54 protein-coding genes (1 of these 54 cut by a window edge) are annotated in these 54054 nt (G+C 65.0%); 26 read left to right on the top strand and 28 right to left on the bottom strand.

All coding sequences use genetic code 11. The features are described from left to right. Positions 1 to 172: 172 nt before the first annotated feature. On the top strand, positions 173 to 652 hold the full coding sequence (locus tag AC1MHZ_RS02045; RefSeq protein ID WP_482966034.1) for an RNA pyrophosphohydrolase: 480 nt from the start codon (positions 173 to 175) through the stop codon (positions 650 to 652). A gap of 22 nt (positions 653 to 674) precedes the next feature. Beyond that, entirely contained in the window at positions 675 to 2954 is a 2280-nt protein-coding gene (gene ptsP / locus AC1MHZ_RS02040; protein ID WP_465001542.1) for a phosphoenolpyruvate--protein phosphotransferase, read from the top strand. A 116-nt stretch (positions 2955 to 3070) separates the two neighbouring features. Here the strand turns inward: ptsP and AC1MHZ_RS02035 are convergent, their stop codons facing one another. Then, positions 3071 to 3817: an NRDE family protein gene (locus tag AC1MHZ_RS02035; RefSeq protein ID WP_482965970.1), complete on the bottom strand. Its 747-nt coding sequence runs from the start codon at positions 3815 to 3817 to the stop codon at positions 3071 to 3073. Between the two features lie 129 nt (positions 3818 to 3946). Here AC1MHZ_RS02035 and AC1MHZ_RS02030 point away from each other — a divergent pair, with 129 nt between their 5' ends. Genes AC1MHZ_RS02030 through AC1MHZ_RS02020 form a run of 3 tightly spaced genes read left to right on the top strand, consistent with a single transcriptional unit; the run spans position 3947 to position 6574 of the window. After that, complete coding sequence (locus AC1MHZ_RS02030; protein WP_084853750.1) at positions 3947 to 4729, top strand: sulfite exporter TauE/SafE family protein; 783 nt, start codon at positions 3947 to 3949, stop codon at positions 4727 to 4729. A gap of 15 nt (positions 4730 to 4744) precedes the next feature. Next, positions 4745 to 5554, top strand: a complete 810-nt coding sequence (gene lgt, locus AC1MHZ_RS02025; RefSeq protein ID WP_084853752.1) for a prolipoprotein diacylglyceryl transferase — start codon at positions 4745 to 4747, stop codon at positions 5552 to 5554. Positions 5555 to 5602: 48 nt separating this feature from the next. Next, complete coding sequence (locus tag AC1MHZ_RS02020; protein WP_084853753.1) at positions 5603 to 6574, top strand: thymidylate synthase; 972 nt, start codon at positions 5603 to 5605, stop codon at positions 6572 to 6574. Positions 6575 to 6699: 125 nt separating this feature from the next. Here the strand turns inward: AC1MHZ_RS02020 and cadR are convergent, their stop codons facing one another. Beyond that, positions 6700 to 7143 (bottom strand): cadmium resistance transcriptional regulator CadR, encoded by a 444-nt coding sequence (cadR, locus tag AC1MHZ_RS02015; RefSeq protein WP_084853755.1) that lies wholly within the window; start codon positions 7141 to 7143, stop codon positions 6700 to 6702. A gap of 125 nt (positions 7144 to 7268) precedes the next feature. On the opposite strand from cadR, the gene AC1MHZ_RS02010 reads away from it, so the two are divergent. The 5 genes from AC1MHZ_RS02010 to AC1MHZ_RS01990 all read left to right on the top strand — a co-directional run bounded on the left by AC1MHZ_RS02010 (position 7269) and on the right by AC1MHZ_RS01990 (position 14403). Then, complete coding sequence (locus AC1MHZ_RS02010; RefSeq protein ID WP_084853756.1) at positions 7269 to 9521, top strand: heavy metal translocating P-type ATPase; 2253 nt, start codon at positions 7269 to 7271, stop codon at positions 9519 to 9521. A 10-nt stretch (positions 9522 to 9531) separates the two neighbouring features. After that, positions 9532 to 10401 (top strand): LysR family transcriptional regulator, encoded by an 870-nt coding sequence (locus tag AC1MHZ_RS02005; protein WP_084853757.1) that lies wholly within the window; start codon positions 9532 to 9534, stop codon positions 10399 to 10401. Positions 10402 to 10556: 155 nt separating this feature from the next. Beyond that, positions 10557 to 11621, top strand: coding sequence for a putative 2-aminoethylphosphonate ABC transporter ATP-binding protein (locus AC1MHZ_RS02000; RefSeq protein WP_324815679.1), 1065 nt, complete (start codon positions 10557 to 10559; stop codon positions 11619 to 11621). A 1-nt stretch (position 11622) separates the two neighbouring features. Next, on the top strand, positions 11623 to 13347 hold the full coding sequence (locus AC1MHZ_RS01995) for a putative 2-aminoethylphosphonate ABC transporter permease subunit (RefSeq protein ID WP_368828800.1): 1725 nt from the start codon (positions 11623 to 11625) through the stop codon (positions 13345 to 13347). Between the two features lie 30 nt (positions 13348 to 13377). Beyond that, positions 13378 to 14403: a putative 2-aminoethylphosphonate ABC transporter substrate-binding protein gene (locus AC1MHZ_RS01990; protein ID WP_084853763.1), complete on the top strand. Its 1026-nt coding sequence runs from the start codon at positions 13378 to 13380 to the stop codon at positions 14401 to 14403. Positions 14404 to 14498: 95 nt separating this feature from the next. On the opposite strand, the gene AC1MHZ_RS01985 is transcribed toward AC1MHZ_RS01990, so the two are convergent. Together AC1MHZ_RS01985 and AC1MHZ_RS01980 are read right to left on the bottom strand one after the other, a co-directional pair. After that, positions 14499 to 15863 (bottom strand): GTPase/DUF3482 domain-containing protein, encoded by a 1365-nt coding sequence (locus AC1MHZ_RS01985; protein WP_084853764.1) that lies wholly within the window; start codon positions 15861 to 15863, stop codon positions 14499 to 14501. Next, the gene (locus AC1MHZ_RS01980; RefSeq protein ID WP_084853766.1) at positions 15856 to 17247 is read right to left on the bottom strand and encodes a DUF2868 domain-containing protein; all 1392 of its coding nucleotides are present in this window, start codon (positions 17245 to 17247) and stop codon (positions 15856 to 15858) included. Before AC1MHZ_RS01980 ends, AC1MHZ_RS01985 begins: the two co-directional genes overlap by 8 nt. Positions 17248 to 17300: 53 nt before the next feature. Here AC1MHZ_RS01980 and AC1MHZ_RS01975 point away from each other — a divergent pair, with 53 nt between their 5' ends. After that, positions 17301 to 17816 carry a dihydrofolate reductase gene (locus AC1MHZ_RS01975; RefSeq protein WP_324815668.1) on the top strand — a complete coding sequence of 172 codons (516 nt, stop codon included), beginning with the start codon at positions 17301 to 17303 and terminating at the stop codon, positions 17814 to 17816. Between the two features lie 117 nt (positions 17817 to 17933). Here AC1MHZ_RS01975 and AC1MHZ_RS01970 read toward each other — a convergent pair whose 3' ends face one another. Beyond that, positions 17934 to 19325, bottom strand: coding sequence for an L-cystine transporter (locus AC1MHZ_RS01970; RefSeq protein ID WP_482965969.1), 1392 nt, complete (start codon positions 19323 to 19325; stop codon positions 17934 to 17936). A gap of 245 nt (positions 19326 to 19570) precedes the next feature. On the opposite strand from AC1MHZ_RS01970, the gene AC1MHZ_RS01965 reads away from it, so the two are divergent. Then, positions 19571 to 20626, top strand: a complete 1056-nt coding sequence (locus tag AC1MHZ_RS01965; RefSeq protein ID WP_084853771.1) for an HAD family hydrolase — start codon at positions 19571 to 19573, stop codon at positions 20624 to 20626. A 122-nt stretch (positions 20627 to 20748) separates the two neighbouring features. On the opposite strand, the gene ilvD is transcribed toward AC1MHZ_RS01965, so the two are convergent. From ilvD to AC1MHZ_RS01950, 3 genes are all read right to left on the bottom strand, one after another. Beyond that, entirely contained in the window at positions 20749 to 22590 is a 1842-nt protein-coding gene (ilvD, locus tag AC1MHZ_RS01960; RefSeq protein ID WP_084853773.1) for a dihydroxy-acid dehydratase, read from the bottom strand. Between the two features lie 342 nt (positions 22591 to 22932). After that, entirely contained in the window at positions 22933 to 24129 is a 1197-nt protein-coding gene (locus tag AC1MHZ_RS01955) for a class I SAM-dependent rRNA methyltransferase (protein ID WP_084853774.1), read from the bottom strand. A gap of 170 nt (positions 24130 to 24299) precedes the next feature. Continuing rightward, positions 24300 to 24839, bottom strand: a complete 540-nt coding sequence (locus AC1MHZ_RS01950) for a type 1 glutamine amidotransferase domain-containing protein (RefSeq protein ID WP_324818858.1) — start codon at positions 24837 to 24839, stop codon at positions 24300 to 24302. Positions 24840 to 25031: 192 nt separating this feature from the next. On the opposite strand from AC1MHZ_RS01950, the gene AC1MHZ_RS01945 reads away from it, so the two are divergent. Both AC1MHZ_RS01945 and mutM read left to right on the top strand, forming a co-directional pair. Then, positions 25032 to 25844, top strand: a complete 813-nt coding sequence (locus AC1MHZ_RS01945) for an HDOD domain-containing protein (protein ID WP_224459386.1) — start codon at positions 25032 to 25034, stop codon at positions 25842 to 25844. Positions 25845 to 25848: 4 nt separating this feature from the next. Next, on the top strand, positions 25849 to 26661 hold the full coding sequence (gene mutM, locus AC1MHZ_RS01940; protein WP_324818855.1) for a bifunctional DNA-formamidopyrimidine glycosylase/DNA-(apurinic or apyrimidinic site) lyase: 813 nt from the start codon (positions 25849 to 25851) through the stop codon (positions 26659 to 26661). 125 nt (positions 26662 to 26786) lie between these two features. Here mutM and AC1MHZ_RS01935 read toward each other — a convergent pair whose 3' ends face one another. Beyond that, positions 26787 to 27038 carry a YfhL family 4Fe-4S dicluster ferredoxin gene (locus tag AC1MHZ_RS01935; protein WP_043208655.1) on the bottom strand — a complete coding sequence of 84 codons (252 nt, stop codon included), beginning with the start codon at positions 27036 to 27038 and terminating at the stop codon, positions 26787 to 26789. 109 nt (positions 27039 to 27147) lie between these two features. Beyond that, a complete protein-coding gene (gene coaD / locus AC1MHZ_RS01930) occupies positions 27148 to 27627 on the bottom strand; it encodes a pantetheine-phosphate adenylyltransferase (RefSeq protein WP_003249065.1) in 480 nt (159 codons plus the stop codon). A 229-nt stretch (positions 27628 to 27856) separates the two neighbouring features. On the opposite strand from coaD, the gene AC1MHZ_RS01925 reads away from it, so the two are divergent. Both AC1MHZ_RS01925 and AC1MHZ_RS01920 read left to right on the top strand, forming a co-directional pair. Further along, positions 27857 to 28522 carry a TetR/AcrR family transcriptional regulator gene (locus AC1MHZ_RS01925; RefSeq protein ID WP_084853781.1) on the top strand — a complete coding sequence of 222 codons (666 nt, stop codon included), beginning with the start codon at positions 27857 to 27859 and terminating at the stop codon, positions 28520 to 28522. Positions 28523 to 28557: 35 nt separating this feature from the next. Beyond that, complete coding sequence (locus AC1MHZ_RS01920; protein WP_324818850.1) at positions 28558 to 29412, top strand: sulfurtransferase; 855 nt, start codon at positions 28558 to 28560, stop codon at positions 29410 to 29412. A 106-nt stretch (positions 29413 to 29518) separates the two neighbouring features. Here the strand turns inward: AC1MHZ_RS01920 and AC1MHZ_RS01915 are convergent, their stop codons facing one another. From AC1MHZ_RS01915 to AC1MHZ_RS01890, 6 genes are all read right to left on the bottom strand, one after another. Then, positions 29519 to 30514, bottom strand: coding sequence for a hydrolase (locus AC1MHZ_RS01915; protein ID WP_084853782.1), 996 nt, complete (start codon positions 30512 to 30514; stop codon positions 29519 to 29521). A 47-nt stretch (positions 30515 to 30561) separates the two neighbouring features. After that, the gene (locus tag AC1MHZ_RS01910; RefSeq protein ID WP_482965968.1) at positions 30562 to 31977 is read right to left on the bottom strand and encodes a M16 family metallopeptidase; all 1416 of its coding nucleotides are present in this window, start codon (positions 31975 to 31977) and stop codon (positions 30562 to 30564) included. Beyond that, complete coding sequence (locus AC1MHZ_RS01905; protein WP_482965967.1) at positions 31974 to 33317, bottom strand: M16 family metallopeptidase; 1344 nt, start codon at positions 33315 to 33317, stop codon at positions 31974 to 31976. Before AC1MHZ_RS01905 ends, AC1MHZ_RS01910 begins: the two co-directional genes overlap by 4 nt. An 88-nt stretch (positions 33318 to 33405) precedes the next feature. Then, positions 33406 to 34008: a 16S rRNA (guanine(966)-N(2))-methyltransferase RsmD gene (rsmD, locus tag AC1MHZ_RS01900; RefSeq protein ID WP_324813646.1), complete on the bottom strand. Its 603-nt coding sequence runs from the start codon at positions 34006 to 34008 to the stop codon at positions 33406 to 33408. Further along, positions 34008 to 35504, bottom strand: a complete 1497-nt coding sequence (locus tag AC1MHZ_RS01895; protein WP_482965966.1) for a M16 family metallopeptidase — start codon at positions 35502 to 35504, stop codon at positions 34008 to 34010. The genes rsmD and AC1MHZ_RS01895 overlap by 1 nt, the downstream gene beginning before the upstream one ends. Further along, the gene (locus AC1MHZ_RS01890; RefSeq protein WP_084853790.1) at positions 35497 to 36852 is read right to left on the bottom strand and encodes a M16 family metallopeptidase; all 1356 of its coding nucleotides are present in this window, start codon (positions 36850 to 36852) and stop codon (positions 35497 to 35499) included. Before AC1MHZ_RS01890 ends, AC1MHZ_RS01895 begins: the two co-directional genes overlap by 8 nt. Positions 36853 to 37082: 230 nt before the next feature. Here AC1MHZ_RS01890 and ftsY point away from each other — a divergent pair, with 230 nt between their 5' ends. The 4 genes from ftsY (at position 37083) to rpoH (ending at position 41189) form a co-directional block, all read left to right on the top strand. Next, positions 37083 to 38534, top strand: coding sequence for a signal recognition particle-docking protein FtsY (ftsY, locus tag AC1MHZ_RS01885; RefSeq protein WP_482965965.1), 1452 nt, complete (start codon positions 37083 to 37085; stop codon positions 38532 to 38534). Further along, positions 38531 to 39202 (top strand): cell division ATP-binding protein FtsE, encoded by a 672-nt coding sequence (gene ftsE / locus AC1MHZ_RS01880; protein WP_084853794.1) that lies wholly within the window; start codon positions 38531 to 38533, stop codon positions 39200 to 39202. Before ftsY ends, ftsE begins: the two co-directional genes overlap by 4 nt. Continuing rightward, complete coding sequence (gene ftsX / locus AC1MHZ_RS01875) at positions 39199 to 40224, top strand: permease-like cell division protein FtsX (protein ID WP_084853796.1); 1026 nt, start codon at positions 39199 to 39201, stop codon at positions 40222 to 40224. Before ftsE ends, ftsX begins: the two co-directional genes overlap by 4 nt. 110 nt (positions 40225 to 40334) lie before the next feature. Next, on the top strand, positions 40335 to 41189 hold the full coding sequence (rpoH, locus tag AC1MHZ_RS01870; protein ID WP_084853798.1) for an RNA polymerase sigma factor RpoH: 855 nt from the start codon (positions 40335 to 40337) through the stop codon (positions 41187 to 41189). Between the two features lie 74 nt (positions 41190 to 41263). On the opposite strand, the gene mtgA is transcribed toward rpoH, so the two are convergent. Beyond that, positions 41264 to 41962: a monofunctional biosynthetic peptidoglycan transglycosylase gene (gene mtgA, locus AC1MHZ_RS01865; protein ID WP_084854286.1), complete on the bottom strand. Its 699-nt coding sequence runs from the start codon at positions 41960 to 41962 to the stop codon at positions 41264 to 41266. Between the two features lie 64 nt (positions 41963 to 42026). On the opposite strand from mtgA, the gene AC1MHZ_RS01860 reads away from it, so the two are divergent. The 4 genes from AC1MHZ_RS01860 (at position 42027) to trmB (ending at position 44283) form a co-directional block, all read left to right on the top strand. Further along, the gene (locus tag AC1MHZ_RS01860) at positions 42027 to 42398 is read left to right on the top strand and encodes a DUF423 domain-containing protein (RefSeq protein ID WP_084853800.1); all 372 of its coding nucleotides are present in this window, start codon (positions 42027 to 42029) and stop codon (positions 42396 to 42398) included. A gap of 103 nt (positions 42399 to 42501) precedes the next feature. Continuing rightward, positions 42502 to 42702 (top strand): sulfur carrier protein ThiS, encoded by a 201-nt coding sequence (thiS, locus tag AC1MHZ_RS01855; protein ID WP_084854288.1) that lies wholly within the window; start codon positions 42502 to 42504, stop codon positions 42700 to 42702. A gap of 54 nt (positions 42703 to 42756) precedes the next feature. Continuing rightward, entirely contained in the window at positions 42757 to 43551 is a 795-nt protein-coding gene (locus tag AC1MHZ_RS01850) for a thiazole synthase (RefSeq protein ID WP_043208630.1), read from the top strand. Between the two features lie 9 nt (positions 43552 to 43560). After that, a complete protein-coding gene (gene trmB / locus AC1MHZ_RS01845; protein WP_084853802.1) occupies positions 43561 to 44283 on the top strand; it encodes a tRNA (guanosine(46)-N7)-methyltransferase TrmB in 723 nt (240 codons plus the stop codon). Between the two features lie 178 nt (positions 44284 to 44461). On the opposite strand, the gene AC1MHZ_RS01840 is transcribed toward trmB, so the two are convergent. From AC1MHZ_RS01840 to AC1MHZ_RS01800, 9 genes are all read right to left on the bottom strand, one after another. After that, positions 44462 to 44788: a DUF3392 domain-containing protein gene (locus AC1MHZ_RS01840; RefSeq protein WP_084853804.1), complete on the bottom strand. Its 327-nt coding sequence runs from the start codon at positions 44786 to 44788 to the stop codon at positions 44462 to 44464. Between the two features lie 9 nt (positions 44789 to 44797). Continuing rightward, entirely contained in the window at positions 44798 to 45985 is a 1188-nt protein-coding gene (gene hemW, locus AC1MHZ_RS01835; protein WP_482965964.1) for a radical SAM family heme chaperone HemW, read from the bottom strand. Further along, entirely contained in the window at positions 45982 to 46578 is a 597-nt protein-coding gene (rdgB, locus tag AC1MHZ_RS01830) for an RdgB/HAM1 family non-canonical purine NTP pyrophosphatase (protein WP_084853808.1), read from the bottom strand. Before rdgB ends, hemW begins: the two co-directional genes overlap by 4 nt. Beyond that, positions 46575 to 47009, bottom strand: a complete 435-nt coding sequence (locus AC1MHZ_RS01825; protein WP_084853810.1) for a DUF4426 domain-containing protein — start codon at positions 47007 to 47009, stop codon at positions 46575 to 46577. The genes rdgB and AC1MHZ_RS01825 overlap by 4 nt, the downstream gene beginning before the upstream one ends. A gap of 32 nt (positions 47010 to 47041) precedes the next feature. Further along, on the bottom strand, positions 47042 to 47662 hold the full coding sequence (gene metW / locus AC1MHZ_RS01820) for a methionine biosynthesis protein MetW (RefSeq protein WP_084853812.1): 621 nt from the start codon (positions 47660 to 47662) through the stop codon (positions 47042 to 47044). A gap of 7 nt (positions 47663 to 47669) precedes the next feature. Further along, a complete protein-coding gene (gene metX / locus AC1MHZ_RS01815) occupies positions 47670 to 48809 on the bottom strand; it encodes a homoserine O-succinyltransferase MetX (RefSeq protein WP_084853813.1) in 1140 nt (379 codons plus the stop codon). A gap of 88 nt (positions 48810 to 48897) precedes the next feature. After that, a complete protein-coding gene (locus AC1MHZ_RS01810; RefSeq protein WP_084853815.1) occupies positions 48898 to 49488 on the bottom strand; it encodes a YggT family protein in 591 nt (196 codons plus the stop codon). Positions 49489 to 49498: 10 nt separating this feature from the next. Beyond that, positions 49499 to 50317, bottom strand: a complete 819-nt coding sequence (gene proC, locus AC1MHZ_RS01805) for a pyrroline-5-carboxylate reductase (protein WP_084853817.1) — start codon at positions 50315 to 50317, stop codon at positions 49499 to 49501. A gap of 38 nt (positions 50318 to 50355) precedes the next feature. Then, a complete protein-coding gene (locus tag AC1MHZ_RS01800; protein WP_324813672.1) occupies positions 50356 to 51042 on the bottom strand; it encodes a YggS family pyridoxal phosphate-dependent enzyme in 687 nt (228 codons plus the stop codon). Positions 51043 to 51108: 66 nt separating this feature from the next. On the opposite strand from AC1MHZ_RS01800, the gene AC1MHZ_RS01795 reads away from it, so the two are divergent. Next, the gene (locus AC1MHZ_RS01795; protein WP_482965963.1) at positions 51109 to 52101 is read left to right on the top strand and encodes a type IV pilus twitching motility protein PilT; all 993 of its coding nucleotides are present in this window, start codon (positions 51109 to 51111) and stop codon (positions 52099 to 52101) included. Between the two features lie 301 nt (positions 52102 to 52402). Here the strand turns inward: AC1MHZ_RS01795 and AC1MHZ_RS01790 are convergent, their stop codons facing one another. Then, complete coding sequence (locus AC1MHZ_RS01790; protein WP_482965962.1) at positions 52403 to 53035, bottom strand: C40 family peptidase; 633 nt, start codon at positions 53033 to 53035, stop codon at positions 52403 to 52405. Positions 53036 to 53203: 168 nt separating this feature from the next. Here AC1MHZ_RS01790 and AC1MHZ_RS01785 point away from each other — a divergent pair, with 168 nt between their 5' ends. After that, positions 53204 to 53623 (top strand): NINE protein, encoded by a 420-nt coding sequence (locus tag AC1MHZ_RS01785; RefSeq protein ID WP_084853824.1) that lies wholly within the window; start codon positions 53204 to 53206, stop codon positions 53621 to 53623. 45 nt (positions 53624 to 53668) lie between these two features. Here the strand turns inward: AC1MHZ_RS01785 and AC1MHZ_RS01780 are convergent, their stop codons facing one another. Then, positions 53669 to 54054, bottom strand: the 3' portion of a protein-coding gene (locus tag AC1MHZ_RS01780) for an SPOR domain-containing protein (protein WP_084853826.1). 313 nt of this gene lie beyond the right edge of the window; only the last 386 of its 699 coding nucleotides appear in the window; its start codon lies beyond the right edge, outside the window — the gene reads right to left on this strand; its stop codon occupies positions 53669 to 53671.

Genomic DNA, 54054 nt, shown 5'->3' with positions numbered 1-54054 from the left:
GCCCCGCCCCTGTCACCTATTTTTCACCAAAGCTACGTATACCCAGTATCACCGGGCTTACCTCGTAAACCATAGAGTTTTCACCTCGCCGCACATAAGCTTGGCGGGCGCGTTGCTGCGCTCGTGAGCTTTGTGGAACAATGCGATGACATGCGTTTGCGAGGTTGCTGCCGTGATCGACCCGGATGGTTTTCGCCCCAATGTCGGGATCATTCTCGCGAATGATGCCGGGCAGGTGCTATGGGCTCGCCGGATCAACCAGGATGCCTGGCAGTTCCCCCAGGGTGGCATCAACCCTGACGAGACGCCGGAAGATGCCCTGTACCGCGAGTTGAACGAAGAAGTGGGCCTGGAGCGCGAGGATGTGGAAATTCTTGCCTGCACCCGTGGCTGGTTGCGGTATCGTTTACCCCAGCGACTGGTGCGCACCCATAGCCAGCCTTTGTGCATCGGTCAGAAACAGAAGTGGTTCCTGCTGCGCCTGGTTTCCAACGAGCAGCGGGTGCGCATGGACCTGACCGGCAAGCCGGAATTCGACGGCTGGCGTTGGGTCAGCTACTGGTATCCCTTGGGCCAGGTGGTGACATTCAAGCGCGAGGTCTATCGCCGCGCCTTGAAAGAGCTTGCCCCGCGCCTGTTGACGCGCGACTGACGACGGAGTCCGACCCCGAGCCATGCTCAATACGCTGCGCAAGATCGTCCAGGAAGTTAACTCCGCCAAAGATCTCAAGACGGCGTTGGGGATCATTGTCTTGCGCGTCAAGGAAGCCATGGGCAGCCAGGTCTGCTCGGTCTACCTGCTCGACCCGGACAGCAACCGCTTCGTGTTGATGGCCACCGAAGGCCTGAACAAGCGCTCCATCGGCAAGGTCAGCATGGCCCCCAACGAAGGCCTGGTCGGCCTGGTCGGTACCCGGGAAGAGCCGCTGAACCTCGAGGACGCCGCCGCCCACCCCCGTTACCGCTACTTCGCCGAAACCGGCGAGGAGCGCTTTGCCTCCTTCCTCGGTGCACCGATCATCCACCACCGCCGCGTGGTGGGCGTGTTGGTCATCCAGCAGAAGGAACGCCGCCAGTTCGATGAAGGCGAGGAAGCCTTCCTGGTCACCATGAGCGCCCAGCTCGCCGGCGTGATCGCCCATGCCGAGGCTACCGGCTCCATCCGCGGCCTGGGCCGCCAGGGCAAGGGCATCCAGGAGGCCCGTTTCGTCGGCGTGCCCGGTTCGCCGGGCGCTGCCGTCGGCAGGGCCGTGGTGATGCTGCCGCCGGCCGACCTGGAAGTGGTCCCGGACAAGACCGTCGAGGACATCGACACCGAACTCAAGCTGTTCAACAACGCCCTGGAGGGCGTTCGCGCCGACATGCGCAAGCTGTCGGCCAAGCTCGCCACCCAGCTGCGCCCTGAAGAGCGCGCGCTGTTCGACGTCTACCTGATGATGCTCGAGGATGCCGCCCTCGGTGGTGAGGTGATCGAGGTCATCAAGACCGGCCAGTGGGCCCAGGGCGCTCTGCGCCAGGTCGTGGGCGAGCACGTCAACCGTTTCGAGCTGATGGACGATGACTACCTGCGCGAGCGGGCTTCGGACGTCAAGGACCTCGGCCGCCGTCTGCTGGCCTATCTCCAGCAAGCGCGCTCGCAGTCGCTGGTCTATGCCGACAACACCATCCTGGTCAGCGAGGAGCTGACCCCGGCCATGCTGGGCGAGGTGCCCGAAGGCAAGCTGGTAGGCCTGGTCTCGGTACTGGGGTCGGGCAACTCGCACGTGGCGATCCTGGCGCGGGCCATGGGTATCCCGACGGTCATGGGCCTGGTCGACCTGCCGTATTCGAAGGTCGACGGCATCGAGCTGATCGTCGACGGCTACAAGGGTGAAGTGTTCACCAACCCGGGCGAGGTGCTGCGCAAGCAGTACAGCGACGTGGTCGAGGAAGAGCGCCAGCTCGCCCAGGGGCTGGATGCCCTGCGCGAACTGCCCTGCGTCACCCCGGACGGCCACCGCATGCCGCTGTGGGTCAACACCGGCTTGCTCGCCGATGTCGCCCGTGCCCAGCAGCGCGGCGCCGAAGGCGTGGGCCTGTACCGCACCGAAGTGCCGTTCATGATCAACCAACGCTTCCCCAGCGAGAAGGAACAGCTGGCGATCTATCGTGAGCAGCTGCAGGCGTTCCACCCGTTGCCGGTGACCATGCGCAGCCTCGACATCGGTGGCGACAAAGCGCTTTCGTATTTCCCGATCAAGGAAGAAAACCCCTTCCTTGGCTGGCGCGGCATCCGCGTCACCCTCGACCACCCGGAAATCTTCCTGGTGCAGACCCGCGCCATGCTCAAGGCCAGCGAGGGCTTGAACAACCTGCGCATCCTGTTGCCGATGATTTCCGGCATCCATGAGCTGGAAGAGGCGTTGCATCTGATCCACCGCGCCTGGGGCGAGGTGCGGGATGAAGGTACCGACGTGCCGATGCCGCCGGTCGGGGTGATGGTCGAAATTCCTGCGGCGGTCTACCAGACCCGTGAGCTAGCACGCCAGGTGGACTTCCTCTCGGTCGGCTCCAACGACCTGACCCAGTACCTGCTGGCGGTCGACCGTAACAACCCGCGGGTCGCCGACCTCTACGACTACCTGCACCCAGCCGTGCTGCAAGCCCTGCAGACGGTGGTGCGTGACGCCCACGCCGAAGGCAAGCCGGTGAGCATCTGCGGTGAGATGGCCGGTGACCCGGCTGCGGCCGTGCTGTTGATGGCCATGGGCTTCGACAGCCTGTCGATGAACGCCACCAACCTGCCGAAGGTGAAGTGGATGCTGCGCCAGATCAACCTGAGCAAGGCCAAGGAGCTGCTGACCGAGGCCATGGCCCATGACAACCCGCAGGTTATCCACAGTGCGCTGCAGCTGGCCCTGAAGAACCTGGGGCTGGCGCGGATGATCGGGCCTGGGGCCAACAAGACTCTGTAACCGAGGTGTCTTGATCGCCGGCAAGCCGGCTCCCACCTGTCCTGCGCTGTTTTCAGAGACACCGCTATACCTGTGGGAGCCGGCTTGCCGGCGATGGGGTACTGACGACGCCCTCCTCAGACTTCCAGCGCCACTTCTCCCAGATGGCCACCAAACGGCCCGAAACTGCGCTCGATCATCCGTCGCCGCCCCTGAGCATCCACGATCAGCACCGTACTGGCCCGTGTCCCGTAGTTCTGGCTGGCGATAAACACACTCGACAGTAGCTTCTCGGTCGCCAGCCCTACACCGGTTTCCGGCAGATCAGCTTCCGGTGCAGGCTTGCCATCACCCAGCAACCCCAGCAGCCGCTGCGGGTCCGGGTCGTCGAGCACGGCCTGCAGCCCTCTGCGTGCCTTGACCAGTTTGGGCCAGGGCGTATCCAACCCGGCATTGGACACGCCATATATACCCGGCTCGAGCAGGCGCGGCGCCACCTCGCGGGCATGCAGGTAACCCAGCCGCTCGCCGTCGCCCACCAGCAGGTTGAACCCTGAATACTGGCTGGCGCGGCTGGCCACCTGATCCAGATAGGCGTCCACGTCCAGCGTGCCACTGAGGTAGGCCGCCACCAGTTCGCCACGGGAACGCGGCCCAAGGGGCTGGCCGGGGTCGCGAATGTTGGTCAGTGCGGCGAACCGACCGTTCGGGCCGACACCCAGCCAGGTGCCGCCGGCTTCCAGGTCGCGCCCGGCATACACGCCGGGGGCATCCTTCCAGGCCTCCAGGGCCTGGGTGGGGCGGGCATAGAATTCGTCGCGGTTGGCCGCGACGATCAGCGGCAGGGCATGTCCTGGCCGCCAGGCGAACACGATCAGGCACATGGCAGGGCCTCGGTTGTTTTGGCCACTCTACCGGCTGACCCGTGTCGATCCAACATCTGACACAGAGTTCACTAGAGCCCCGGGGCTGGCATCCGTTACCATGCCGGATTGTTTCCATGGGGACGGCGAATGGAATTCGTACTCTATCTGTTGTTGGGCGCATGTGCCGGCGTACTGGCGGGCCTGTTCGGCGTGGGCGGTGGCATCATCATCGTGCCGGTGCTGGTGTTCAGCTTCACCTTGCAGGGCTTCGACCCGTCGGTGCTGACCCACCTGGCCGTCGGTACCTCGCTGGCGACCATCGTCTTCACCTCCATCAACGCCGTGCTGGAGCACCAGCGCAAGGGCGCGGTGCAATGGCCGATCTTCGCCTGGATGACCCTGGGCATCCTCATCGGTGCCGGCATCGGCGCCAAGACCGCCTCGTTGATCCAGGGGCCGATGCTGCAGAAGATCATCGGCGTGTTCGCCCTGGTGATCGCCGTGCAGATGGCCCTGGACCTCAAGCCCAAGGCCAGCCGTGGCATCCCCGGCAAGCCCGGGTTGGTCGGCGCTGGCGGAGTGATCGGCTGGGCCTCGGCGATCTTCGGTATCGGCGGCGGCTCGCTGACCGTGCCGTTCCTGACCTGGCGCAGCCTGCCGATGCAGAAGGCCGTGGCCACCTCCTCGGCCTGCGGCCTGCCGATCGCCCTGGCCAGCGCCCTGAGCTTCATGTGGCTGGGCTGGCACGACGAGCACCTGCCGGCCCACAGCCTGGGTTACGTCTACCTACCTGCGCTGGTGGGTATTGCCGTGACCAGCATGTTTTTCGCCCGCTTCGGCGCGCGCCTGGCACACCGGTTGTCGCCGCGTCTGCTCAAGCGCCTGTTTGCCGCGCTGCTGTTCTGCGTCGGCCTGAGCTTCCTGATTTGACCTAGAGGAACCACCATGCTGCCTTACCCGCAGATCGACCCCGTGGCCGTGGCCATCGGTCCGCTGAAAATCCATTGGTACGGGTTGATGTACCTGATCGGCATCGGCGGTGCCTGGCTGCTCGCCTCGCGTCGGCTGAACCGCTTCGACCCCACCTGGACCCGCGAAAAACTCTCCGACCTGGTGTTCTGGCTGTCGATGGGCGTGATCGTCGGCGGGCGCCTGGGCTACGTGCTGTTCTATGACCTGCACCAGTACCTGGCCAACCCGACCTTGATCTTAGAAGTGTGGAAGGGCGGCATGTCATTCCATGGCGGGTTCATCGGCGTGATGCTGGCGGCGCTGTGGTTCGGCAAGCGCAACAACAAGTCGTTCTTCGAACTGATGGATTTCGTCGCCCCACTGGTGCCGATCGGCCTGGGCGCCGGGCGCATCGGCAACTTCATCAATGCCGAGCTATGGGGCAAGGCCACCGACGTGCCCTGGGCGATGGTCTTCCCGCCGTTCAGCGACCCGGCCCAGCTGCCGCGTCACCCGTCGCAGCTGTATCAGTTCGCCCTCGAAGGTGTGGCATTATTCGTCATCCTCTGGCTGTACTCGCGCAAGCCGCGCCCGACCATGGCCGTCTCCGGCATGTTCGCATTGTTCTACGGCATCTTCCGCTTCATCGTGGAATTCGTGCGGGTGCCCGACGCCCAGCTGGGCTACATCGCCTTCGGCTGGTTGACCATGGGTCAGCTGCTCTGCGTGCCGATGATCGTCGGCGGCATCTTCCTGATCTGGTGGGCCTACAACCGTAAACCGACGGCCAAGGCCACCGTTTGACTCTCACGGCAGGGGCGATCCTCCTGCCGTTCTTGCTACAGGTAAGCCATGAAACAGTATCTAGACCTGGTCCGCGACGTCATCGAAAACGGCACGTTGCAGGAAAACCGCACCGGTATCCGCACCATCAGCCTGCCGGGCGCCATGCTGCGTTTCGACCTGCAAAAGGGCTTCCCGGCCATCACCACGCGCAAGCTGGCGTTCAAGTCGGCGATCGGCGAGATGGTGGGCTTCCTGCGCGGCGTGAAGAACGCCGGCCAGTTCCGCGAGCTGGGCTGCAAGGTCTGGGACCAGAACGCCAACGAAAATGCCCAGTGGCTGGCCAACCCGTTCCGCCAGGGCCATGACGACCTCGGCGAGATCTACGGTGTGCAGTGGCGCCAGTGGCCGGGCTACAAGCGCATCCCGCTGAGCAACCCGGCTGCCATCGAAATGGCCGAGAAGGCAGGTTTCCGCCGGATCGCCCAGGACGAGGAAGACGGCCAGGCGTTCGTCATCCTGTACAAGGCCATCGACCAGGTGCGCCAGTGCCTGGACACCATCGCCAACGACCCGGGCAGCCGGCGCATCCTGTTCCACGGCTGGAACTGCGCCCAGCTCGATGAAATGGCGCTGCCGCCGTGCCACCTGCTGTACCAGTTCCACCCCAATGTCGAGACGCGGGAAATCTCCCTGACCCTCTACATCCGCTCCAACGACCTGGGCCTGGGCACGCCGTTCAACCTGACCGAGGGCGCAGCGCTGCTGTCGCTGTTCGGCCGCCTGACCGGCTATACCCCACGCTGGTTCACCTACTTCATCGGCGATGCCCATGTGTACGAGAACCACCTGGACATGTTGAACGAGCAGATGAAGCGCGAGCCGCTGGCAGCGCCGAAGCTGGTGATCAGCGACCGGGTACCGGCCTTTGCCGAGACGGGCAAATACGAGCCCGAGTGGCTGGAGCAGATCGAGCCGAGCGACTTCTGGCTGGAAGGGTACGAGCACCATGCGCCGATGACGGCGCCGATGGCGGTCTGACCTCTGGATCGTCGGGGCTGCTGCGCAGCCCATCGCGGGGCAAGCCCGCTCCTACAGGTTTGGCGCCGATCCTGATCTTGTGCTGTGTCTGTGGGAGCGGGCTTGTCCCGCGATGGGCCGCAAGATCAATGTCCGTGGCTGCGCCCCACATGCGAGTGTTCGGTCTCGGGCACCGATACCGCCCCGTTCGTCTCCAACTGTTGCAGGATCGCGCACTCCGACCCTTTGGCATTGCATCGCTGGCGCAACTCCACCAGTTGCGCCTGCAACGCCATCAATCCATCGATCCGCGCCTGCACATGCTCGATATGTTCGTCGATCAGCGCATTGACGCTGCCGCACGAGCCATCGGGGCTGTCACGTAGCGTCAGCAGGCTGCGGATCTCGTCCAGGGTCATGTCCAGTGTGCGGCAATTGCGGATGAAGGTCAGTCGCTCCACATGGGCCTGGGTGTAGAGCCGGTAGTTGCCTTCGGTGCGTGCCGGTTCCGGCAGCAATTGCTCGCGCTCGTAGTAACGGATGGTCTCCACGGCGCAATCGGTGGCCTTGGCCAGTTCTCCGATCTTCATGGCGAATCTCCAGGGGAGGGGTTGACCCTATAGTGGCTACAGGGTGTTCACTTGGCAACAACCCACTTTGTAGACGCGGGCTTGCCCACGCCTACAAAGGCCAGTGCTCAGTTAAGGACGCGTCCATGAACCAGCCTGTCAGCCATGAACACACGCATGACCACGCCCATGACCACGGCCAGGAAGGCCATCGCCATGATGCCCACGCCCACAGCTGCTGCAGCGCCGCGGCGGCACCTGCTAGGGTGAAACTGACCCAGGCAGCCAGCGCCGGCGCTCGGCTCAGCCGCTTCCGCATCGAGGCGATGGACTGCCCTACCGAGCAGAGCCTGATCCAGGACAAGCTCGGCAAGCTGGCCGGGGTCGAGCAACTGGAATTCAACCTGATCAACCGGGTGCTCGGTGTGCATCACACCCTGGGCGGCACCGCCGAGATCGAACAGGCCATCGACAGCCTGGGCATGCATGCCGAGCTCCTGGCCAGCGAGGACGACGGTACCCACACCGCGCCGCAGCCCGGCAAGACCCGTTGGTGGCCGCTGGCGCTTTCCGGCGTGGCGGCGATCGCCGCCGAGGTGGTGCACTTCGCTGACCTGGCGCCGGAATGGGTCGTTGCCGCCCTGGCGCTGGTGGCCATCCTGGGCTGTGGCCTGGGGACCTACAAGAAGGGCTGGATCGCCCTGAAGAACCGCAACCTCAACATCAACGCCTTGATGAGCATCGCCGTCACCGGCGCGGTGTTGATCGGCCAATGGCCGGAAGCGGCCATGGTCATGGTGTTGTTCACGGTCGCCGAACTGATCGAGGCACGTTCGCTGGACCGTGCCCGCAACGCCATCGGTGGCTTGATGCAACTGAGCCCGGACATGGCTACGGTACGACAGGCCGATGGCCAGTGGCGTGAGGTGGAGGTTCGCGAGGTGGCCTTGGGGGCGTTGGTGCGGGTGCGCCCGGGCGAGCGCATCGGTCTGGATGGCGAAGTGGTCAGCGGGCAATCGAGCGTCGATCAGGCGCCGATCACCGGCGAAAGCCTGCCGGTCGAAAAGGCGGTGGGCGACAAGCTGTTCGCCGGTACCATCAACCAGGCCGGCGCGCTGGAGTACCGCGTCACGGCCCTGGCCGGCCAGTCGACCCTGGCGCGCATCATCAAGGCCGTCGAAGAGGCCCAGGGCGCCCGGGCACCGACCCAGCGCTTCGTCGACCAGTTCTCGCGTATCTACACGCCGGCGGTATTCGTCGTGGCCCTGGCGGTGGCGATCATCCCGCCGTTGTTCATGGCCGGCGCCTGGTTCGACTGGATCTACCGTGCCCTGGTGCTGCTGGTGGTGGCATGCCCGTGCGCACTGGTGATCTCCACGCCGGTGACCATCGTCAGCGGCCTGGCCGCCGCGGCGCGCAAGGGCATCCTGATCAAGGGCGGAGTCTACCTGGAGGGCGGCCGCAAGCTGGACTTCCTCGCCCTGGACAAGACCGGCACCATCACCCATGGCAAGCCGGTGCAGACCGACAGCAAAGTCCTCGATCCGTTGTTCGAAGGCCGTGCCCAGGCCTTGGCCGCGAGCCTCGCGGCGCGCTCCGACCATCCGGTTTCTGGGGCCATCGCCGAGCTGGCGCGAGCGCAAGGCCTGGCCTTGGAAGAGGTCGGCGAATTCACCGCCCTGGCCGGCCGTGGCGTGCGCGGTGAAATCGGCGGCGTGCGCTATCACCTGGGCAACCATCGCCTGGTCGAGGAGCTGGGCCTGTGCTCGCCAGCGCTCGAGGCCGAGCTGGATCAACTGGAGCGCCAAGGCAAGACAGTGGTGCTGTTGCTCGACGGCTCCGGCCCGCTGGCGCTGTTCGCCGTGGCCGACACGGTCAAGGACAGCAGCCGCCAGGCCATCGCCGAACTGCACGCGCTGGGCATCAAGACTGTCATGCTGACCGGCGACAATCCGCACACGGCCCAGGCCATCGCCGCCCAGGTGGGCATCGACCGCGCCGAGGGCAACCTGCTGCCTGCGGACAAGCTCGGCAGCATCGAGCAGCTGTATGCCCAGGGGCATCGTGTGGGTATGGTCGGCGATGGCATAAACGACGCACCGGCCCTGGCCCGTGCCGAGATCGGTTTCGCCATGGCGGCCGCGGGCACCGACACCGCCATCGAGACCGCCGATGTGGCACTGATGGACGATGACTTGCGCAAAATCCCCGCCTTCGTCAGGCTGTCGCGCCAAAGTGCGGCGATACTCACCCAGAACATCGTGCTGGCCCTGGGTATCAAGGCGATTTTCCTGGCGATCACTTTCGCCGGCCTGGCGACCATGTGGATGGCGGTGTTCGCCGACATGGGCGTGAGCCTGCTGGTGGTGTTCAACGGCTTGCGCCTGCTGCGCAAATAGAGGTTTCGCGATGCTGAGCGCCGAGCTCAAGGCTTTCTACATGGTGGCCCGCCTGGGCAGCATTACCCTGGCCGCAAAGAAGCTCGGGCTCAGCCAGCCCACGGTGACCACGCAGATCCGCAACCTGGAGAGCCAGTACGCGGTGGAGCTGTTCTACCGTGGCGGGCGGCGCCTGGTGCTGAGCGAGGAGGGCGCACGGTTGCTGCCGATGGTCAAGGCGCTGCTCCAGCAGGAAGCCGACATCGAGTTCGAACTGCGCAACAGCGGCCAGGCCCAGGGCGGCTTGCGCATCGCTGCCACTGCACCGTACTACATCCTCGACCTGGTGAAGGTCTTCCGCGAACGCCTGCCCCAGGTGGAGCTGACGGTGGAGATCGGCAACTCCCAGCAGGTGCTGGAAATGCTCGAGGACTACCGAGTGGACATTGCGGCATCGTCGCAGCTGGTGGAGGACAACCGCCTGGTGCGCAAGGTGCTGGGTGCCGACCCGCTGGTGGTGGCGGTGCACCGCAATCACCCGTTGGCCCATCGGGAAACGGTGTCGATCGAGACGCTGGCCGGACACTGCCTGTTGATGCGCGAGCAGGGCTCGACCACCCGCAAGCTGACCGAACGGATGCTCGAGGAGGCCGGGATCGGTGGCGGGACGCTGCTGGAGATCGGCAGCCGCGAGTCGATCCGCGAGGCGGTGTTGCGCAACATCGGCATCAGCATCATCGCCCGCCATGAAGTGCCGCATAACCCGGAGCTGCGGGTGCTGGCGCTGGACAATGCGCCGGTGATGCATGAATACCTGTATTGCCTCAAGGAGCGGCGCCAGGCCAGGTTGCCAGCGGCCTTCCTGGGCGTGGCGCAAGAGGTGGTTGGGTCGCAGTTCTAGATCGGTGTTGGCTTCTTCGCGGGTAAACCTGCGAAAGGGCCGGTGAATTCATTACAAAATTTTTGAATAGCACTATCGGCTGCTTTTGCCTCCTAGCCACATAACCTTCGCATTGAGTTCCTAGCATGGGCCCATCTGTTCGATGAGGCCCTGTCATGAACAACGCTATCACCACCCCGGGCGCACAAATGAAAGTGCGCGGTATCCACAAGCGCTTCGGCGCCTTCACCGCGCTGAACGATGTGTCCCTGGACATCGCCGCAGGCGAGCTGGTCTGCCTGCTCGGCCCCTCGGGCTGTGGCAAGACCACTCTGCTGCGTTGCATCGCCGGCCTGGAGCGCCAGGATCGCGGCGAGCTGTACATCGGCGAGCGCGACATCTCCGAGCTGCCGCCCCAGGCCCGTGACTACGGCATCCTGTTCCAGTCCTACGCGCTGTTCCCCAACCTCACCGTCGAGGCCAACATCGCCTACGGCCTGACCGGCTGCAGCCGCGAAGAGGCCCGCCATCGAGTGGCCGAGATGCTCGAGCTGGTCGGCCTTTCCGGCAGCGAGAAGAAGTACCCCGGCCAGTTGTCCGGCGGCCAACAACAGCGCGTGGCCCTGGCCCGCGCCCTGGCGCCGGCGCCTTCGCTGCTGTTGCTCGACGAGCCGATGTCGGCCCTCGATGCCCGCGTGCGCGAGCACCTGTGCACCGAGCTGCGCCAGCTGCAGCGTCAGCTGGGCATCACCACCTTGATGGTGACTCACAACCAGGACGAAGCCATGCTGATGGCCGACCGCATCGCCGTGATGAACCACGGCCAGGTCGAGCAGTACGCCACACCGCAGGAAATCTACGACCAACCCGCCACACCCTTCGTCGCCGAGTTCGTCGGCCAGGGCAACTGGCTGCCATTCCAGCGCAGCGGCGAGCATCACGCCCAGGTCGGTGACGTGAACATGCGCCTGGCACCGGGCGTCGTGCAGGCTGGCAGTGGCCGCCTGTTCTGCCGGCCGGAGGCGATCACCGTCAACCCGCCGGTGCATGAGGAAAACCTGTTCCCGGCCCTGGTACGGGAAATCACCTTCCTCGGCAACCGCTGCCGCATGAGCTTCGAGCTCAAAGCCCTGCCAGGCCATTCCCTGCTGGCGGAAGTGGCCCCCGAGGCCATGCCGCGCCTGGGGTCCCAGGACATCTGGGTGGCTCTGCCACCGCGCAGCCTGCAGGTCTTTGCCTGAGATGGCCGCGCCCATGTCCGTGCCGATCGCCCAGGCCAAGGTTGCGCCCCGCAGTGGTGTGACCCTGGGGGATCGCCTGTTCGTCGTCGGCGGCAAGAGTCTGTTGCTGGCCCTGCTCATCCTCGCCGTGCTGATGCCGTTGTTGGCGATCTTCTGGCGCGGCTTCAATGGCGAGGCCGGCCAAGGTGGCGGCCTGGTTGCGGCCCGCGAGCTGTTCGCCAGCGAGAATTTCCACTGGTTGCTGGGCAACAGCCTCAAGGTCGCCTTCAGTGTCGCAGCCATCGTCGTGCCGCTGGCCTACCTGTTCGCCTACGCCCTGCAACGCACCCTGATACCGGCCAAGGGCCTGTGGCGCGGGATTTCCCTGTTGCCACTGCTGGCGCCGTCGATGTTGCCGGCCATCGCCCTGGTGTACCTGTTCGGCAACCAGGGTTTGCTGCGCGGGTTGTTGACCGACAACGTCTATGGCTTCTGGGGCATTGTCCTGGGCGAGGCCATCTACACCTTCCCCCATGCCTTGATGATCCTGCTCTCGGCACTGTCGCTGGCCGATGCCCGGCTGTTCGATGCTGCCTCGAGCATGGGCGCGGGGCCCTGGCGGGCGTTTCGCAGCGTCACCTGGCCGGGCACGCGCCAGGCGGTGTTCGCCGCGTTCTGCCTGGTGTTCACCTTGACCATCACTGATTTCGGTGTGCCGGTGGTGGTGGGCGGCGACTACCAGGTGCTGGCGCTGGAGGCCTACAAGGCTGTGGTGGGCCAGCAGCAGTTCGGCCGTGGCGCGCTGATCGGCATGGTCCTGCTGGTGCCGGCGCTGCTGAGCTTTGCCGTGGATGCCTGGCTGCGTCGTCGCCAGGGCGAAGCGATGAGTGGCCGTGCCCAGGTGTTCCAGCCCAAGCCTTCGCGCAGCCGTGACGCCTGCTTCCTGGTCATCGTGTTGCTGGTGTGCGCGGTGCTGCTGCTGGTCATCGGCATGGCGGTGTATTCGTCGCTGGTCAAATTCTGGCCCTATAACCTGTCGCTGTCGTTCAAGCACTACCTGTTCGACGACACCGCCGGTGGCGGCTGGCTGGCCTATCGCAACAGCGTGACCATGGCCGTGGCCACCTCGCTGATCGGCAGCGTGGTGATCTTCACCGGCGCCTACCTGATGGAGAAGACCCAGGGCCAACGGCTGCTAAACCAGGCCTTGCGCCTGCTGAGCTTCATCCCCATGGCCGTGCCTGGGTTGGTGCTGGGCCTGGGCTACGTGTTCTTCTTCAACCTGGCAGGCAACCCGCTGCACGTGTTCTATGGCGGCATGGCGCTGCTGGTGGTATGCACCATCGCCCACTACCTGACCACCGCGCAGATGACCGCGACCACCGCGCTGCGCCAGCTCGACGGCGAGTTCGAAGCCGCTGCACTGTCGCTCAAGGCGCCGCTGTACAAGCATTTTGCCCGGGTCACCGTGCCGATCTGCCTGCCGGCGCTGCTGGACATCATCCGCTACCTGTTCGTCTCGGCGATGACCACGGTGTCGGCGGCGATCTTCCTGTACAGCCCCGACACCATCCTCGCCGCCGTCGCCGTGTTGAACATGGACGACGCCGGCAACGTGGGCGGCGCTGCCGCCATGTCGACCCTGATCCTGCTGACCAGCGCGACGGCCTCGCTGCTGCTGGCCGGTGCTTCCCGCGGCCTGCTGCGCCGCTCCCAGGCCTGGCGCCAGCGCGCCCCCGGCCACTGACCGACTGCCAACCCTGTAAGGAACCGCATCATGTTCAAGCCTCTCGCACTTGTCGCTGCCGTATCCGCCGTGTTCAGCCTGCAGGCTTCGGCTGCCGCGACCCAGCTGACCGTGTACACGGCCCTGGAGGCCGAGCAGCTCAAGCGCTACAAGCAGGCCTTCGAGAAGGCCAACCCGGACATCGAGATCAAGTGGGTGCGCGACTCCACCGGCATCATCACCGCCAAGCTGCTGGCCGAGAAGGACCGTCCGCAGGCCGATGTGGTCTGGGGCCTGGCGGCCTCCAGCCTGGCGATCCTCGACCAGAACGGCATGCTCGAAGCCTATGCGCCCAAAGACCTGGGCAAGATCTCGCCGAACTACCGGGATGCGGCCAACCCGCCGGCCTGGGTCGGCATGGACGTCTGGGCCGCGACTCTCTGCTTCAACACCATCGAGGCCGAGAAGCAGGGGCTGAGCAAGCCGGTGAGCTGGCAGGACCTGACCAAGCCTGAGTACAAGGGCAAGATCGTCATGCCCAACCCGGCCTCGTCCGGCACGGGCTTCCTGGATGTCAGCGCTTGGTTGCAGACCTTTGGCGAGCCGCAGGGCTGGGCCTACATGGACGCCCTGCACCAGAACATCGGCCAGTACGTCCATTCCGGGTCCAAACCGTGCAAGCTGGCGGCAGCCGGTGAATTCCCGATCGGTATCTCGTTCGAGTACCCGGCCGTGCAGCTCAAGCGCCAGGGCGCGCCGCTGGACATCGTCCTGCCGAAGGAAGGCCTGGGCTGGGAGATCGAGGCCACCGCCGTGATCAAGGGGTCGCCGAAGGCCGATGCGGCCAAACGCCTGGCCGACTTCTCGGCAAGCCCGGCCGCCATGGAGCTGTACAAGGAGAACTTCGCCGTACTGGCCGCGCCGGGTATCGCCAAGCCGCAGACCGAGTTGCCGGCGGACTACGAGCAGCGCCTGATCAAGAACGATTTTGCCTGGGCGTCGAAGAACCGCGACGAGATCCTCGCCGAGTGGCGCAAGCGCTATGACGGCAAGTCGGAGAAGGTTGCCCAGCAGTAAACGTTCTGCGAGGCCTGCTGCCTCGAATCGCCGGCAAGCCGGCTCCCACCGGGCCTTGGTCATCTCCGGGGGAGCCGGCTTGCCGGCGATTGGGCCTAAAGGTCCTTCACCAAGGCTTCGAGCTGCTCCTGCCGTTCGGTCTGGTTGAGCCGCGCCCCAGGGTTGAGCGACGACCATTGCGGATGCGCCCGCGCACGCTTGAGTGCTTCGGGCAGCTTGCCCTCGCGCCAGGTGCTTTCATCCGGTTGACCCAGGCGAATGCTGTCTTGCGCCGCGTGCCCGCGGCTGTCGAGGGCTGCGATCAGCTGCTGTTGGCGCAACGCCAGCAGGCGCAGCACGGTGTCGTCCACGGTCAGCTCACGCTGGCCCTTGAGCTTGCCCATCAACCGCGACCCATAGTTGCGCGCCGTCTGCAGCGCACCGCCGGCAATGGCCCCGGCCAGCGCCGCGGCGCCCAGGGTCAGGCCGCCCACCAACAGGTCCACCCCGGCACCGGCGGCGGCACCGGCCGCGACGCCGCTGCCCAGGCGTACGCCGAGCAGCTTGAGGGTTTCGGGGTTGAACAGATCGTCCCCCCAGCGCCCGTCCAGCAAGGGCAGGTCGCTGGCATGGGCGTCCTCGCGACGGAAGGCGTAGAGCTTGAGCAGCGCCTCGACGCAGCGTTGCTCCCGTTGGCGCACATCGTGGCGCAGGGTTTCGATGGCCCGGGCCTCGGCGGCCGGCTCGGCGGCTACGCTGCGCCGGCAGGCGGCGCAGTCGAGCAGCAGCTCGGCGACCAGGCGCCTGGCACCCTGGCGCCGGGCCAGGCGCTGGGCCTGCTGGTCATCGATCAGGCGTTGCAGTGCAGGGCGGGCATCTTCGAGCAGCAAGGCCAAGCTCTCATACAGACGGCGCTCGCCATCCTCCGGTGGCGCCACGCTGTCGAACCGCACCAGCGCGTGCAAGCCCAGGCGGGCCAAGGCCTCGCGCCACTCCGGCTCGCGGTGCTGGCTGCTGGCGACGAAGTTGAGCACCGGCAACAGCGGCTTGCCGCAACTGGCCAGGACTTCCAGTTCGTCGCGGTACTTGGCCAGCACCGGCTCGCGGGCATCGATCACGTAGAGCCCGGCATCGCTGGCCAGCAGCTGTCGCAGTACCTTGGCTTCCTGCTCGAAGCGCTGGCGGGCCTCGCTGCCCTGCAGGAAGCGCTCCAGTCGCGCCGGGCCATCCAGGCGTTCGCCGGGGCGTTCCAGGCGCTCCAGGTAATCGAGCAGGGCGATGGCGTCTTCCAGCCCAGGTGTGTCGTACAGCTCGAGCAAGGGCTGGCCATCCACCGACAAGCGTGCGCCCTCCACATGGCGGGTGGTGCTGGGGCGATGGGATACCTCGCCGAAGCCGACGTCACGGGTCAGGGTGCGTAGCAAGGATGTCTTGCCGACGTTGGTATGGCCGACCACGGCCAGCTTCAGGGGCTCAGTCATGGCCATGCTCCAGCCAGGTCAAGGGCGCGGTGTCGGCGTGGGGCAGGCCGAGGCGGTCGAGGGCGTCGTGCCAGTCGCCCAGGCGGTCGGCATCCAGCGCCTGGCCGGGAAGGGCTTGGAGCAACCAGATCCGTGTGGCACCGGCGTTGCGTGCCAGCTCGGCCAACAGCGCGAGGCTGCCGCGATCCGGCGAGCGGCGCGGGTCGCAGGCGATGGCCAGGCGTGCCGGCGGGAAGCGGCTGAGCTGCTCCAACAGCTTGTGGCGTGACTCGCGACTGTCGAGCACGCCGGCATTGCCGATGCTATGGGGCAAGGCCGGTGGCCAGGGGCGTTGGTCGTCCAACTCCAGGCCGACCAACAGGGCGCCGCCGTCCTGGGTGTCGCGCTGGGCTGCCTGGAACTGCGGCAGGGCCTCGGGGGCCGCATCCTGCACGCCGAGCCGCTCGCTGCTGGGCATCAGCACATCGCGCAGTTGGCTGTAGCCCGGCAGGTTCAGGTCCAGGGCCAGGCGTTCGCGCCCCTGGCGCCAACGCCACAGGCACAGGGCGGTCAAGAGCAGGCGTGGCAACAGCCCATACACCAGCACCACGCCAAGCAGCCAGCTGGCCCAGGCCTGGCGCGCCAGCTCCAGCGCTGGCGAGGTGTCGCCGCTGGCGCGGATCATGGCCTCGTCTGGCACGGCGAAGCCCAGCAGCGACGGCAGTGCGCCCAAGGCCTGGGTCAGGCCAATGAAGGGCTCGGCGGCCAGCAGGGTGGTTTCCCAGACGAAGCCGTAGCGTCGGGTGGCCAGCAGGGCCAGCAGCATGCCCAGCGCGACCGCCATCGCCAGCAGCCACAGGCCGTGCACCAGCACGCCCAGCAGCCAGCGATCAAGGCGTTGGCGCTGCAGCATCACCAGCAGGGCCGGAGCCAGGTGCGCGGCCTTGGCGTCGCGCGCCAGGCGTTCGCTGAGCCAAAGCCACAGGCGGCCAAGGCCCGCACCCTGCTCGCCGGCCAGCAGCAGGCCCGCTGCCCAGCCCAGCAGCATCAACAGGTTCAGGCCAAGCAGGCTGCCCAAGGCCCAGAACACATTCACCGGGCGCTGGCCATCGCCCAGGGCCGCCAGGCCCAGGCCTGCGCCGCTGAGGGTGGCAAGCAGCAACAGGGCCAGCAAGGCCAGGCGCGCGCCTTGTTTCCAATGGCGCAGGGCGTCGGCCATGCCATCGCGTTCGGCCAGCCACAGGGCGCGGGTTTCGATGCGCGCCGCCAGGTCGCCACCTTGCTGGCGGGCGCGACGGTTGGCTTCCTGGTCCTCCAGGGGGCCGGCCTGTTCTTCACGCAGGCGCACCGCTTCGGTGAGCCAGCGTTTGTCGAATCGGGTGGGTGCAGTCACGAGCTCTTCCATTGCGCAGGTCAGGGCAAAGCATAACCCAGGCGCTGGGTGCTATCCTCGCCAGCATGAATACATCACTCCCTCTCAGCCTGATCGCGGCGCTCGCCGAGAACCGCGTGATCGGCATCGACAATTCCATGCCCTGGCACCTGCCGGGGGATTTCAAGTACTTCAAGGCCACCACCCTGGGCAAGCCGATCATCATGGGGCGCAAGACCTGGGACTCGCTCGGGCGGCCGCTGCCGGGGCGGCTGAACATCGTGGTCAGCCGCCAGCCGGGGCTGGTGCTGGCCGGGGCCGAAGTGTTCCCGTCGCTGGAGGCCGCGGTGGCGCGCGCCGAGCAGTGGGCGCGGGAGCACGGGGTTGGCGAACTGATGCTGATCGGTGGCGCCCAGCTGTATGGGCAGGCGCTGGAGAAAGGGCTGGTGAACCGGATGTACCTGACCCGGGTGGAGCTGTCGCCGGAGGGGGATGCCTGGTTCCCTGAGTTCGACAAGGCGCAATGGGCGCTGATGTCGAGTGAGCCGCAGGTGGAGGAAGGCAAGCCCGCCTATCATTTCGAGGTGTGGGATCGGGTTTGAACGCGCTGGGGCTGCTTTGCAGCCCTTTCGCGGCACAAGGCCGCTCCTACACCCGCTGCGCGCTATCTGTAGGAGCGGCCTTGCGCCGCGAAAGGGCCGCGCAGCGGCCCCAAAGCCTCAGGATTGATTCAGCTGCGCATGCTCGTCGCCTGCCAGCACCTCCTTGTCGGTCTCTTTCAACAGCTGGCTGGTCACCACTCCCGCCATCATCGACCCATTCACGTTCAACGCCGTGCGGCCCATGTCGATCAGCGGCTCCACCGAGATCAGCAGCGCCACCAGTTCCACCGGCAGGCCCATGGCCGGCAGCACGATCAGCGCGGCGAAGGTCGCGCCGCCGCCGACGCCGGCCACGCCCGCCGAGCTGAGGGTGACGATGGCCACCAGGGTGGCGATCCACAGCGGATCGAAGGTATCGATGCCCACCGCCGGGGCGACCATCACCGCCAGCATGGCGGGGTACAGGCCGGCGCAGCCGTTCTGGCCGATGGTCGCGCCGAACGAGGCGCTGAAGCTGGCGATCGACTGCGGCACACCCAGGCGACGGGTCTGCGCCTCGATGTTCAGCGGGATGCTCGCGGCGCTGGAACGGCTGGTGAAGGCGAACGTCAGTACCGGCCAGACTTTACGGAAGAAGCGCAGCGGGCTGACGCCGGTCGCGGTCAGGACGAGGCCGTGGACCACGAACATCAGGCCCAGGCCGAGGTACGAGACCACCACGAAGCTGCCCAGCTTGAGAATGTCATCCAGGTTGGAGCTGGCCACCACCTTGGTCATCAACGCCAACACACCGTAGGGGGTGAGTTTCATCACCAGGCGCACCAGGCGCATCACCCAGGCTTGCAGGGTATCGATCGCGGCCAGGGCGCGGCTGCCCTTGTCGGCATCGTCCTTGATCAGCTGCAGCGCTGCCAGGCCCAGGAACACGGCGAAGATCACCACGCTGATGATCGAGGTCGGCTTGGCCCGCGCCAGGTCGCCCACCGGGTTGCTGGGGATGAACGACAACAGCAGCTGCGGGATGTTGAGGTCGGCGACCTTACCGGCATAGTCGCTGTGGATGGCCTGCAGGCGGGCGCTTTCCTGGGCACCGGCGACCAGACCCTCGGCGCTGAGGCCGAACAGGTTGGTCAGGACGATGCCGACCAGTGCGGCGATGGCGGTGGTCAGCAGCAGCGTGCCGATGCTCAGCACGCTGATCCTGCCCAGCGAGGAGGCATTGTGCAGGCGCGCCACGGCGCTGAGGATCGAGGCGAAGATCAGCGGCATGACGATCATCTGCAACAGGCCGACGTAGCCGTTGCCGACCAGGTCGAGCCAGCCGATGGTGGCCTTGAGGACCGGATGGCCGGCGCCGTAGAAGGTGTGCAGCACCAGGCCGAACAGTACGCCCAGTACCAGGCCGAGCAGTACTTTCTTCGCCAGGCTCCAGTCGGTACGGCGGGTTTGCGCCAGGCCCAGCAGCAAGGCCAGGAACGCCAGCAGGTTGAGTGACAACGGCAGGTTCATTGAAGCTCCGGGGTAAAGCAGAAGGGGCACCGCCTCTGGATGAGCGATTGCGAACGGAAATGCTAACAGCCTGAAAACAAACGAAATTATATCTAAATCGAATTTGCTTAGTCGTTATTGGAATATGCGGGTGTCGTTTTTGGGATGTCAGGTGGCGCTTCAAGCAGGTTGAAGGTCGTTGTCGGAGCCTTGTGCAAGGAGGGCTTTGTCTAGCGTTGCAGATCCACTGTTCAGGAGAACTTGCAATGAAGTCTGCTCCGAAAGTCCTCGCTGCGGGCCTGGCCCTGCTGCTCAGCGTCGAGACATGGGCCACCGAGCTCAAGCACTGGCCCGCAGAGGCCGCCAAGCAGTTGGACAGCATGATTGCGGCCAATGCCAACAAAGGTAACTACGCAGTCTTCGACATGGACAACACCAGCTACCGCTTCGATCTGGAAGAAGCCCTGCTGCCGTTCATGGAGAACAAGGGCCTGATCACCCGTGACAAGCTCGACCCGTCGTTGAAGCTGATGCCCTTCAAGGACACCGCCGAGCACAAGGAGAGCCTGTTCAGCTACTACTACCGGCTGTGCGAAGTCGACGACATGGTCTGCTACCCCTGGGTTGCCCAGGTGTTTTCCGGCTTCACCCTCAAGGAGCTGAAGGTCCAGGTCGACGAGATGATGGCCGCCGGCAAGCCGATCCCTGCCACCTATTTCGAGGGCGACCAGGTCAAGCGCATGGAGGTGCAGCCGCCGAAGGTCTTCACCGGGCAGACCGAGCTGTTCAACAAGCTGATGGAGAATGGCATCGACGTCTATGTGATCTCCGCCGCGTCCGAGGAACTGGTGCGGATGGTCGCCTCCGATCCCAAGTACGGCTATAACGTTAAGCCGCAGAACGTCATCGGCGTGAGCCTGTTGCTCAAGGACCGCGCCAATGGCCAGCTGACCACGGCGCGCAAGCAGATCGCCGAGGGGGCCTATGATCCGAAGGCCAACCAGAACCTGGAGCTGACGCCCTACCTGTGGACCCCGGCCACCTGGATGGCGGGCAAGCAGGCCGCGATTCTCACCTATATCGATCAGTGGAAGAAACCGGTGCTGGTCGGCGGCGACACGCCCACCAGCGATGGCTACATGCAGTTCCATGGTGTGGATGTAGGCAAGGGCGGCATCCACCTGTGGATCAACCGCAAGGCCAAGTACATGGACCAGATGAACGGCATGATCGCCAAGAACGCTGCGGCCCAGGCCAAGGAAGGGCTGCCGGTGACGGCGGACAAGAACTGGGTGATCGTGACGCCGGAGCAGATCCAGTAACACCGTGCATTGGGGCTGCCTTGCAGCCCTTTCGCGGCACAAGGCCGCTCATACAGGGATCACGCAGACCTCTGTGGAGCGGCCTTGTGCCGCGAAAGGGCCGCGAAGCGGCCCTCTTGGCCTTACAGCCCTTCGAGCATCGCCTTGTTGCGCACCGCACCCTTGTCGGCGCTGGTGGCCAGCAGGGCATACGCCTTCAGCGCGGTGGTCACCTTGCGTGGGCGGGCTTCGGCCGGCTTCCAGCCTTTCTTGTCCTGCTCGATGCGCCGGTGGGCCAGTTCCTCGTCGCTGACCAACAGGTTGATCGAGCGGTTGGGAATGTCGATGAGGATCTTGTCACCATCACGCACCAGGCCGATGGCACCCCCTGCAGCGGCTTCCGGCGAGGCGTGGCCGATCGACAGGCCCGAGGTGCCGCCGGAGAAGCGGCCATCGGTGAGCAGGGCGCAGGCCTTGCCCAGGCCCTTGGACTTCAGGTACGAGGTCGGGTAGAGCATTTCCTGCATGCCAGGGCCGCCCTTCGGGCCTTCGTAGCGGATGATGACCACGTCGCCTGCCTTCACTTCGTCGGCGAGGATGCCGCGCACGGCGCTGTCCTGGCTCTCGAAGATCTTGGCCGTGCCTTCGAACACCAGGATCGACTCGTCGACACCGGCCGTCTTCACCACGCAACCGTCCATCGCGATATTGCCGTACAGCACCGCCAGGCCACCTTCCTGGGAGTAGGCGTGCTCGACGCTGCGGATGCAGCCTTCGGTGCGGTCGGTGTCCAGGGTCGGCCAGCGGGTCGACTGGCTGAAGGCAACCTGGGTCGGGATGCCGGCCGGGCCTGCCTTGAAGAATTCATGCACGGCCGGATCGTTGGTCTGGGTGATGTCCCACTTGGCGATGGCTTCTTCCATGCTCGGGCTGTGCACGGTCGGCAGGTCGGTGTGCAGCAGGCCGCCACGGGCCAGCTCGCCGAGGATGCTGATGATGCCGCCGGCGCGGTGCACGTCTTCCATGTGGTACTTCTGGATGTTCGGCGCCACCTTGCACAATTGCGGCACCTTGCGCGACAGTCGATCGATGTCACGCAGGTCGAAGTCCACCTCGGCCTCCTGGGCCGCAGCCAGCAGGTGCAGGATGGTGTTGGTCGAACCACCCATGGCGATGTCCAGCGTCATGGCGTTCTCGAAAGCCTTGAAGCTGGCGATGTTGCGCGGCAGGACCGAGGTGTCGTTGTCGCCGTAGTAGCGCTTGCACAGCTCGACGATGGTGCGCCCGGCGGTCAGGAACAGCTGTTCACGGTCGGCATGGGTGGCCAGGGTCGAGCCGTTGCCCGGCAGGGCCAGGCCCAGGGCCTCGGTCAGGCAGTTCATGGAGTTGGCGGTGAACATGCCGGAGCAGGAACCGCAGGTCGGGCAGGCGCTGCGCTCGTACTCGGCGACCTTCTCGTCGGATGCCGAGGAGTCGGCGGCGATGACCATGGCGTCGACCAGGTCCAGGCCATGGCTGGCCAGCTTGGTCTTGCCGGCTTCCATCGGGCCGCCGGAAACGAAGATCACCGGGATGTTCAGGCGCAGGGCGGCCATCAGCATGCCGGGGGTGATTTTGTCGCAGTTGGAGATGCACACGATGGCGTCGGCGCAGTGGGCGTTGACCATGTACTCCACGGCGTCGGCGATGATCTCGCGGCTCGGCAGCGAGTACAGCATGCCGTCATGGCCCATGGCGATGCCATCGTCGACGGCGATGGTGTTGAACTCCTTGGCCACGCCACCGGCGCGTTCGATCTCGCGGGCCACCAGCTGGCCCAGGTCCTTCAGGTGCACGTGCCCTGGGACGAACTGGGTGAACGAGTTGGCGATGGCGATGATCGGTTTCTTGAAGTCTTCGTCCTTCATCCCGGTGGCGCGCCACAATGCACGGGCGCCGGCCATGTTGCGGCCCTGGGTGGAAGTCTTGGAACGATAATCAGGCATGAAGCACTCCTGGCGGCTGAATCAGGTCACGAATAGGGGAGTGAGCTTCTCTTTTCCTTGACGCCGAGGCCGGTTGCCGCTGGCACGGATGGGGGTCGAAGACCGCGCGGGATCGCCGCAGGCTCGACCAGAGCTCATAAACCCGCCGGGGATGATTGGCGATGAATGGGTCGATTCTACACCGCTGGCGCCCGGAGGGAATGGGCATATGGATGGTCGGCGGCCTCTGCCTCGGGGATCGCGACGTAGGCAGTGGATCGCTGAGCGGAACGGGGGCCGCGTTGCGGCCCTTTCGCGGCGCAAGGCCGCTCCTACAGGGTTTGGCGTATGCAGGAGCTGCCATCAGCTATTGGGCAGCAACCGGCAGGTGATGCTCTTGATGTAGCGGGTCTCGGCGATGGCCGGGTGGACCGGATGGTCCGGGCCCTGGCCGCCGCGCTCGAGCAGTTGCAGGTTGCGGTCCAGGTGGCGGGCGCTGGTCAGCAGGATGTTGTGCAGGTCGTCCTCGGGCAGGTGCATCGAGCACGAGGCGCTGACCAGGATGCCGTCCTTGGTCAGCATGCGCATGGCCTGTTCATTGAGGCGGCGGTAGGCGGCCTCGCCGTTCTTAAGGTCTTTCTTGCGTTTGATGAAGGCGGGTGGGTCGGCGATGATCACGTCGAAGCGCTCCTCGGCCGCCTTAAGCTCACGCAGGGCCTCGAACACGTCGCCTTCGATGCAAGTCAGCTTCTCGGCGATGCCGTTGAGCGCTGCGTTGCGCTCCACGCCATCGAGGGCGAAGCCCGAGGCATCCACGCAGAACACTTCGCTGGCACCGAACGCGCCGGCCTGCACGCCCCAGCCGCCGATGTAGCTGAACAGGTCCAGCACGCGCTTGCCCTTCACGTACGGCGCCAGGCGCGCGCGGTTCATGCGGTGGTCGTAGAACCAGCCGGTCTTCTGGCCGTCACGCACCGGCGCTTCGAACTTCACACCGTTCTCCACCAGCGGTACCCAGTCCGGTACTTCGCCGTAGACCGTCTCGACGTAGCGTTCCAGGCCTTCGGCATCGCGGGCCGCGGAGTCGTTCTTGAACAGGATGCCGCTGGGCTTGAGCACCTGTACCAGGGCAGCGATCACGTCGTCCTTGTGGGCTTCCATGGTGGCCGAGGCCAGCTGCACCACCAGGATGTCATGGAAGCGATCGACCACCAGGCCAGGCAGCAGGTCCGAGTCGCCGTAGACCAGGCGGTAGCAGGGCTGGTCGAACAGGCGCTCGCGCAGGGACAGGGCGACGTTCAGGCGGTGCACCAGCAGCGACTTGTCCAGCGGCAGCTTGGCGTCGCGCGACAGCAGGCGGGCGCAGATCAGGTTGTTGGGGCTTACCGCCACCACGCCCAGCGGCTTGCCGGTGGCCGTCTCGAGGACGGCCTGCTGGCCGGCGCGCAGGCCTTGCAGCGGGGTCGCGGCAACGTCGACTTCATTGCTGTAGACCCACAGGTGGCCGGCGCGCAGGCGGCGGTCGGCATTGGCTTTGAGGCGAAGGCTGGGCAGGGACATGACGTCGCTCCGGAAAAAAGAGCGGGATTATAGCGCGTTGATGGAGGCGCAGGCGTTGGCCCTGTCGGGATTTCAATGCTCTTGAAGGCCCAATCGCCGGCAAGCCGGCTCCTACCGGAACGGGTGCACGGCCCTTGCCGTGGGAGCCGGCTTGCCGGCGATTGGGGGGCTCAGGCTGCCAGGGCCTTGACCAGCTGTTCGCTGAACGCCGGGATATCATCGGGCTTGCGGCTGGTGATCAGGTTGCCGTCGACCACCACCTCCTCGTCCACCCAGTTGCCGCCGGCGTTGCGGATATCATCCTGCAAGGTCTTGTAGCTGGTGAGTCGGCGCCCCTGGGCCAGGCCGCACGACACCAGCAACCAGGCGCCATGGCAGATCACTGCCAGCGGCTTGTTGGCCGAGTCATGGCTCTTCACCAGTTTCTGCGCCGCCGGAATGATCCGGATGGTATCGGAGTTCTGTACCCCGCCGGGCAGTACCAAGGCATCGTAGAGATCGAGGCTGGCCGCTTCGAAGGTGGCATCCACGGCGAACTCGTCCGCGGGTTTGTCATGGTTCCAGCCGCGTACACTGCCTTCCTTGGCGCTCAGGATGTCGACCACCGCGCCGTTGCGTTCCAAGGCCTCGCGAGGGCCGGTGAGCTCTACCTGCTCGAAACCGTCGGTCACCAGGAAAGCGACGCGCTTGCCGTTGAGTGTTGCGCTCATGGGAGTGTTCTCCTTTTCGGGATGGGCCTGTGAAAGGAGGCCCGCAAGGCGTGGGGAAAGTTCCGGCGCAACGCGCCAGTGGGTGCCCCGTCGGGCGGACGAGGGTAGAATTCACCGTCCTTACCGAGTGTGCGTCCCATGTCCCAGGAACTCAGCCCCGAACAGATCCAGCAAGCCCTGCAAGGGATCAGCATTCCACCGCAGCCGCAGATCATGGTCGACCTGCAGTTCGAGCAGTACATGCCCGACCCTGACCTGGAAACCATCGCCCGGCTGATCGCCCAGGACCCAGGCCTGTCCGGTGCCTTGCTCAAGCTGGTGAACTCGCCGCACTTCGGCCTGGCCAACAAGATCGGCTCGATCCAGCGTGCAGTGAACCTGCTGGGCAGCCGCTCGATCATCAACCTGATCAATGCCCAGTCGATCAAGGGCGAGATGAGCGACGAAACCATCGTCACCCTCAACCGCTTCTGGGACACCGCCCAGGACGTGGCCATGACCTGCCTGACCCTGGCCAAGCGCACCGGCATCCAGGCGGTTGACGAGGCCTACACCCTGGGCCTGTTCCACGATTGCGGCGTGCCGTTGATGCTCAAGCGCTTCCCCGACTACATGGAGGTGCTGGAGGCGTCCTACGCCAATGCCGGTATGGACACGCGAGTGGTGGACACGGAAAACCGCACCTTCAACACCAACCATGCGGTGGTGGGCTACTTCACCGCCAAGTCCTGGCGCCTGCCGGAGCACATCAGCTCGGCGATCGCCAACCATCACAACGCCTTGGCGATCTTCCGCGACGAATCTTCGCGCAACACCCAGCTCAAGAACCTGCTGGCGGTGCTGAAGATGGCCGAGCATATCTGTGCATCCCACCGGGTGCTGGGCAACCAGGCCCAGGACCACGAGTGGGACGTGGTCGGCCCGCTGGTGCTCGACTACATCGGGCTGTCGGAGTACGACTTCGAACACCTCAAGCAAACCATTCGCGAATTGGGCGGGCACTGACACCATGCCGGAACTACCTGAAGTCGAGACCACCCGGCGCGGCATCGCGCCGTACCTGGAAGGCCAGCGGGTCAGCCGCGTGCTGGTACGCGACCGGCGCCTGCGCTGGCCGATCCCCGAAGACCTGGACATCCGCCTGTCCGGGCAACGCATCGTCACCGTGCAGCGGCGGGCCAAATACCTGTTGATCAATGCCGAGGTGGGCACCTTGATCAGCCACCTGGGCATGTCGGGCAACCTGCGCCTGGTGGAGCAGGGCCTGCCCGTGGGCAAGCACGAGCATGTGGATATCGAACTGGAATCGGGGCTGGCGCTGCGCTACACCGACCCGCGCCGTTTCGGTGCCATGCTGTGGAGCCTGGACCCGCTCAACCACGAGCTGCTGCTGCGTCTGGGGCCGGAGCCATTGACCGACCTGTTCGATGGCGAGCGCTTGTTCCAGTTGTCTCGCGGGCGGTCCATGGCGGTCAAGCCGTTCATCATGGACAACGCCGTGGTGGTGGGCGTGGGCAACATCTACGCCACCGAGGCGCTGTTCGCGGCTGGCATCGACCCACGACGCGAGGCCGGGGGGATTTCCCGGGCGCGCTACCTGAAGCTGGCGATCGAGATCAAGCGGGTGCTGGCCGCGGCGATCGAGCAGGGCGGGACCACGCTGCGCGACTTCATCGGCGGCGATGGGCAGCCGGGGTACTTCCAGCAGGAGCTGTTTGTGTACGGGCGAGGCGGGCAGCCGTGCAAGGTGTGCGGCACGCCGTTGCGCGAGGTGAAGCTGGGGCAACGGGCAAGCGTCTATTGCCCGCGCTGCCAGCGCTGAGGCGTTTCGCTGTACCCCTGTAGGAGCGGTCTTGTGCCGCGATCAAGGGCGAAGCCCTTGCCATACACATGTGCCGGCCCCATCGCGGGACAAGCCCGCTCCTACAAGAGTCCTGAGGCTATAGGTCAAGCCTTGCCGGTGATGCGCTTGTACTTTTCCATCAGCTCGTCATGGGTCTCCGGGTGGGCTTCATCCAGAGGAATGCAGTCGACCGGGCAGACCTGCTGACACTGCGGCTCGTCGTAGTGGCCTACGCATTGGGTGCACAGGTTGGGGTCGATCACGTAGATCTCTTCGCCTTGGGAGATGGCCGCGTTCGGGCACTCGGGTTCGCAGACGTCGCAGTTGATGCAATCGTCGGTGATGATCAGGGACATGGGGGCTCCGGCCGGGGCTCTTGGCCCGGGCATGTATCAAACCAGTGGGCACAATTGTGCCGCATTCGCGCCCGCAGTGCACGCGGGCGCGATGATCAGGCGGTGGCGGTCACTTCTTGAAGCGTTCGGTCAGCGCGTCAGCCACCACTGGGTGGACGAACTTGCTGATGTCGCCGCCCAGCGCGGCGATTTCCCGGACCAGCGTCGAGGAAATGAACGAGTAGCGCTCCGAAGGCGTCAAGAACAGGCTCTCGACGTCCGGCGCCAACTGGCGGTTCATGTTGGCCAGCTGGAACTCGTACTCGAAGTCCGACACCGCGCGCAGGCCGCGCAGGAACACATTGGCACCTTGTTCCTTGGCGAAGTGCGCCAGCAGGCTGGAAAAACCGATGACTTCGACATTGGGCAGGTGCTTGGTGACCTCACGGGCCAGTTCCACGCGTTGTTCCAAGGGGAACAGCGGGTTCTTCTTCGGGCTGGCCGCCACCGCGATGATCACATGGTCGAACAGACGCGAGGCGCGCTCGACCAGGTCGCCATGGCCTTTGGTAATGGGGTCGAAAGTACCCGGGTACAACACTCGGTTCATCGCGTCATCCTGGCTGGGAGTGCGTTGGGGAGTCGGATGGTAGCGCAGCGACTGCGCCCGGCCAAGTCGCGCGGCCGATTGGGGGCACTATAGACAGCCAGCCCGTGGCTTGTCATGCGCCCTGTGACAGGCATTGGGCGTAGTGCGGGAGCAAACCCCACACAAACCATCGGTACATCCTTTGGCCGATACGCCGTAAGATGAAGCATCGCAGAACATGGAGCTGAGCATGGCCCCGCGCATGAAGACCCGAGAGCGCATCGTGCAGAACAGCCTGGAGCTGTTCAACCAGCAGGGCGAACGCAGCGTCAGCACCAACCACATTGCCGCGCATATGGAAATTTCGCCCGGCAACCTGTACTACCACTTCCCCAACAAGCAGGCGATCATCGCCGTGCTGTTCAGCCAGTACGAAGAGCTGGTGGACAGCTTCCTGCGCCCGCCTCAGGGGCGGGCCGCCACGGTCGAGGACAAGCGTTTCTACCTCAAGGCCCTGCTGGCCGCGATGTGGAACTACCGTTTCCTGCACCGCGACCTCGAGCATCTGCTCGAGAGCGACCCTGAGCTGGCGGCCCGCTACCGGCGCTTCTCCCAGCGTTGCCTGCAGCAGGCCCAGGCCATCTACCGGGGGTTCGTCGATGCCGGCATCCTGGCGATGGACGCGGCGCAGATCGAATCGTTGACCATCAACGCCTGGATCGTCCTGACATCCTGGGTGCGTTTTCTCAGCACCACCCGCGAGCATTCCGCCCACCTGGGCGAAGAAGCCTTCAAGCGCGGTGTCTACCAGGTGCTGTTGCTGGAGCTGGGCTTCGTCACGCCCAGTGCCCGCACCGCCGTGGATGCCCTCTGCGACGAGTTCCACGTTCCCTTCAACCAGGCCCTGGAGCAATGAACCAGGGTTTTCGTGCCATCGATCAGGAGATTGTCATGCCCCTTGCGCAATTGATCACCCCACTGCAGTTGGCCGAGCGCTTGGAAGCGCCGGGGCTGGTGGTCCTCGATTGTCGTTTTGCCCTGGAGGATGTGGATTATGGCCAGCGCAGCTATGCCCAGGGGCATATCGCCGGCGCGCACTTCGCTGACCTGGAGCGTGACCTGAGCGGGCCTGTGATCAAAGGCCATACCGGCCGTCATCCGTTGCCTGACCCGCAGCGGCTGCAGGAGCGGCTGCGCGACTGGGGCGTGGACAACGACAGCCAGGTGGTGCTGTACGACGACGGCCCGGGTGCATTCGCCGCCCGTGCCTGGTGGCTGCTGGCCTGGCTGGGCAAGCGCGATGGTGTGTTCATTCTCGATGGTGGCTTGAAGGCGTGGCATGCATCACGCCTGCCGTTGAGCCTCGACCCACCGGCCCGGCGCGGAGGGAACTTCACCGGCAAGCCGGACATGAAGCTGGTGATCGACGCCGAACACCTGGCCAAGCGCCTGGGCGCGCCGGAGCTGACCCTGATCGATGCCCGCGGCTTGCCGCGTTTTCGCGGCGAGGTCGAGCCGATCGACCCTGTGGCCGGGCATATTCCCGGCGCCCAGTGCGCGGCGTTCACCGACAACCTGGGGCCGGATGGGCGTTTCCTGCCTGCGGACCAACTCAAGCAGCGCTTTGCCGAAAAGCTCGCAGGCCGGGCACCGGAACAGGTGGTGGCCTACTGCGGGTCCGGTGTGACCGCGTGCCACAACCTGTTCGCCCTGGCGTTGGCGGGGTATCCGCTGGGGCGGCTGTATGCAGGCTCGTGGAGTGAATGGATCAACGACCCGTCGCGTGGCGTGGCCAGGGGGGACTGAGCTGGCCCCTATCGCCGGCAAGCCGGCTCCCACAGGGATTTCGCAAGTCTTGAAAGCGGCGCAATCTCGGTGGGAGCCGGCTTGCCGGCGATCGGGGCCCTGGCGTTCAAGTCCCCTCGGCCAGCCATTGCGGGATCCTGCGCTCAAGGTAATACCCTGGGTTACGCAGGCTCCCCTCGACAAATCCCACATGCCCGCCACGTGCATGCAGCTCGAAATGAGTCTGCGGCGCCAATTCGTCCCTGCCGGGCAGGCTGTGCCTGAACACGAACGGATCATCGCTGGAATGGATGATCAAGGTCGGCGTTCGGTTTCCGCCCAGGTAATAGCGGCTTGACGCACGTCGGTAATAATCATGGGCGTCGCGAAAACCATTGAGCGGTGCCGTGATCTTGCCGTCGAAGTCCCAGAAGGTGCGCAGGTTGCGCAACGACCCCAGCCTTTCCAGTTCGGCCAGGCCCTCGAGGTGGCCATTGTCGCGAAAATGCTGTTGCTTGCGCTGTACGTACGCCCGCATTTCGCGCATGAAATGTGCCTGGTAGACCTTGGAAAACCCCAGGCCGATGCGATCGGCGCACTGGTCCAGACGAAACGGCACCGACACGGCAACCGCCGCTTCCAGTTGGCTGGCCGAGCCACTTTCACCCAGGTATTTGAGCAATACATTGCCCCCCAGCGAATAGCCCACCGCATACAGCGGCGCCAGGGGCCGTTGGGCGCGCAGGTGGCGAACGGCTTCAGCCAGGTCTTCGCTCGCGCCGGAGTGGTAGCTGCGTGCCAACAGGTTCGGTTCACCGGAGCAACCACGCCAGTTCACCGCGACGCTGGCCCAGCCGCGCGCCTGCAACGCCTGTTGCAAGCCTTTCACATAGGGCGAGTGGGACGAGCCGGTCAGGCCGTGCAACACCAGGACCACAGGCGTATCGGCCTGGTGCGGGCCGTGCCAGTCGAGGTCGAGGAAGTCGCCATCGGCCAGCCACAGGCGTTCGCGGGTACGCGGCAGGTCGGCGAGCTTACGCCACAGCGGCCCCCACAACGTTTGCAGGTGCGGGTTGGAGAGGCCGACGGCGGGAACGAAACGGGCTGGGGCAGGGCTTGGCATGCTGGGCGACTCGTGTTGTGCCTGCCTAGCTTGCCATGAAGCGTTGCCTATTGGTGGGTCGGTTCGCCAATGGTCGCGGTTGTGGGCAGCGGTTGCTGCTCGACGGAGGGCCCAAGGCTGGCGAAACAGGCGTGCTGCATGTTCAGCCCGCGGGCAGCCTGGCGGATGTCCTCCGAGGTCAGCGTCGCGAGTTTGTCCAAGAGCGTCGCCAGGTGATCGGCGGGCAGGTTCTGGTTGCCAAGGTTCACCAGGCCTATGGCGAGGGCTGCGCTGTTGGCCATGGCGCGTAGCAGCTTGCCTGCGGTCTGGTTCAGGGCGAACTCGCATTCGCCCAGTGAGGGGCCATGCTGGATGAAGCAGTTGACCAGGTTCGATACCAACGCCTGGGAAGCATCCCGGTATTGCGGTTGGACCTCCCACATGATGTGCCAGAGGCAACCTGCATCCATGGGCACCAGGTTGGAGCTGACGGTATAGGTGAGGGCTCGGCGGGTGCGCAGTTCCGCCGTCAGGCGCGACTCGAAACTGCCGCCGAGCATTTCATCTGCCATCAACAAGGCTGGGTAGTCCGTGTCCGTGGGGTAGGTGTGCAGTGGGAGTGTAAGCAGGACCGTGGTGCTGGCCCCGGATCGCTCGATATGCAATGGCTGGGCCTTGGACAGGGGCAGTGGAGCGGGCGTGATTGACATCCACTGGCGTGGCAATGCCTGGGTCAGGGATGCGACGAGGGTTTCGGCTTCTTCAAGCGACAGGTCGCCGACCAATCCGATTTCGAGGTTCTGAGCTGAATAGGCCTTGCGATGGAAAGCGACCACTTGTTCCGGCGTTATACCGGCAAGGCCCTCGGGTGTGCCGGCAGGCGAGGTTGCGTAGGGATGCCCGCTGAACAGACGGCGCGCGGTCTCCTCGAACAACAGGGTCCGTGCGCTGCGGGTGTTGCTTCGATGGTAATTGACCAGGCGTTCGCGGATCTTCCCGATGTCGGCGTCACGAAAGGCCGGCTTGGCGACCATCGCAGTGACCAGCTGCATCGCACCGTCACGCAGCGCAGGCGTACTCAGGCCTCGCAGGCTGACGATGGCGTAGTCCTGGCTGATTTTTCTATCCAGGGTCGCGCCCAGCCCCTCCAAGCGGTCGGCGAACCGGGCCGCGTCGAGGTCCCCTGTGCCTTGGTCGAGTGTGTAGAGTGCGAGTGCCGCCAGCCCAAGGGTGTCGCCATCAGCGGCACTGCCCGCCTTGAAGCGCAGCACCAGGTCGAAGACAGGCCAGTCGTGGATGGGTACGAGATGCACCTGGGCGCCTTCCTTCGTATGCCAGCGATGGATTTCAGGCGACAGGGGTTGGAAATGCCTGAGATCGACCTCCTGGAGCGAGGTCAGGTTTTCCAGCAACGTGCCGAGGCTGTAGTCCACCGGGGACACGCAGGTGTCATGTGCCGTGGAGTAAAAGGACGTATCGGTCATGCTGGCGCTCCTTGCAGGAGGTAGGTGGTTGTCAGGCGTTCCCGGGACAAGTAATCGGTCGCGACTTGTTGCAAGGTCGTGCTGGACAGGTTCTGAAGGAAGCTCGGCAGCTCTGCCAAGGCGGTCGGGTCCAACCCAGCCGCGGCAGCACGTCCGATCCGCGTTGCCTTTTCCTCGAGCTTGGAGCGTTCATGGAGTTCACGGGCAAGCAAGCGGAGTTTCTGGCCTTGGAGCACGTGCTCCGGCAAGGGTGTGCTTCGCAGTCCATCGATCAATTGCCAGATCTCTATAGCCGCTTGCTGGGGCGTGAAAGCGCTGTTGGGGGCCATGAATGCCATGAGGGTGAACAGCGAGTCTCCCTGCAGCTGGTGGTCATAGTTGACAGAGACGCCCCTGAGGAGCAGTCGATCTCGGACCAGGTGGCTGTAGAGCAGCGCACTGAAGCCATCGCCTAGAATCGCTGCGAGCAGGCGCAGGGCTGGCATCGTCTCCACCGACGGCGCAGTGGCGTGGCTCGGAACGTTGAACGACATGAACAGGGCATTTGGGAGTGTTGGTTCGACGAGCTGTTGGTCGCGTTCCTTGAGCTCGCCTGAGTGCCGAAGCGAGGGTTTGTCACGCAATGGCGCGGGCGGCAACGCCGCGAAGTAGGTTTCGACCTGCTGGCGAAGCTGCTGCAGGTTGGCCGCACCAACGACCACGAGGCTCGCATTGTTGGGGTGGTACCAGGTGCGGTACCAGGTATGGACCGTCGCCAGGTCCATGTCCGCCAAGTCGATCGCATGGCCGAAGCTGGGCTCTGCATAGGGTGTGTCACCGTAGGCGAGTTTCTGGTGCTGTTCATATGCTCGTTGGAGCGACGAGCCACCTACCTTGAGGCGACGCTCGCTTTCGACGGCCCGGACTTCCAGCTCGAACACTGTCCGGTCGAAGTTTGCAGTGTTCATGGCGTCTGCCATCAGTTCCAGTGCCACCGGCAGCCGGGCGGCGGGCAAGGTGATTTCAAAAACGGTGGAATCACTGTGGGTGGTCGCGTTGGCTACACCGCCCAGGCGAGCGATCAGGCGCGAATAGAGCCCTGCCGGTAACTTGCTGCTGCCTCTGAATATCAGGTGTTCGAGCAGGTGAGACAGGTTCGAGCGCCCAGGCGGTTCATGGCTCGCGCCGATGTGATACCAGATCTGGACCGCCACCAATGGTGCACTGTGATTTTCGCACAGGTAGACCGAAAGGCCGTTGTCCAGGGTGAAATGCTGGATGGCAGGCATCCTGGCAGATGCGAGCACGCCCAGGCTGGCGGAGATCGCCTCGGCGTCGGGGCATTGCAAGGGAGAAGGCATCGCTGAAGTGCTCTTGTGGGTATAGGCCGGAGCAGCTTCAGCGAAAGGTGGAGGCCGCCTGCGTTACATAGTTAGGCAGGCGGTGGCGTCAGCCTCGTTGCCAGAGGGCGTAATGCACCTGCCCGGTCTTTTTCTCCCTGTGCAGGCGCCAATTGCCGGGCATCTGCAGGGAGGAGGGCGCGGCTTCGCTCTCGGTGTAGATCCAGGCCTGTTCACGTAGCCATTGGTTTTGCTCGAGCAGGTTGCAGGCGTTGGTCAATAGGTCCTGATGGAACGGAGGGTCGAGGAACACCAGGTCGAACTCCTGCTTCGCCGGGTTCTGCAGATAGCGCAGGGCATCGGTCTGCAGAATCTGGCCGCGTGGGCAGCGCAGGATCTCGAGGTTGTTCTTCAGGTTGGCGATGGCCGCCGGGTTGCTGTCCAGGGCCACGGCATCCTCAGCCCCGCGGGACAGGGCCTCGAGCACCAGGGCACCGCTGCCGGTGAAGGCGTCGAGTACCTGGGCACCCTCGATATAGGGCGCCAGCCAGTTGAACAGGGTTTCGCGCACGCGGTCCGGCGTCGGGCGCAGGCCTTCGCCGTCCGGCACGGCCAGGCGACGGCTGCGCCACTCGCCGGCAATGATACGCAGGTGGCCTTGCCCCTTGCTGTGGGCCGGGCCCGGGCGGGCGGTGTGGGTTGGCTTGGCCATTAGTGCTCCGGTACGCCAAGCGGCTGCTCGGCGGGTTTGTCAGTGGGCGGTGGCAGCGGTTTCTGCGCCACGGTCGGGCCGACGGTGACGATCACCAGCTTGTCCACGGCCAGGTGCTTGTTCAGTGCCGCCTTGACCTGTTCGACGGTCAGGGCTTGGGACTGCTGCATGAAGTCCTCCAGCCAGGTCAGCGGCAGGTTGTAGAAGCCGATGGCACCCAGCTGGCCGACGATGCTCGAATTGCTGGCGTTGGACAACGGGAAGCTGCCGGCCAGCTCGCGCTTGGCATCGTCCAGCTCTTGCTGGGTAGGGCCCTGCTCGAGATAGTCGGCGAGGATGTCCTGGACCAGCTTGAGGGTCGCTTCGCTGAGTTCGGCGCGGGTCTGCAGGTTGATCATGAACGGGCCGCGTACCTGCATCGGGCTGAAGGCCGAATAGACGCCGTAGGTCAGGCCGCGTTTCTCGCGTACTTCGCTCATCAGGCGAGTGCCGAAGGCACCGCCGCCGAGGATCTGGTTACCCAGGGACAGGGCTGCCCAGTCCGGGTCCTGGCGGTCGATGCCCATCTCGGCGAGCATCAGGTGGGTCTGCTTGCTCGGGAAGTCGATGTGGGTCAGGCCCGCCTTGGGCTCGGCAGGCTCAGCGGGCTTGGGCAGCGCCGGGCCCTTGGGCAGGGCGGCGGACACCTGGGCGGCGATGGCTTCGGCTTCGGCGCGGCTGAGATCGCCGACCAGGGCGATCACCGCGTTGCCGGCTGTGTAGGCCTTGGCATGGAAGGCGCGCAGCTGATCCAGGGTGATGCCGGAGACGCTCTGGGCGGTGCCATCGCTCGGGTGGGCATAGGGGTGATCGCCGTAGAGCTTGGCGAACAAGGCCTTGCCGGCGATCTTGCCCGGGTTCTGCTTTTCGTACTCGAAACCGGCCAACAGTTGGTTCTTGATGCGCTTGAGGGCATCCTCCGGGAAGGTCGGCTTGCCCACCACGTCGGCGAACAGCTTCAGGGCCGGCTCGCGCTTGTCCGGGGTGCTGAGGCTGCGCAGCGTGGCCACGGCCATGTCACGGTAGGAGCCGTTGCCGAAATCAGCCCCCAGGCTTTCGAAGCCCTGGGCGATGGCGGTGACGTCCTTGCCGGCCACGCCTTCGTTGAGCATGGCGTTGGTCAGTGTCGCCAGGCCCGGCACGTCGCCGTCCTGGCTGCTGCCGGCGGCGAAGGTCAGGCGCAGGTCGAACATCGGCAGCTCACGTGCCTCGACGAACAGCACACGGGCACCTTCGGCGGTGTTCCAGTTCTGGATGTTCAGCGTGCGCCGGGTAGGCGCCTTGCCGTCCAGCTCGGCCAAGGACTGCAGGGTATTGGCCGGGCGGGCCGCCGGAGCCTTGCCTTCGGCGCTGCTGCCCGACTGGGCCGGGCGGGCCAGGACGAGGGCCAGGGCCACCACCACGGCGATGATGCCGAGGCCAAGCAGGGTATAGCGGGGGGCGCTGCGATCACTCATGAGCGGACTCCTCGGGCAGTACATGGGCAACGCTCAGGCGTTCGCGGGTGAAGTAGGTGCGTGCGGCGTCCTGGATGTCCTGCGGGGTCACGCGTTTGAGCTCGTCCAGTTCGCTGTCGATCAGCTTCCAGGACAGGCCCACGGTTTCCAGCTGGCCGATGGTGGTAGCCTGGCTGCTGATGGAATCGCGGTCGTAGACCAGGCCGGCGATCACCTGGGCGCGCACGCGCTCGAGCTCCTCGGCGGTAGGCGGCGTGGTCTTGAGTTCGTCGAGCAGTTGCCAGATGCCTTTTTCCACGTCGGCGAGGGACTTCTGCTTCTGCACGTTCGGCGTGGCCGAGATCATGAACAGGCTGTCACCCCGGGTGAAGGCGTTGTAGCCCGACGAGGCGCCGGCCACCAGCTCCTGGCCGCGCTCCAGGCGCGCCGGCATGCGCGCGCTGTAGCCGCCGTCGAGCAGGGCAGAGATCAGGCGTAGGGCATGGACGGTGCGCGGGTCCTTGGCGGTGGCCAGGCCCGGCACGTTGAAGCCGTAGATCAGGCTCGGCAGTTGGGTGCGTACATGCAGGGTCAGCTGGCGCAGGCCGGGCTCGGCCAGCTCCAGGGGCAGCTTGGCCGGAGGTACCGCGCGCTTGGGGATGGCACCGAAGTATTTCTGCGCCAGGCCCTTGACCTCCTCGGGCGTGACATCGCCGACCACCACCAGGGTGGCATTGTTCGGCGCGTACCAGGACTCGTACCAATGACGCAGCTCCTCGACCTTCATGCGCTCCAGGTCGGCCATCCAGCCGATGGTCGGCGTGTGGTAGCCACTGGCCGGGTAGGCCATGGCGCGGAACAGTTCGAAGGCCTTGGCGTTGGGCTGGTCGTCGGTGCGCAGGCGGCGTTCTTCCTTGATGACCTCGATCTCGCGGCTGAACTCGTCGGCCGGCAGGCGCAGGCTGGCCAGGCGGTCGGCCTCCAGCTCCAGGGCCACCGGCAGGCGGTCGCGGGCGAGCACCTGGTAGTAGGCGGTGTAGTCGTCGCTGGTGAAGGCGTTTTCCTCGGCGCCGAGGTCGCGCAGGATGCGCGAGGCCTCGCCCGGGCCGACCTTGGCGCTGCCCTTGAACATCATGTGCTCGAGGGCGTGGGACAGGCCGGTCTGGCCCGGCGTCTCGTAGCTGGAGCCGACCTTGTACCAGATCTGGGAGACCACCACCGGCGCGCGGTGGTCCTCGCGCACGACCACCTTCAGGCCGTTGTCGAGGATGAACTCATGGGTGGGTTGCAGATCGGCGGCCAGGGCCGCGAACGGCAGGCAGAGCGTGCTGAGCAACAGGCCAGCGGCGCGGCGGGCTAGAGCATTCATACATTGGATAACCTGTACGGCGGCCCGCTTGGCTTAGCGTCGGCGGGCCAGGAGGTGCTAGGATACTGATCCGGTTGCCTGGCGACCATGCCTGTCGCCGTTCTGGCCTGCGGGCTTGGCGACAAAATATTGCGCATGAACCAGCCGGATTCAAAATAGTCTGTTCTGCGTTTAGAGAATTCCCGATGCGCCACTGGTGGCCCATCGCTACCCTGAGATAGCCGTCTTCCATGTTTGGTTCCAACGACGACAAAAAAGCGCCGGCCGAGGCTGGCGAGAAGAAAGGCCTGTTCAGCTGGTTTCGCAAGAAGCCGCAGCAACCTGTCGCCGAACAGCCACAAACCCCTGAACCGCAGGCCGTAGAACCGGCTGCGCCGCAGGCCCCCGTCGAGCAGCCCGAGGTTGCTCCGGTCGAGCCCGTGGCCCCGGTCGTGCAAGCGCCAGTTCCCGAGCCTGTCGCCTCCGAGCCCCTGCAGGCGCCACGGCCGGAGCCGGTCGCGTCCGTGCCGGTGCAGGCGCCTGCACCGGAGCCTGTGGCGTCCATGCCGCTGCAAGCCGTGCAACCGGTCGTGGAACCGGTGCCCGAGCCCACTGCACCGGTCAGCAACCTGGTGTTGCCGGTAGCCGAAGAGCCGGTGGCCCTGGTGCCGGACCTCGAACAGAAAGCGCCGCCGGCCATTCCCGAGCGCCCTGTCGCCGAGCCTGAGCCCGAGCCGGCCGCTCCGGCACCTGTCGCCACCGAGCAAGCCAAGGTCGGCTTCTTCGCCCGCCTCAAGCAGGGCCTGTCCAAGACCAGCGCCAGCATCGGCGAGGGCATGGCCAGCCTGTTCCTGGGCAAGAAAGCCATCGATGACGACCTGCTCGACGAAATCGAGACCCGCCTGCTGACCGCCGACGTGGGCGTCGAGGCCACCTCGGTGATCGTGCAGAACCTGACCCAGAAGGTCGCCCGCAAGCAACTGGCCGACGCCGATGCGCTGTACAGGTCGCTGCAGGAAGAACTGGCCGCGCTGCTGCGCCCGGTCGAACAGCCGCTGAAGATCCAGTCGCAGACCAAGCCCTACGTGATCCTCGTGGTCGGCGTGAACGGTGCCGGCAAGACCACCACGATCGGCAAGCTGGCCAAGAAGCTGCAGTTGGAGGGCAAGAAAGTCATGCTGGCCGCCGGCGATACCTTCCGCGCCGCGGCGGTGGAGCAGCTGCAGGTGTGGGGCGAGCGCAACCAGATCCCGGTCATCGCCCAGCACACCGGTGCTGACTCTGCCTCGGTGATCTTCGATGCCGTGCAGGCCGCCAAGGCTCGCGGCGTGGATGTGCTGATCGCCGATACTGCCGGTCGCCTGCACACCAAGGACAACCTGATGGAAGAGCTGAAGAAGGTGCGCCGGGTCATCGGCAAGCTCGATGCCGAGGCGCCCCATGAGGTCCTGCTGGTACTGGACGCCGGTACCGGGCAGAACGCAATCAGCCAGGCCAAGTACTTCAACCAGAGCGTCGAGCTGACCGGCCTGGCCCTGACCAAGCTGGACGGTACCGCAAAAGGCGGGGTGATCTTCGCCCTGGCCAAGCAGTTCAACCTGCCGATCCGCTTCATCGGTGTCGGCGAAGGTATCGACGACCTGCGCACCTTCGAAGCCGAGCCTTTCGTCAAAGCCTTGTTTGCCGAGCGGGAGCATCCATGATCCGATTCGAACAGGTTGCCAAGCGCTATCCCAACGGCCATGTCGGCCTGCACGAGCTGAGCTTCCGGGCGCGCCGGGGCGAGTTCCTGTTCGTCACCGGCCACTCGGGCGCGGGCAAGAGCACCTTGCTGCGCCTGTTGCTGGCCATGGAACGCCCCACCAGCGGCAAGCTGATGCTGGCCGGCCAGGATCTGGGGCAGATCAGCAACGCACAGATTCCTTTCCTGCGTCGGCAGATCGGCGTGGTCTTCCAGAACCACCAACTGCTGTTCGACCGCACGGTGTTCAACAACATCGCGTTGCCGCTGCAGATTCTCGGGCTGTCCAAGCCCGAGATCGCCAAACGCGTGGATTCGGCGCTGGAGCGAGTGTCCCTGAGCGATAAGGGCGAGCTGTTCCCGGCGGACCTCTCCACCGGGCAGCAACAGCGGGTGGGCATCGCCCGCGCCATCGTCCACCAGCCGGCCTTACTGCTGGCCGACGAACCCACCGGTAACCTCGACCCGCGCCTGGCCGCCGAGATCATGGGCGTGTTCGAGGACATCAACCGCCTGGGCACCACGGTATTGATCGCCAGCCACGACCTGGCGCTGATCGCGCGCATGCGTCACCGCATGCTGACCTTGCAGCGCGGTCGCTTGATCGGCGATGGGGAGGCCGGGCAATGAACACGACACGTACGCCGAAGGTCTCCGAGCGCGTCGCGCCGAAAGCCGCCGACCCGCAGCCGAACAAGCAGCGCGGCGGCCACGACGACGATGGCCCGGACTTCCGCACCTTGCTGCACGCCTGGCTGGAAAGCCACCGGGCCAGTCTGGCCGACAGCCTGCGTCGCCTGGGCAAGCAGCCGATCGGTAGTTTCTTCACCTGCCTGGTGATGGCCGTGGCGCTGAGCATGCCCATGGGCCTGTCATTGCTGCTCAAGAATGTCGAGAAGCTGGGCGGTTCCTGGCAGCGTGCCGCGCAGATTTCCCTGTACCTGCAACTCGATGCGGGTAGCAAGGAAGGCGAGGCGCTACGGGACGAAATCAAGGCCATGCCTGGCGTGGCCGATGCCCAGTACGTCAGCCGCGAGCAGGCCTTGGAGGAGTTCCAGCAGCAGTCGGGCCTTGGCGAGGCGCTGCGCGAATTACCGGACAACCCACTGCCCGGCGTGGTGGTGGTGACCCCGACCGAGGTCGACAAGCCGGCCCTGGAGGCCCTGCGTCAGCGCCTGGCGGAACTGCCGAAGGTCGAGGCGGCACAGCTGGACCTGGTCTGGGTGGAACGCCTGGCGGCGATCCTCAAGCTGGGCGATCGCTTCGTGTTCGGCCTGGCTGTGATGCTCGTTTCGGCTCTGTTGTTAGTAATCGGTAACACAATTCGTCTACATATCGAGAACCGCCGCATCGAGATCGAAGTGATCAAGCTGGTGGGGGGGACCGACAGCTATGTCCGTCGACCCTTCCTCTACATGGGCGCGCTCTACGGCCTGGGCGCCGGTGTGCTGGCCTGGGGGATCCTGGCCTTCTCGCTGGACTGGCTCAACGATGCGGTCGTGGACCTTTCCGGGTTGTATGGCAGTGATTTCGCCCTGGCAGGTGTACCAGGGTCGGATGGACTTTCGCTCTTGATCGGTGCTGTACTGTTGGGGTATATCGGTGCGTGGATCGCGGTCGCTCGTCACCTGAACGAGCTGGCACCACGATAATGCTTTTACGCCAGCATTGACTTTCTTATCATTCTGGGAACTTGTTTCGCGGTTTCCGGTCAATGTTGGCAGTGCCCAAAAGGCACGAGTTCGTGAGTCGGAGGTACTTAATGACCACTTCGTTGCAACCTGCCTATGCCCTGGTTCCCGGTGCAAACCTGGAAGCCTACGTGCACACGGTCAACAGCATCCCGTTGCTGACGGTCGAGCAGGAGCGTGAACTGGCCGAGCGTCTCTACTATGAGCAGGATCTCGAGGCCGCTCGGCAAATGGTGATGGCCCACCTGCGTTTCGTCGTACATATCGCCCGTAGCTATGCAGGCTATGGGCTGGCCCAGGCCGACCTTATCCAGGAAGGCAACGTTGGCCTGATGAAAGCTGTAAAGCGTTTCAATCCGGAAATGGGCGTGCGCCTGGTGTCCTTTGCGGTGCACTGGATCAAGGCCGAGATCCATGAGTTCATCCTGCGCAACTGGCGTATCGTCAAGGTGGCGACCACCAAGGCCCAGCGCAAGCTGTTCTTCAACCTGCGCAGCCAGAAGAAGCGCCTGGCCTGGCTGAACAATGACGAAGTCCATCGCGTGGCCGAGAGCCTGGGGGTGGAGCCGCGTGAAGTGCGCGAGATGGAAAGCCGCCTGAGTGGCCAGGACATGGCCTTCGACCCGGCCGCCGAGGCCGACGATGACAGCGCCTTCCAGTCGCCTGCGCATTACCTGGAAGACCACCGCTACGACCCGGCCGTACAGCTGGAGGATGCCGACTGGAGCGACAACTCCACCAGCAACCTGCACGATGCCCTGCAGGGCCTGGACGAGCGCAGCCGGGACATTCTCTACCAGCGCTGGCTGGCCGAGGAAAAGGCTACCTTGCATGAGCTGGCGGATAAGTACAGCGTATCGGCGGAGCGTATCCGTCAGTTGGAAAAGAACGCGATGAACAAGGTCAAGGCGTTGATCACGGTCTGATCACCCTTGGCTGGATGTACAAAGCCGCTGTTCTCGGAAGAGGCAGCGGCTTTTTTGTCGGGGGTGCGCAGTGTTCAGGGGCGAAGCTGCATCAGGTAGCTGGGCCCGCCCAACTGGCTCATTTGCCGGCGGATCCAGCCGGCGCGGTTGGCCACATAGGCACTGGGTCGGCTGGCGCTCCACTTCAACGGGCTGGGCAGCACGGCCGCCAGTTGCGCGGCTTGTTGGCGCGAAAGGCGGCTGGCATCCACACCGAAGTGGTAGCGGGCAGCCGCCTGGGCGCCGAATACTCCTTTGCCCCATTCGGCGCTGTTCAGGTAGACCTCCAGGATCCGCTGCTTGGACCAGAACAGCTCGATCAGCGCCGTGAACCACGCTTCCAGCCCCTTGCGCAGCCAGCTTCGGCCGGACCACAGGAACAGGTTCTTGGCCACCTGCTGGGTCAGGGTGCTGGCCCCGCGGATCTTGCCGCCGCGCTCGTTGTAGGCCAGCGCAGCCTGGATGGCCGGCAGGTCGAAGCCCCAATGGTTGGCGAACTTCTGGTCCTCACCGGCGATGACCGCCACCTTGAGTTCATCGGAGATCCGTTCCCAGGGCGTCCAGTCCCGCTGCAGGTCGATCGGCTCGCCGCTGACCCATGACTGCACCTTGCGCTCGACCATCAATGCCGTACCCGGCGGCGGCACCCAGCGCAGGGCCAGCACCACGACGATGCTGCCGGCGGCGAACCAGAGCAGGGCGCGGACGAGGCGGCGGATTAGGGATGACAACATGGTGATGGCTTGGCCGGACCGGTGGAACGGGCCATTATACAGACCCGTTTCCAGGAGTCGTCCCATGCTTCGCAGCTTCCTGATACTCGCTGCCTTCTTCGGCTTCACCGGCGTGGGCCTGGGGGCTTTCGCCGCCCATGGCCTGAAGAGCCGCCTGAGCGCCGATTACCTGGCGATCTTCCAGACCGGCGTGACCTATCAACTGGTGCATGCCCTGGCCCTGCTTGGTGTCGCGCTGCTCTCGGTGCACCTGCCCGGGCGCCTGGTCGGTTGGGCCGGTGGGCTGTTCGCCATGGGGATCGTGCTGTTCTCCGGCAGCCTGTATGTGCTGACCCTGAGCGGCCTGGGCAAGCTTGGTATTATCACACCCATCGGTGGCCTGTGTTTCCTGGCCGGCTGGTTGTGCCTGGGGCTGGCCGCCTGGCGCCTGAGCTGACCAAGTGGTCCACAATCGCGACTAATGGCGTCGGCCACCCTTGGGTTGGAATGCGGATCGGGGCTAGAATGCGGACCCCCAAAGCACAATGGTGGCCGTGCGCATGCGCATTCAACTGAACGGTGAACCTTACGAATTGCCCGATGGCGAGAGCGTCGCGTCCCTGCTGGGCCGGCTGGAGCTCGCCGGCCGCCGGGTGGCGGTGGAACTGAACCTGGATATCGTCCCGCGCAGCCAGCACGAAAGCACGCAGCTGAGCGAAGGCGACCAGGTCGAAGTGGTCCATGCCATCGGTGGCGGCTGAGTCCCGTCTGGCGATTCACCTGCAAGCCCCGCAACCTTTTCCAGAGGATCCACGATGAGCAACGTTCGTAGCGACAAGCCCTTCACCCTGGCCGGGCGCACTTTCCAGTCGCGCCTGCTGGTCGGCACCGGCAAGTACCGTGACATGGAAGAAACCCGCCTGGCCATCGAAGCCTCGGGTGCCGAGATCGTCACCGTTGCCGTGCGCCGCACCAACATCGGCCAGAACCCGGGTGAGCCGAACCTGCTCGATGTGCTGCCGCCGGACCGCTACACCATCCTGCCGAACACTGCCGGTTGCTACGACGCCGTCGAAGCGGTGCGCACCTGCCGTCTGGCCCGTGAGCTGCTCGACGGCCACAACCTGGTCAAGCTGGAAGTGCTGGCCGACCAGAAGACCCTGTTCCCCAACGTCATCGAGACCCTCAAGGCCGCCGAAGTGCTGGTCAAGGACGGTTTCGACGTGATGGTGTACACCAGCGACGACCCGATCATCGCCCGTCAGCTGGCCGAAGCCGGCTGCATCGCGGTGATGCCGCTGGCGGGCCTGATCGGCACCGGCCTGGGCATCTGCAACCCCTACAACCTGCAGATCATCCTGGAAGAATCCAAGGTGCCGGTGCTGGTCGATGCCGGCGTAGGTACCGCTTCCGACGCCACCATCGCCATGGAGATGGGTTGCGAGGCAGTGCTGATGAATTCGGCCATTGCCCATGCCCAGCAGCCGGTGCTGATGGCTGAGGCCATGAAGCACGCCATCGTCGCTGGTCGCATGGCCTACCTGGCCGGGCGCATGCCGAAGAAACTCTATGCCAGCGCCTCGTCGCCGCTGGAAGGTCTGATCAAGTAAGAGCCCCTGATGACTGAATCGCAAGACACGCCGATCACCACCGACGGCGAAGCCCGCCCGCACCGCCGCATCAAAAGTTTCGTGATGCGCGCCGGGCGTATGACCGAAGGCCAGCAACGCGGCCTGGAGCAGGGCGGCCCCCTGTTCATCCTGCCCCTGGCCGACAGCCCGGTGGACTACGACCAGGTGTTCGGCCGTTCGGCGCCGCGCACCCTGGAGATCGGCTTCGGCATGGGCCATTCCCTGCTGGAGATGGCCGCGGCCGCGCCTGAGTTGGATTTCATCGGTGTCGAAGTGCACCGTCCGGGTGTCGGTGCACTGCTCAATGGCGTATTGACCCAGGGCCTGAAGAACCTGCGGGTGTACGATTGCGACGCCATCGAGGTGCTCAACCGCTGCGTGGCCGACAACAGCCTCGACCGTTTGATGCTGTTCTTCCCCGACCCATGGCACAAGGCTCGCCATCACAAGCGCCGCATCGTCCAGCCGGAGTTCGCTGAGCTGGTGCGTCGCAAGCTCAAGGTAGGCGGCGTGTTCCATATGGCCACCGACTGGGAGCCGTACGCTGAGCACATGCTGGAGGTGATGAATGTCGCGCCGGGTTACCGTAACCAGTCGCCTGATGGCACCTATGTCCCACGCCCGACAGAGCGCCCGATCACCAAGTTCGAGCGCCGTGGCGAGCGCCTTGGCCATGGTGTTTGGGACCTGAAGTTCGAAAAGGTCGAGTGATCGGTTTCAATAAACCGCCCTCAGGACGATAACGCCACTCAGTCAAGCCTTATCGGCTGCACTTGGGCTGCTTTGCAGCCCATCGCACGCTGTCGCCAGCTCCCACCGGGATTGCGCCGCTCTGAAGACTTGCGAAATCACTGTGGGAGCCGGCTTGCCGGCGATGGGCGTCAGCGGATCAGCCGCGGCGGTCTGCCACCACGCCGATCAGGATCAGCACCACCAGCAGCACCGGCGCCAGGGCGTAGTTGTTGAACTGGGCCAGCCCCTTCACCACCCAGGGCGTTGCGTAGATCAACGCGGCGCCGCTGCCGATCATCACCAGCAGCGCCATGAAGGGCACGCGCAGGGCGCCGGCCAGGCCACCCAGGCGTCCTTCCACCCAGCCCTTGATGTCTGTGCCGAACAGCACCAGCAAGCAGCCTACCAAGGCCAGGGAGATTTCCGACAGGTTGCTGCGGCTCCAACGAGAAACGGTCGCGAGCAGATCAAGTACCAGATCCATGGGTCATCCTTAGGTCAAGAAGTACTGCAACAGGTCATTGAGAAACAGCTGGCCCCGGGGCGTAGCCACCAGCCGATCCGGTTCGACCTGCAAAAGGCCCTTTCGTTCTGCCTCGCGCCTGGCTTCTGCCAACTGCGAAAGCGCAAGCCCGGTGCGTTGGCTGAACAGCTCGGCTTCCACCCCTTGGGTCAGGCGCAGGGCATTCATCAGGAATTCGAAGGGTAGTTCGTCCACCGGTAGCCGTTTTTCCCCGGCCTTGAATGGCTTGGCCAGGTTCAGGTAGTCCTTGGGCAGGCGGGTCTTCCAGGTGCGCAGGATGCGCCCATCGGCGAAGGTCAGTTTGCCGTGGGCGCCGGCACCGATACCGATGAAGTCGCCAAAGCGCCAGTAATTGAGGTTGTGCCTGGCGGCGCGGCCCGCCTGGGCATAGGCCGAAACTTCGTACTGCTGGAAGCCGTTCGTGGCCATCAAGGCCTGCCCGGCTTCCTGGATGTCCCACAGGATGTCGTCTTCGGGCAACTCTGGTGGCTGGTTCCAGAATACGGTGTTCGGCTCGACGGTCAGTTGGTACCAGGACAAATGGGTCGGCCCCAGGTCGATGGCTTGGCGCAGATCTGCCAGGGCATCCTCCAGCGACTGGTCGGGCAGGCCGTGCATCAGGTCCATGTTGAAATTGTCGAAGCCGGCTGCCCTTGCCATGCCGGCAGCGCGGACCGCCTCGTCGCCGTTGTGGATGCGCCCCAGGGCCTGGAGCTTGGCTGGCTGGAAGCTCTGCACGCCGATGGACAGGCGGTTGATGCCCGTTTGCCGGTAGGCCTTGAACTTCTCCTGCTCGAAGGTCCCGGGGTTGGCCTCCAAGGTGATCTCGATGTCCGTGGCGAACGGGATGCGCTGCTCCACGCCGCGCAGCAACCGCCCCAAGGCATTGGCGCTGAACAGGCTCGGCGTGCCGCCGCCGAAGAAGATCGAACTGAGCACGCGGTCCTGCACGGCGCCCATCTCCTGGTCCAGGTCGGTCAGCAGGGCATCGACGTACGCCTCTTCCGGCAGCTTAGGGCCGGCGGCATGGGAATTGAAGTCGCAATAGGGGCATTTGCGCACGCACCACGGAATGTGGATATACAGGGCCAGGGGTGGCAGCGTGGCGAAACCCGCCGCACCAGGATGGCGCGGCTGGGTGGACAGCGTTTCGGTCATTTCAGGCCCAGACGTTGACGCAGCAGGGCCATGGCGCGGGCGCGGTGGCTGAGCTGGTTCTTTTCCAGGGGGCTGAGGTCGGCGCTGGAGCACTTGCGCTCCGGCACCCAGAACAGCGGGTCGTAGCCGAAGCCGTGCTCGCCGCTGGCTTCGAACAGGATGCTGCCGTGCCACAGGCCTTCGCAGAGGATGGGCAATGGGTCCTCGGCATGACGCACCAGGGCCAGGACACAGACGAACTGCGCGCCGCGCTCCTCGACCGGAACGTCCTTCAAGGCTTCGAGCAGCTTGGCGTTGTTCGCCGCATCGCCTTTGCCATCGGCGTAGCGCGCCGAGTAGATGCCCGGAGCGCCGCCGAGGCAGTCCACCGCAAGGCCCGAGTCGTCCGCCAGGGCGGGCAGGCCGGAGATGCGTGCGGCATTGCGGGCCTTGAGGATGGCGTTCTCGACGAACGACAGGCCGGTCTCCTCAGGCTCCACCTGGCTGAATTCGCCGATCGAGCGCAGGTGCACGGACTCGCCGAGCATGGCCTGCAGTTCCTTGAGTTTGCCGGCGTTGTGGCTGGCCAATACGAGTTGCTGGAAATTCATCATTCGCCTGGGAACACTTCCTGGTTGAAGCTGAGTTTATGGCTGACACCGCCGGTTTCGACGTTGACGTCGAAGGTCAGGGTTTCCGGCTGTTCGATCTTGAACTGGGCGATGTAGTACACCGCGCCCTGGTCGCTGATCTGCTTGAACGACAGCGGGCTGCTACGCCCGGTCAGGTCCTTCACCGTGCCGCTGACCACCGCCATGCCTGGCTTGCCGGCCTTGAGCACGGCAATGTTGAGCACGCCCTGGTTCTTGCTGCGGGTCAGGCCCGTGGCGGCGGCCACGTCCGGCTGCAGCATGCTCGAGGTGAAGGCGCTGTAATGCACCGTGACGTCGCCGAAGACTTCCTTGCGCTCCGGCCTGGCGGGGTCTGCGGCCAGTACCGGCAGGGCCAGGCACAGGCTGATCAGGAATAGGGCTAGGCGACGCATGGTGCAATCCTCCAATGGGTTGGACGCGAGGTTCAGACCGCGACCTGATGTTCTGGCAGGCCGCGGCTACTGACGCGATAAATGCCGATCTCCCCTAGAAGATTAGGCCATAGCCGGCCCGCCCACCCATTACGGTGCAGATGATCGACCGCCAGGCGGTCGATGACCTTGGCGTTGCGCTCGTGGCACAGCTCTTCGAAGTCGGCGAAGGTGCAGAAGTGGATGTTCGGGGTGTTGTACCAGGTGTAGGGCATGAAGTCCGAGACCGGCATGCGACCTTTGGTCGCCAGGTACCAACGGCAACGCCAGTGGCCGAAGTTGGGGAAAGTGATGATGCATTGACGCCCCACGCGCAACATCTCGTCGAGGATGCGGTCGGGGTACTCCACGGCCTGCAGGGCCTGGGTCATGACCACCACGTCGAAGCTGTTGCTGGCGAAGTTGCCCAAGCCCTTGTCCAGGTCCTGCTCGATGACGTTGACGCCCTTGGCCACGCAGGCGGCGATGTTGTCGGCGTCGATCTCCAGGCCATAGCCGGTGACCTGCTTGCGCTCGCGCAACGAGGCCAGCAGTTCGCCGCTGCCGCAGCCCAGGTCGAGTACCCGGCTGCCGGCGGGGATCCAGTCGTGGATGATTTCCAGGTCGGCTCTCATGCTGTCCTCAGATGGCGATGCGGTTCATGTAGTTCGCGAAACCCTGCATGTAGCGAGGCGTGGGGATCAGGAAGGCATCGTGCCCGTAAGGTGAGTCGATCTCCAGGTAGCAGACGTTCTTGCGTGCTGCCATCAGGGCGTCGACGATCTCCCGCGAACGCGCCGGGGAGAAGCGCCAGTCGGTGGTGAATGACATGATGCAGTAGTCCGCCGAGACGTGTGCCAGGGTAGCGGCCAGATCGCCGCCGTGGCTTGCGGCCGGGTCGAAATAGTCCAGCGCCTTGGTCATCAGCAGGTAGGTATTGGCGTCGAAGCGCCCGGAGAACTCCTCGCCTTGGTAGCGCAGGTAGCTCTCGACCTGGAACTCGACACTGTGGAAGTCGTAGTTGAGCTTGTCGCTCTTGAGCTCGCGACCGAATTTCTCACCCATGGAGTCGTCGGACAGGTAGGTGATATGGCCGACCATGCGCGCAAGCATCAGGCCGCGCTTGGGAATCACGCCTTGGTCCTGGAACGAGCCGCCGTGGAACTCCGGGTCGGTGAGGATGGCCTGGCGTGCCACCTCGTTGAAGGCGATGTTCTGTGCCGAGAGCTTGGGGGCCGAGGCAATGTCCACGCAATGGCGAACGCGGTCCGGGTAGCTGATGGTCCACTGCAGCGCCTGCATGCCGCCCAGGCTGCCGCCGACCACGGCGGCCCACTGGCCGATGCCCAGGCGGTCGGCCAGGCGCGCCTGGCTGTGTACCCAGTCTTCCACGGTCAGGACCGGGAACTCCGCGCCGTAGGGCTTGCCGGTGGCCGGGTTGGTGCTGCTCGGGCCGGTGCTGCCGTTGCAGCCGCCCAGGTTGTTCAGGCTGACCACGAAGAAGCGGTTGGTGTCGATCGGTTTGCCAGGGCCTATGCAGCTGTCCCACCAGCCCGGCTTGCGGTCGGTAGGGGCGTGGTAGCCCGCGGCATGGTGGTGGCCGGACAACGCATGGCAGATCAGCACGGCATTGCTGGCAGTGCTGTTGAGGGTGCCATAGGTTTCGTAGACCAGCTCGTAGCTGGCCAGGGAGCGGCCGCAGGCCAGGGCCAGCGGCTCATCGAACCGGGCGGTTTGCGGTGTTACCAGACCAACGGAATCTTCGGGAAGGACAGTGGACATCGACCCTGCTCACGCTTGACGGAGGCGTAAGTCTAAAGAGGGCCACCCCCAGCGGCAAGCGAAGGCTTGCCGCTGGGGGCAAGGTCGGTCAGATCATTCGCCACAGCTCTTGTGGCATGCCAGCGTAGGCGGCCAGCGGGGGCATGACGAACGACTGGATCACCTGGATCGCCAGGAATGCGAAGATCGGCGAGATGTCCATGCCGCCGAGGTTCGGGACCAGGCGACGGAACGGCGCCAGCACCGGTTCGCTGATCTGGTAGGCCAGTTCGGCCGCCGGGTTGTGGCTGTTGGGGGCGACCCAGGACACGATCACCATGACGATCATCGCCACCCAGAAGATCTTCAGGAACAGCGAGGTGACACCGATGATCGCCCACATCAGCAGGTGCAAGACGTCGCCGAAGGTACCGTAGCTGACCATCAGCACGAAGGCCATCAGCAGCGCCTGGATCACCACCGACAACACCAGGGACGAAGTGTCCAGGCCACCGACGCTGGGGATGATGCGGCGAAGCGGCTTGAGCAGCGGCTGGGTGGCGCGCACCGCGAACTGGCTCAGCGGGTTGTAGAAGTCGGCCTTGACCAGTTGCAGTACGAAGCGCAGCAGGACGATCACCAGGTACAGGCTGACCAGGGTTTGCACCACGAAAATCGCGGCGCCGGACAATGCATTCATCGACAGCTCCTTATTTGCCCAGTTGCTCGGCCAGTTCGGCGGAACGTTTTGCCGCGGCCTCCAGTGCCTGCTCGACGATGGCCTCGAAGCCATTGCCTTGGAACGACTTGATCGCAGCCTCCGTGGTGCCGGCCGGCGAGGTCACGCGGCGGCGCAGTTCGGCGGCGTCGACGTCGCTGGCTGCGGCCATGTGCGCGGCGCCCAGGGCGGTCTGCAAGGTCAGCTGGGAGGCAGTTTCGCGCGGCAGGCCGAGCTTCTCGCCGGCGGCGGTCATGGCCTCGATCAGCAGGAAGAAGTAGGCCGGGCCGCTGCCGGAAACGGCGGTGACGGCATCTAGCTGCTGCTCCTGCTCCAGCCACAGCACGGTGCCCACGGCAGACAGCAATTGCTCGGCCTGCTGGCGCTGCTCGGCCGAGACTTCGACGGTGGCGTACAGGCCGCTGGCGCCCTGGCGCAGCAGGGCCGGGGTATTGGGCATGCAGCGCACCACCGGGCGGGCGCCGAGCCAGGCCTGGAGGCTGGCGCAGGTGATGCCGGCAGCGATGGAAACGATCAGCTGGCCTGGGGCGAGGTGTGGCTGCAGGGCTTGGCACACGGCCTTCATGACCTGTGGCTTGACCGACAGGACGATCACGTCTGCGCCGGTAATGGCCTGGGCGTTGTCTTCGAAGGCTTCGATGCCATGCTCGGCGCTGATCCGCGCCCGGGTCTCGGCGCCCGGGTCGCTGGCGCGGATCTGCGCGGCATCCAGGCCCTGGGCACGCAGGCCGCCGATCAGGCTGGCGGCCATGTTGCCGGCGCCGATAAAGGCAATTCGTGTCTTGCTCATGTCAGGTCCTTGAGGGAGAGAGTGAGTAAAGCATGGATTCAGGCGGCGCCGTAGTCGCGCGCCCCGAACAGGGCGGTGCCGATACGTACCCAGGTCGCTCCCTGGGCGATGGCGGCCTCGAGGTCGTGGCTCATGCCCATGGACAAGGTGTCCAGGCCTAGGCCAAGGCCTTCCTGCAACTGGCGCAGGCTGGCGAAGGCGGCCTCCTGGGCGGCGCGGTCATCGGTGGGCTCGGGGATCGCCATCAGGCCACGCAGGCGTAGCCGGGGCAGGGCCGCCACGGCCTGGGCCAGGGCTGGCAGGTCGGCGGGGGGGCAGCCGGACTTGCTGTCCTCGCCGCTGACATTCACCTGCAGACAGATGTTCAGCGGCGCCAGGCCCTCGGGGCGTTGTTCGGACAGGCGTTGGGCGATCTTCAGGCGGTCCACGGAATGTACCCAGTCGAAATGCTCGGCAATGGCCTTGGTTTTGTTCGACTGAATGGGGCCGATGAAGTGCCAGATCAAGGGCAGGTCATCGAGCTCGACCTGCTTGGCCAGGGCCTCCTGTAGATAGTTTTCGCCGACATCGCGCACGCCTGCGGCGTGGATCTCGCGGATGGCGCTGGCCGGTTTGGTCTTGCTCACCGCCAACAGCTGGACGCTGGCCGGGTCGCGTCCGGCGGCCTGTGCTGCGCTGTCGATGCGAGCGGCGAGGGCGGAAAGGTTGTCTGCTATGGTGGACATGGAATCGATGCCGACGGCTCTGTGGTCTGCGGCATTCTACCTGCTTGATGGCCTTTGGGGAGTCTCATGGATGTGACCGACCTGCTGGCCCGGGCCAAGGCTGCGGGGGCGTCTGACCTGCACCTGGCCGCGGGCGAAATTCCCATGCTGCGCCTGGATGGCCAGCTGCAGCGCCTGGACCTGCCGCCCCTGGCGGCCTGCGCCCTCGAGGATGCATTGGCGCCGCTGCTGGACCAAGCACAGCGGCGCCAATGGGCGAGTGGCGATGAGCTGGACCTGGCCGTGACGCTGCCGGGCCCTGTGCGTATCCGCTTGAACCTGTACCGCCAACGCAATGGGCCCGGGGCGAGCCTGCGCTTGCTACCCAGCCGCGTGCCGACCGTGGATGAGCTGGGCCTGGAGGAAGTGTTTCAGCCTGTTGCGCAGTGGCGCGACGGCCTGGTGCTGGTCGGCGGGCCGACCGGCAGCGGCAAGTCGTCCACCGTGGCGGCCCTGGTCGACCAGCTCAACCACACGCACGCCTTGCACATCATCACGCTCGAAGACCCTGTTGAACTTATCCACAGCAGCCAGCGCAGCCTGGTCAGCCAGCGTGAGATTGGCCGCGACTGCCGGGATTTCGCCCAGGGCCTGCGCAGCGCCTTGCGTCAGGACCCGGATGTGATCGTGATCGGTGAATTGCGTGACCTGGAGAGCATTCGCCTGGCCTTGCGCGCAGCGGAAACCGGCCACTTGGTGCTGGCGACGGTGCATACCCGGTCGGCGGTGAACAGCATCGACCGGTTGGTGGAGGTGTTTGCCGCAGAAGAAAAGGCGCTGGTACGGGCGATGCTGGCGGAGTCGTTGCGCCTGGTGGTGGCGCAGGTGCTGGTCAAGCGTGTGGGCGGTGGCCGGGTGGCTGCACGGGAAGTGCTGGTGGCGACGCCTGCGGTGCGCAACCTGATCCGCGAGGGGCGGATGGCGCAGTTGCAGTCCGTGATGCAGACCGGGGCGGCGGCGGGGATGAAGACGATGGAGATGGCGTTGCAGGCGTTGCGAGAGCGGGGCGAGGTAGCGTAACGCGGTCACGGACGGACGTCGGAGGGGCGGGCCGGGCCCGATATCGCTATGCCTGGCAAGGGCTGCGCCCTTGATCGCGGGACAAGCCCGCTCCCACAAGGGACCACGTACTGCCGTGCGGGTATTGTTCTCCAGGATCCAGTCATAAGCTGTGCTGACTACACAACTCAGACAGATCGCCTCCCCTGTGGGAGCGGGCTTGTCCCGCGATCAAGGGCGAAGCCCTTGCCAGGCAGTGGTGCTAAATGCTTGTCCACAACGACTGAATCACCCACAAGGAGCAGGGCCTATGGGGACAGGTTCAGCGCTTGGCCAGGGCCAGCGTCTGTTCTTTGGGCAACACCCGCTTGGCCACCACGTAATGCCGTTGCCAGTACGGCTTGCTCAGGGTATCGATGCTCACCCGCTTGCCAGTACGCGGTGCATGGATGAAGCGGTCGTTGCCCAGGTAGATGGCCACGTGATTGACCCGGCGGCTCTTGATGTTGAAGAAGATCAGGTCGCCTGGCTTGAGGTCGCTCTTGGCCACCTTGACGCCATGCCCGCGGGCCATGGCATTGGAGGTGCGCGGCAGGTAGACGTCGGCGACATCGGTGAAGGCGTACTTGACCAGCCCGCTGCAGTCGAAGCCCTTGCTCGGGCTGCTGCCGCCCCAACGGTAGGGCGCGCCGAGTACATTGACGGCACGGCTGAGCACATTGCTGCTCTGCTTGGCCGACATCATGGCCACAGGCAGTTGGCTGGAGACCTTGGCGGCGTTGCTCGGGCGAGCGCGCAAGCTGGTCTGCTTGATCGGCGTGCGCTTTACGGTGCTACTGGCGTTGGTGGTGTAGCCGGTAAACCCGTTGGGAAGACGTTGCTCACGGTTGGTGGCGTGGGCGGCCAGGGGTAACAGAAGGCAGAGGGTCAGCCATGTCTTGAACAAAGGCGGCATAGTTGAAACTCTTTTAGGTATGTGTTGGCTGTATGGCGCGCAACTCTATAACACCTACGGTGGGTTTTTCGTTCCGTTGGTCGATTGCGCGGGTACCATACGTCGGCTTCCAAGGAAAAAGTCACAAATTTCCTTAGAAAATTTTTCACTAACCCAAGGAGGACAAGCATGAATGGTTATCAACAGGGGGCGCCGTTGCACGACACCCACAGCAAGGTCCTGGGTTATCTCTTGTGGATCTTCGGCTTCACGGGCTCGCACCGCTTCTACTACGGCAAGCCGATCACAGGCACCCTCTGGTTCTTCACCTTGGGCCTGTTCGGCATTGGCTGGCTGATCGACCTGTTCCTGATTCCATCGATGGACCGTGAGGCGGACATGCGCTTCCAGCCAGGGCGGGTGGACTACAACCTGGCATGGATCCTCCTGACCTTCCTGGGGATCTTCGGTGCGCATCGCCTTTACCAGGGCAAGTGGATCAGCGCCTTGATCTACCTGCTCACCGGTGGCCTGTTCCTGGTGGGCGTGCTGTATGACTTCTGGACCCTCAACAGCCAGATTTCCCAGGTCAACGCCGAACGCCGCTGACAGAAAAAAGGTCTTGTCGCGTGGGGCGGCAAGGCCTTCTTTTGTTTACTGGCGGGTCTGTCGTTGCTGCAACAGCAGGTTGCCAAAGCCTGCCCCGGCCAGTTGCTTCTGTGCCCCGGTCAGCTGTTCACGGTTGCTGAACGGGCCGACCAGTACGCGGTACCAGGTCTCGTCCTTCACCGTCCCCGACTCCACCTTGACCGACTGGCCGAGCAGGATGATCTGTGCCCGGACCTTGTCGGCATCGGCCTGCTTGCGGAACGAGCCGGCCTGGAGGAAGAACTGCGTGGTCGCTGCCGGCTTGATCACCGGGGGCGCAGGCGGAGGTGTCTGCCCCATCAGGGCGGCCTGGGCGCGGGCGGTGTCGATCTTCGCCGCTTCCGCCGGCGTGACCGGCTTGACCGGTTGCGCCGGCACCGGTGGAGTTTTTT

This window comes from Pseudomonas sp. FA-1 (assembly GCF_056856075.1).
This window is presented reverse-complemented; position numbering and strand designations above follow the sequence as displayed.

Excerpts from the sequence above, each read along its gene's own strand:
- ptsP (WP_465001542.1), top strand. The coding sequence starts at position 675 with ATGCTCAATACGCTGCGCAAGATCGTCCAGGAAGTTAACTCCGCCAAA.
- AC1MHZ_RS02035 (WP_482965970.1), bottom strand. The coding sequence starts at position 3,817 with ATGTGCCTGATCGTGTTCGCCTGGCGGCCAGGACATGCCCTGCCGCTG.
- AC1MHZ_RS02030 (WP_084853750.1), top strand. The coding sequence starts at position 3,947 with ATGGAATTCGTACTCTATCTGTTGTTGGGCGCATGTGCCGGCGTACTG.
- lgt (WP_084853752.1), top strand. The coding sequence starts at position 4,745 with ATGCTGCCTTACCCGCAGATCGACCCCGTGGCCGTGGCCATCGGTCCG.
- AC1MHZ_RS02020 (WP_084853753.1), top strand. The coding sequence starts at position 5,603 with ATGAAACAGTATCTAGACCTGGTCCGCGACGTCATCGAAAACGGCACG.
- cadR (WP_084853755.1), bottom strand. The coding sequence starts at position 7,143 with ATGAAGATCGGAGAACTGGCCAAGGCCACCGATTGCGCCGTGGAGACC.
- AC1MHZ_RS02010 (WP_084853756.1), top strand. The coding sequence starts at position 7,269 with ATGAACCAGCCTGTCAGCCATGAACACACGCATGACCACGCCCATGAC.
- AC1MHZ_RS02005 (WP_084853757.1), top strand. The coding sequence starts at position 9,532 with ATGCTGAGCGCCGAGCTCAAGGCTTTCTACATGGTGGCCCGCCTGGGC.
- AC1MHZ_RS02000 (WP_324815679.1), top strand. The coding sequence starts at position 10,557 with ATGAACAACGCTATCACCACCCCGGGCGCACAAATGAAAGTGCGCGGT.
- AC1MHZ_RS01995 (WP_368828800.1), top strand. The coding sequence starts at position 11,623 with ATGGCCGCGCCCATGTCCGTGCCGATCGCCCAGGCCAAGGTTGCGCCC.
- AC1MHZ_RS01990 (WP_084853763.1), top strand. The coding sequence starts at position 13,378 with ATGTTCAAGCCTCTCGCACTTGTCGCTGCCGTATCCGCCGTGTTCAGC.
- AC1MHZ_RS01985 (WP_084853764.1), bottom strand. The coding sequence starts at position 15,863 with ATGACTGAGCCCCTGAAGCTGGCCGTGGTCGGCCATACCAACGTCGGC.
- AC1MHZ_RS01980 (WP_084853766.1), bottom strand. The coding sequence starts at position 17,247 with ATGGAAGAGCTCGTGACTGCACCCACCCGATTCGACAAACGCTGGCTC.
- AC1MHZ_RS01975 (WP_324815668.1), top strand. The coding sequence starts at position 17,301 with ATGAATACATCACTCCCTCTCAGCCTGATCGCGGCGCTCGCCGAGAAC.
- AC1MHZ_RS01970 (WP_482965969.1), bottom strand. The coding sequence starts at position 19,325 with ATGAACCTGCCGTTGTCACTCAACCTGCTGGCGTTCCTGGCCTTGCTG.
- AC1MHZ_RS01965 (WP_084853771.1), top strand. The coding sequence starts at position 19,571 with ATGAAGTCTGCTCCGAAAGTCCTCGCTGCGGGCCTGGCCCTGCTGCTC.
- ilvD (WP_084853773.1), bottom strand. The coding sequence starts at position 22,590 with ATGCCTGATTATCGTTCCAAGACTTCCACCCAGGGCCGCAACATGGCC.
- AC1MHZ_RS01955 (WP_084853774.1), bottom strand. The coding sequence starts at position 24,129 with ATGTCCCTGCCCAGCCTTCGCCTCAAAGCCAATGCCGACCGCCGCCTG.
- AC1MHZ_RS01950 (WP_324818858.1), bottom strand. The coding sequence starts at position 24,839 with ATGAGCGCAACACTCAACGGCAAGCGCGTCGCTTTCCTGGTGACCGAC.
- mutM (WP_324818855.1), top strand. The coding sequence starts at position 25,849 with ATGCCGGAACTACCTGAAGTCGAGACCACCCGGCGCGGCATCGCGCCG.
- AC1MHZ_RS01935 (WP_043208655.1), bottom strand. The coding sequence starts at position 27,038 with ATGTCCCTGATCATCACCGACGATTGCATCAACTGCGACGTCTGCGAA.
- coaD (WP_003249065.1), bottom strand. The coding sequence starts at position 27,627 with ATGAACCGAGTGTTGTACCCGGGTACTTTCGACCCCATTACCAAAGGC.
- AC1MHZ_RS01925 (WP_084853781.1), top strand. The coding sequence starts at position 27,857 with ATGGCCCCGCGCATGAAGACCCGAGAGCGCATCGTGCAGAACAGCCTG.
- AC1MHZ_RS01920 (WP_324818850.1), top strand. The coding sequence starts at position 28,558 with ATGCCCCTTGCGCAATTGATCACCCCACTGCAGTTGGCCGAGCGCTTG.
- AC1MHZ_RS01915 (WP_084853782.1), bottom strand. The coding sequence starts at position 30,514 with ATGCCAAGCCCTGCCCCAGCCCGTTTCGTTCCCGCCGTCGGCCTCTCC.
- AC1MHZ_RS01910 (WP_482965968.1), bottom strand. The coding sequence starts at position 31,977 with ATGACCGATACGTCCTTTTACTCCACGGCACATGACACCTGCGTGTCC.
- AC1MHZ_RS01905 (WP_482965967.1), bottom strand. The coding sequence starts at position 33,317 with ATGCCTTCTCCCTTGCAATGCCCCGACGCCGAGGCGATCTCCGCCAGC.
- rsmD (WP_324813646.1), bottom strand. The coding sequence starts at position 34,008 with ATGGCCAAGCCAACCCACACCGCCCGCCCGGGCCCGGCCCACAGCAAG.
- AC1MHZ_RS01895 (WP_482965966.1), bottom strand. The coding sequence starts at position 35,504 with ATGAGTGATCGCAGCGCCCCCCGCTATACCCTGCTTGGCCTCGGCATC.
- AC1MHZ_RS01890 (WP_084853790.1), bottom strand. The coding sequence starts at position 36,852 with ATGAATGCTCTAGCCCGCCGCGCCGCTGGCCTGTTGCTCAGCACGCTC.
- ftsY (WP_482965965.1), top strand. The coding sequence starts at position 37,083 with ATGTTTGGTTCCAACGACGACAAAAAAGCGCCGGCCGAGGCTGGCGAG.
- ftsE (WP_084853794.1), top strand. The coding sequence starts at position 38,531 with ATGATCCGATTCGAACAGGTTGCCAAGCGCTATCCCAACGGCCATGTC.
- ftsX (WP_084853796.1), top strand. The coding sequence starts at position 39,199 with ATGAACACGACACGTACGCCGAAGGTCTCCGAGCGCGTCGCGCCGAAA.
- rpoH (WP_084853798.1), top strand. The coding sequence starts at position 40,335 with ATGACCACTTCGTTGCAACCTGCCTATGCCCTGGTTCCCGGTGCAAAC.
- mtgA (WP_084854286.1), bottom strand. The coding sequence starts at position 41,962 with ATGTTGTCATCCCTAATCCGCCGCCTCGTCCGCGCCCTGCTCTGGTTC.
- AC1MHZ_RS01860 (WP_084853800.1), top strand. The coding sequence starts at position 42,027 with ATGCTTCGCAGCTTCCTGATACTCGCTGCCTTCTTCGGCTTCACCGGC.
- thiS (WP_084854288.1), top strand. The coding sequence starts at position 42,502 with ATGCGCATTCAACTGAACGGTGAACCTTACGAATTGCCCGATGGCGAG.
- AC1MHZ_RS01850 (WP_043208630.1), top strand. The coding sequence starts at position 42,757 with ATGAGCAACGTTCGTAGCGACAAGCCCTTCACCCTGGCCGGGCGCACT.
- trmB (WP_084853802.1), top strand. The coding sequence starts at position 43,561 with ATGACTGAATCGCAAGACACGCCGATCACCACCGACGGCGAAGCCCGC.
- AC1MHZ_RS01840 (WP_084853804.1), bottom strand. The coding sequence starts at position 44,788 with ATGGATCTGGTACTTGATCTGCTCGCGACCGTTTCTCGTTGGAGCCGC.
- hemW (WP_482965964.1), bottom strand. The coding sequence starts at position 45,985 with ATGACCGAAACGCTGTCCACCCAGCCGCGCCATCCTGGTGCGGCGGGT.
- rdgB (WP_084853808.1), bottom strand. The coding sequence starts at position 46,578 with ATGATGAATTTCCAGCAACTCGTATTGGCCAGCCACAACGCCGGCAAA.
- AC1MHZ_RS01825 (WP_084853810.1), bottom strand. The coding sequence starts at position 47,009 with ATGCGTCGCCTAGCCCTATTCCTGATCAGCCTGTGCCTGGCCCTGCCG.
- metW (WP_084853812.1), bottom strand. The coding sequence starts at position 47,662 with ATGAGAGCCGACCTGGAAATCATCCACGACTGGATCCCCGCCGGCAGC.
- metX (WP_084853813.1), bottom strand. The coding sequence starts at position 48,809 with ATGTCCACTGTCCTTCCCGAAGATTCCGTTGGTCTGGTAACACCGCAA.
- AC1MHZ_RS01810 (WP_084853815.1), bottom strand. The coding sequence starts at position 49,488 with ATGAATGCATTGTCCGGCGCCGCGATTTTCGTGGTGCAAACCCTGGTC.
- proC (WP_084853817.1), bottom strand. The coding sequence starts at position 50,317 with ATGAGCAAGACACGAATTGCCTTTATCGGCGCCGGCAACATGGCCGCC.
- AC1MHZ_RS01800 (WP_324813672.1), bottom strand. The coding sequence starts at position 51,042 with ATGTCCACCATAGCAGACAACCTTTCCGCCCTCGCCGCTCGCATCGAC.
- AC1MHZ_RS01795 (WP_482965963.1), top strand. The coding sequence starts at position 51,109 with ATGGATGTGACCGACCTGCTGGCCCGGGCCAAGGCTGCGGGGGCGTCT.
- AC1MHZ_RS01790 (WP_482965962.1), bottom strand. The coding sequence starts at position 53,035 with ATGCCGCCTTTGTTCAAGACATGGCTGACCCTCTGCCTTCTGTTACCC.
- AC1MHZ_RS01785 (WP_084853824.1), top strand. The coding sequence starts at position 53,204 with ATGAATGGTTATCAACAGGGGGCGCCGTTGCACGACACCCACAGCAAG.